General features: G+C 59.4%; 52 protein-coding genes (2 of these 52 cut by a window edge). 16 read left to right on the forward strand and 36 right to left on the reverse strand.

Translation table 11 applies throughout. The features are described 5' to 3' along the window. The 4 genes from creD to rloA2 form a co-directional block, all read right to left on the reverse strand. Positions 1 to 969 carry the 5' portion of a cell envelope integrity protein CreD gene (gene creD / locus AC07RO_RS19850; protein WP_495086867.1) on the reverse strand. It extends 408 nt beyond the left edge of the window, so the window shows 969 of its 1,377 coding nt (coding positions 1-969); its start codon is at positions 967 to 969; its stop codon lies off the left edge, out of view. Between the two features lie 142 nt (positions 970 to 1,111). Next, positions 1,112 to 2,542, reverse strand: coding sequence for a two-component system sensor histidine kinase CreC (creC, locus tag AC07RO_RS19855; protein ID WP_495086868.1), 1,431 nt, complete (start codon positions 2,540 to 2,542; stop codon positions 1,112 to 1,114). Beyond that, entirely contained in the window at positions 2,542 to 3,222 is a 681-nt protein-coding gene (gene creB / locus AC07RO_RS19860; RefSeq protein ID WP_495086869.1) for a two-component system response regulator CreB, read from the reverse strand. The genes creC and creB overlap by 1 nt, the downstream gene beginning before the upstream one ends. Before the next feature lie 59 nt (positions 3,223 to 3,281). Then, positions 3,282 to 3,782 carry a retropepsin-like aspartic peptidase RloA2 gene (rloA2, locus tag AC07RO_RS19865; RefSeq protein WP_495086870.1) on the reverse strand — a complete coding sequence of 167 codons (501 nt, stop codon included), beginning with the start codon at positions 3,780 to 3,782 and terminating at the stop codon, positions 3,282 to 3,284. Positions 3,783 to 4,005: 223 nt separating this feature from the next. Here rloA2 and yihG point away from each other — a divergent pair, with 223 nt between their 5' ends. Beyond that, positions 4,006 to 4,893, forward strand: coding sequence for a 1-acylglycerol-3-phosphate O-acyltransferase, YihG family (gene yihG / locus AC07RO_RS19870; RefSeq protein WP_495086871.1), 888 nt, complete (start codon positions 4,006 to 4,008; stop codon positions 4,891 to 4,893). 50 nt (positions 4,894 to 4,943) lie between these two features. Here the strand turns inward: yihG and AC07RO_RS19875 are convergent, their stop codons facing one another. The 9 genes from AC07RO_RS19875 to glyA all read right to left on the reverse strand — a co-directional run bounded on the left by AC07RO_RS19875 (position 4,944) and on the right by glyA (position 15,348). After that, complete coding sequence (locus AC07RO_RS19875) at positions 4,944 to 5,507, reverse strand: DUF2780 domain-containing protein (RefSeq protein ID WP_192173164.1); 564 nt, start codon at positions 5,505 to 5,507, stop codon at positions 4,944 to 4,946. An 87-nt stretch (positions 5,508 to 5,594) separates the two neighbouring features. Further along, positions 5,595 to 6,062 (reverse strand): DUF1190 domain-containing protein, encoded by a 468-nt coding sequence (locus tag AC07RO_RS19880; RefSeq protein ID WP_495086872.1) that lies wholly within the window; start codon positions 6,060 to 6,062, stop codon positions 5,595 to 5,597. A 309-nt stretch (positions 6,063 to 6,371) separates the two neighbouring features. Next, on the reverse strand, positions 6,372 to 7,571 hold the full coding sequence (gene fdhA / locus AC07RO_RS19885; RefSeq protein ID WP_495086873.1) for a formaldehyde dehydrogenase, glutathione-independent: 1,200 nt from the start codon (positions 7,569 to 7,571) through the stop codon (positions 6,372 to 6,374). A gap of 119 nt (positions 7,572 to 7,690) precedes the next feature. After that, positions 7,691 to 8,548 (reverse strand): formyltetrahydrofolate deformylase, encoded by an 858-nt coding sequence (gene purU / locus AC07RO_RS19890; protein ID WP_122536486.1) that lies wholly within the window; start codon positions 8,546 to 8,548, stop codon positions 7,691 to 7,693. A gap of 147 nt (positions 8,549 to 8,695) precedes the next feature. After that, positions 8,696 to 9,328: a sarcosine oxidase subunit gamma gene (locus tag AC07RO_RS19895; protein ID WP_346630965.1), complete on the reverse strand. Its 633-nt coding sequence runs from the start codon at positions 9,326 to 9,328 to the stop codon at positions 8,696 to 8,698. Between the two features lie 153 nt (positions 9,329 to 9,481). After that, positions 9,482 to 12,502, reverse strand: a complete 3,021-nt coding sequence (locus AC07RO_RS19900; protein ID WP_463584457.1) for a sarcosine oxidase subunit alpha — start codon at positions 12,500 to 12,502, stop codon at positions 9,482 to 9,484. Next, a complete protein-coding gene (locus AC07RO_RS19905; RefSeq protein ID WP_074886785.1) occupies positions 12,499 to 12,813 on the reverse strand; it encodes a sarcosine oxidase subunit delta in 315 nt (104 codons plus the stop codon). Before AC07RO_RS19905 ends, AC07RO_RS19900 begins: the two co-directional genes overlap by 4 nt. Positions 12,814 to 12,828: 15 nt before the next feature. Continuing rightward, complete coding sequence (locus tag AC07RO_RS19910) at positions 12,829 to 14,079, reverse strand: sarcosine oxidase subunit beta family protein (protein WP_192173169.1); 1,251 nt, start codon at positions 14,077 to 14,079, stop codon at positions 12,829 to 12,831. 15 nt (positions 14,080 to 14,094) lie between these two features. Continuing rightward, positions 14,095 to 15,348 (reverse strand): serine hydroxymethyltransferase, encoded by a 1,254-nt coding sequence (gene glyA / locus AC07RO_RS19915; protein ID WP_282371162.1) that lies wholly within the window; start codon positions 15,346 to 15,348, stop codon positions 14,095 to 14,097. Between the two features lie 334 nt (positions 15,349 to 15,682). On the opposite strand from glyA, the gene AC07RO_RS19920 reads away from it, so the two are divergent. Further along, a complete protein-coding gene (locus AC07RO_RS19920; protein WP_423573551.1) occupies positions 15,683 to 16,420 on the forward strand; it encodes a hypothetical protein in 738 nt (245 codons plus the stop codon). Between the two features lie 10 nt (positions 16,421 to 16,430). Here AC07RO_RS19920 and alaC read toward each other — a convergent pair whose 3' ends face one another. Together alaC and AC07RO_RS19930 are read right to left on the reverse strand one after the other, a co-directional pair. Then, the gene (gene alaC / locus AC07RO_RS19925; protein ID WP_495086874.1) at positions 16,431 to 17,645 is read right to left on the reverse strand and encodes an alanine transaminase; all 1,215 of its coding nucleotides are present in this window, start codon (positions 17,643 to 17,645) and stop codon (positions 16,431 to 16,433) included. A gap of 270 nt (positions 17,646 to 17,915) precedes the next feature. After that, positions 17,916 to 18,659: a TraX family protein gene (locus AC07RO_RS19930; protein ID WP_495086875.1), complete on the reverse strand. Its 744-nt coding sequence runs from the start codon at positions 18,657 to 18,659 to the stop codon at positions 17,916 to 17,918. A gap of 99 nt (positions 18,660 to 18,758) precedes the next feature. Here AC07RO_RS19930 and AC07RO_RS19935 point away from each other — a divergent pair, with 99 nt between their 5' ends. Continuing rightward, entirely contained in the window at positions 18,759 to 19,799 is a 1,041-nt protein-coding gene (locus AC07RO_RS19935) for a threonine aldolase family protein (RefSeq protein ID WP_495086876.1), read from the forward strand. A gap of 66 nt (positions 19,800 to 19,865) precedes the next feature. Here AC07RO_RS19935 and AC07RO_RS19940 read toward each other — a convergent pair whose 3' ends face one another. Both AC07RO_RS19940 and AC07RO_RS19945 read right to left on the reverse strand, forming a co-directional pair. After that, positions 19,866 to 20,168, reverse strand: a complete 303-nt coding sequence (locus AC07RO_RS19940) for a cell division protein ZapA (protein ID WP_065991262.1) — start codon at positions 20,166 to 20,168, stop codon at positions 19,866 to 19,868. Continuing rightward, on the reverse strand, positions 20,165 to 20,398 hold the full coding sequence (locus tag AC07RO_RS19945; RefSeq protein ID WP_192173175.1) for a hypothetical protein: 234 nt from the start codon (positions 20,396 to 20,398) through the stop codon (positions 20,165 to 20,167). Before AC07RO_RS19945 ends, AC07RO_RS19940 begins: the two co-directional genes overlap by 4 nt. Positions 20,399 to 20,714: 316 nt before the next feature. On the opposite strand from AC07RO_RS19945, the gene AC07RO_RS19950 reads away from it, so the two are divergent. After that, the gene (locus AC07RO_RS19950) at positions 20,715 to 22,340 is read left to right on the forward strand and encodes a methyl-accepting chemotaxis protein (RefSeq protein ID WP_192173176.1); all 1,626 of its coding nucleotides are present in this window, start codon (positions 20,715 to 20,717) and stop codon (positions 22,338 to 22,340) included. Positions 22,341 to 22,415: 75 nt separating this feature from the next. Here AC07RO_RS19950 and gbcB read toward each other — a convergent pair whose 3' ends face one another. Continuing rightward, positions 22,416 to 23,516, reverse strand: a complete 1,101-nt coding sequence (gbcB, locus tag AC07RO_RS19955) for a glycine betaine monooxygenase reductase subunit (protein ID WP_192173177.1) — start codon at positions 23,514 to 23,516, stop codon at positions 22,416 to 22,418. A gap of 329 nt (positions 23,517 to 23,845) precedes the next feature. Here gbcB and gbca point away from each other — a divergent pair, with 329 nt between their 5' ends. From gbca to AC07RO_RS19975, 4 genes are all read left to right on the forward strand, one after another. Further along, entirely contained in the window at positions 23,846 to 25,144 is a 1,299-nt protein-coding gene (gene gbca / locus AC07RO_RS19960; protein WP_346627204.1) for a glycine betaine monooxygenase oxygenase subunit, read from the forward strand. Positions 25,145 to 25,756: 612 nt separating this feature from the next. Next, positions 25,757 to 26,941: a YcaO-like family protein gene (locus AC07RO_RS19965; protein ID WP_495086877.1), complete on the forward strand. Its 1,185-nt coding sequence runs from the start codon at positions 25,757 to 25,759 to the stop codon at positions 26,939 to 26,941. A 13-nt stretch (positions 26,942 to 26,954) separates the two neighbouring features. After that, positions 26,955 to 28,613 carry an ATP-binding cassette domain-containing protein gene (locus AC07RO_RS19970; protein WP_495086878.1) on the forward strand — a complete coding sequence of 553 codons (1,659 nt, stop codon included), beginning with the start codon at positions 26,955 to 26,957 and terminating at the stop codon, positions 28,611 to 28,613. An 881-nt stretch (positions 28,614 to 29,494) separates the two neighbouring features. Next, positions 29,495 to 30,013, forward strand: coding sequence for a hypothetical protein (locus AC07RO_RS19975; RefSeq protein ID WP_192173181.1), 519 nt, complete (start codon positions 29,495 to 29,497; stop codon positions 30,011 to 30,013). Positions 30,014 to 30,049: 36 nt separating this feature from the next. On the opposite strand, the gene etfB is transcribed toward AC07RO_RS19975, so the two are convergent. The 10 genes from etfB to AC07RO_RS20025 all read right to left on the reverse strand — a co-directional run bounded on the left by etfB (position 30,050) and on the right by AC07RO_RS20025 (position 40,494). Beyond that, complete coding sequence (etfB, locus tag AC07RO_RS19980) at positions 30,050 to 30,853, reverse strand: electron transfer flavoprotein subunit beta (RefSeq protein ID WP_495086879.1); 804 nt, start codon at positions 30,851 to 30,853, stop codon at positions 30,050 to 30,052. Then, positions 30,843 to 32,063, reverse strand: coding sequence for an electron transfer flavoprotein subunit alpha (gene etfA / locus AC07RO_RS19985; protein WP_495086880.1), 1,221 nt, complete (start codon positions 32,061 to 32,063; stop codon positions 30,843 to 30,845). The genes etfB and etfA overlap by 11 nt, the downstream gene beginning before the upstream one ends. Next, entirely contained in the window at positions 32,063 to 34,024 is a 1,962-nt protein-coding gene (gene dgcB / locus AC07RO_RS19990; protein ID WP_495086881.1) for a dimethylglycine demethylation protein DgcB, read from the reverse strand. Before dgcB ends, etfA begins: the two co-directional genes overlap by 1 nt. A 160-nt stretch (positions 34,025 to 34,184) precedes the next feature. Next, the gene (gene dgcA / locus AC07RO_RS19995; RefSeq protein WP_192173185.1) at positions 34,185 to 36,245 is read right to left on the reverse strand and encodes a dimethylglycine demethylation protein DgcA; all 2,061 of its coding nucleotides are present in this window, start codon (positions 36,243 to 36,245) and stop codon (positions 34,185 to 34,187) included. Positions 36,246 to 36,260: 15 nt separating this feature from the next. Continuing rightward, positions 36,261 to 36,791, reverse strand: a complete 531-nt coding sequence (locus tag AC07RO_RS20000) for a DUF5943 domain-containing protein (RefSeq protein ID WP_495086882.1) — start codon at positions 36,789 to 36,791, stop codon at positions 36,261 to 36,263. An 88-nt stretch (positions 36,792 to 36,879) separates the two neighbouring features. Next, the gene (locus AC07RO_RS20005; RefSeq protein WP_074886739.1) at positions 36,880 to 37,857 is read right to left on the reverse strand and encodes a dipeptidase; all 978 of its coding nucleotides are present in this window, start codon (positions 37,855 to 37,857) and stop codon (positions 36,880 to 36,882) included. Positions 37,858 to 38,065: 208 nt separating this feature from the next. Beyond that, positions 38,066 to 38,533, reverse strand: coding sequence for a hypothetical protein (locus AC07RO_RS20010; RefSeq protein ID WP_495086883.1), 468 nt, complete (start codon positions 38,531 to 38,533; stop codon positions 38,066 to 38,068). A gap of 129 nt (positions 38,534 to 38,662) precedes the next feature. Further along, positions 38,663 to 39,040, reverse strand: a complete 378-nt coding sequence (locus AC07RO_RS20015) for a hypothetical protein (protein ID WP_108121072.1) — start codon at positions 39,038 to 39,040, stop codon at positions 38,663 to 38,665. Further along, positions 39,037 to 39,996, reverse strand: a complete 960-nt coding sequence (locus tag AC07RO_RS20020; RefSeq protein ID WP_495009376.1) for a hypothetical protein — start codon at positions 39,994 to 39,996, stop codon at positions 39,037 to 39,039. The genes AC07RO_RS20015 and AC07RO_RS20020 overlap by 4 nt, the downstream gene beginning before the upstream one ends. Before the next feature lie 9 nt (positions 39,997 to 40,005). Then, positions 40,006 to 40,494: an Hcp family type VI secretion system effector gene (locus AC07RO_RS20025; RefSeq protein WP_495086884.1), complete on the reverse strand. Its 489-nt coding sequence runs from the start codon at positions 40,492 to 40,494 to the stop codon at positions 40,006 to 40,008. Between the two features lie 329 nt (positions 40,495 to 40,823). On the opposite strand from AC07RO_RS20025, the gene AC07RO_RS20030 reads away from it, so the two are divergent. Both AC07RO_RS20030 and AC07RO_RS20035 read left to right on the forward strand, forming a co-directional pair. Next, positions 40,824 to 41,228, forward strand: a complete 405-nt coding sequence (locus tag AC07RO_RS20030) for a lysozyme inhibitor LprI family protein (RefSeq protein WP_463584441.1) — start codon at positions 40,824 to 40,826, stop codon at positions 41,226 to 41,228. 47 nt (positions 41,229 to 41,275) lie between these two features. Next, on the forward strand, positions 41,276 to 41,695 hold the full coding sequence (locus AC07RO_RS20035) for a DUF3010 family protein (protein ID WP_192173191.1): 420 nt from the start codon (positions 41,276 to 41,278) through the stop codon (positions 41,693 to 41,695). Between the two features lie 237 nt (positions 41,696 to 41,932). Here the strand turns inward: AC07RO_RS20035 and AC07RO_RS20040 are convergent, their stop codons facing one another. Next, positions 41,933 to 42,889: a GlxA family transcriptional regulator gene (locus tag AC07RO_RS20040; RefSeq protein WP_495086885.1), complete on the reverse strand. Its 957-nt coding sequence runs from the start codon at positions 42,887 to 42,889 to the stop codon at positions 41,933 to 41,935. Positions 42,890 to 43,103: 214 nt separating this feature from the next. Here AC07RO_RS20040 and cdhC point away from each other — a divergent pair, with 214 nt between their 5' ends. The 3 genes from cdhC (at position 43,104) to AC07RO_RS20055 (ending at position 45,792) form a co-directional block, all read left to right on the forward strand. Continuing rightward, on the forward strand, positions 43,104 to 43,991 hold the full coding sequence (gene cdhC / locus AC07RO_RS20045) for a 3-dehydrocarnitine:acetyl-CoA trimethylamine transferase CdhC (protein WP_495086886.1): 888 nt from the start codon (positions 43,104 to 43,106) through the stop codon (positions 43,989 to 43,991). 139 nt (positions 43,992 to 44,130) lie between these two features. Further along, positions 44,131 to 45,096, forward strand: coding sequence for an L-carnitine dehydrogenase (locus AC07RO_RS20050; protein ID WP_495086887.1), 966 nt, complete (start codon positions 44,131 to 44,133; stop codon positions 45,094 to 45,096). A gap of 222 nt (positions 45,097 to 45,318) precedes the next feature. Further along, positions 45,319 to 45,792 carry a thioesterase family protein gene (locus AC07RO_RS20055; protein WP_192173195.1) on the forward strand — a complete coding sequence of 158 codons (474 nt, stop codon included), beginning with the start codon at positions 45,319 to 45,321 and terminating at the stop codon, positions 45,790 to 45,792. A gap of 76 nt (positions 45,793 to 45,868) precedes the next feature. Here the strand turns inward: AC07RO_RS20055 and fba are convergent, their stop codons facing one another. From fba to tkt, 6 genes are all read right to left on the reverse strand, one after another. After that, positions 45,869 to 46,933 (reverse strand): class II fructose-bisphosphate aldolase, encoded by a 1,065-nt coding sequence (gene fba, locus AC07RO_RS20060; protein WP_037018967.1) that lies wholly within the window; start codon positions 46,931 to 46,933, stop codon positions 45,869 to 45,871. Positions 46,934 to 47,054: 121 nt separating this feature from the next. After that, positions 47,055 to 47,378, reverse strand: coding sequence for an MliC family protein (locus tag AC07RO_RS20065; protein ID WP_065991241.1), 324 nt, complete (start codon positions 47,376 to 47,378; stop codon positions 47,055 to 47,057). A gap of 110 nt (positions 47,379 to 47,488) precedes the next feature. Beyond that, positions 47,489 to 47,716: a putative periplasmic lipoprotein gene (locus tag AC07RO_RS20070; RefSeq protein WP_192173196.1), complete on the reverse strand. Its 228-nt coding sequence runs from the start codon at positions 47,714 to 47,716 to the stop codon at positions 47,489 to 47,491. A gap of 24 nt (positions 47,717 to 47,740) precedes the next feature. After that, positions 47,741 to 48,904, reverse strand: a complete 1,164-nt coding sequence (locus tag AC07RO_RS20075; RefSeq protein ID WP_495086888.1) for a phosphoglycerate kinase — start codon at positions 48,902 to 48,904, stop codon at positions 47,741 to 47,743. A gap of 19 nt (positions 48,905 to 48,923) precedes the next feature. Next, complete coding sequence (epd, locus tag AC07RO_RS20080) at positions 48,924 to 49,970, reverse strand: erythrose-4-phosphate dehydrogenase (protein WP_192173198.1); 1,047 nt, start codon at positions 49,968 to 49,970, stop codon at positions 48,924 to 48,926. 123 nt (positions 49,971 to 50,093) lie between these two features. Next, positions 50,094 to 52,091 carry a transketolase gene (gene tkt / locus AC07RO_RS20085; protein WP_495086889.1) on the reverse strand — a complete coding sequence of 666 codons (1,998 nt, stop codon included), beginning with the start codon at positions 52,089 to 52,091 and terminating at the stop codon, positions 50,094 to 50,096. 258 nt (positions 52,092 to 52,349) lie between these two features. On the opposite strand from tkt, the gene AC07RO_RS20090 reads away from it, so the two are divergent. Then, positions 52,350 to 53,348: an ArsR/SmtB family transcription factor gene (locus AC07RO_RS20090; RefSeq protein WP_192173200.1), complete on the forward strand. Its 999-nt coding sequence runs from the start codon at positions 52,350 to 52,352 to the stop codon at positions 53,346 to 53,348. A 17-nt stretch (positions 53,349 to 53,365) separates the two neighbouring features. Next, positions 53,366 to 54,556, forward strand: coding sequence for a methionine adenosyltransferase (gene metK, locus AC07RO_RS20095; RefSeq protein WP_065991235.1), 1,191 nt, complete (start codon positions 53,366 to 53,368; stop codon positions 54,554 to 54,556). A 99-nt stretch (positions 54,557 to 54,655) separates the two neighbouring features. Here the strand turns inward: metK and AC07RO_RS20100 are convergent, their stop codons facing one another. Then, positions 54,656 to 55,276 carry a LysE family translocator gene (locus AC07RO_RS20100; RefSeq protein WP_495086890.1) on the reverse strand — a complete coding sequence of 207 codons (621 nt, stop codon included), beginning with the start codon at positions 55,274 to 55,276 and terminating at the stop codon, positions 54,656 to 54,658. Between the two features lie 189 nt (positions 55,277 to 55,465). On the opposite strand from AC07RO_RS20100, the gene ligB reads away from it, so the two are divergent. Next, on the forward strand, positions 55,466 to 56,932 hold the 5' portion of the coding sequence (gene ligB / locus AC07RO_RS20105; RefSeq protein ID WP_495086891.1) for an NAD-dependent DNA ligase LigB. Its footprint extends 219 nt past the window's final position; only the first 1,467 of its 1,686 coding nucleotides appear in the window; the start codon lies at positions 55,466 to 55,468; its stop codon lies beyond the right edge, outside the window.

A 56,932-nucleotide genomic window follows, 5' to 3' on the forward strand; every position in this document is an offset into this window, starting at 1 on the left:
CAGGAAGCCCGCGAAGGTGAGCGTGATGAAGAGCAGCGCATATTTGATCGAGCGATCACTCTTGAGGTACTGGTCGACCGGCGATATGAAGCTCACGCCGAAACTGCGACCGGCGAACTCGGTACACACTTCGCTGGATGAACAGCGGTTGAGAATTTCCTGCAGATTGGTTGCGAAGAAAGAAGTCTGCCAATTGGCGGTGAAGCCCTGCCCGGAAACGTCGCGACTGGCGGGCAGGTAGTTGCCAATGAAGCTCGGATGCGGCCAGTCAGCCGCCACCCGTACAACACTCGATTTGCCCACGGGCGTGATCTGCAACTGTCCAGTGCCCTGCAGACGAAGATCGAACGCGAAATTCAGGCGCTTCTGCTCGACGCCGGTTTCCAGCGGCAGCACGACGCTCACGCCCTCCCCCAACAGCGCCACGTCGGTACCTGGAACGAAGTCCAGTTGTTCGCCATTGAGATCAAGCTTCAGCGCACTTTCGATGCCACGAATATCTGTAATGCCGACAGCAAGAAAAGGGGCATCGAACCGGTAGTTCTCGAAATCATTGCCCAGGCCAAAGTGCTCGGGCAGCACGAACTGCCCACTCAGCGTGTTATCGGCGTGATAAAGGCGAGCCTCGTAAATGCCGCGCGAACGCACTTCGGTCTGGACCTTGCCATCCAGTTCAAAGCGTTCGGGAAGGAAGTACAAGCGGCCCTTTTCCTCAACCGTTTCCTGATAGCGCTCGCGCGACTCCGCGTTGAGCTTCCAGATCCGGGTCAACTTGCGATACGGCACGATCAATAGCGGCCCGCTGATGTGCTGGCTGTAACTGGAGCTGCGCGCGATGTCTTCGACCACTTCGTCGCGCCTGCTCTGTCGATCCTGGATAAGGCCATTGATCATCATCAACGGGATCATCAGCGCCAGTATCAACAGACCGATCATTCCCACCTTGTAAATCGACATGCCCTTGTTCATCGAACTCTCCCGGTTTTTGATGGGGAGATTCTGAAAAGTCTGTGTGGAGCAGTCGTGGGCGAAATGTGGAGATTGTGTGGAGTGTTTCGGACGATGAAACCCTTGCATCTCCAGATCTACAACGTTAACGGACCGGCTTGTTTTATCGCAGCGATACTCGCAGCTGCAACACCACCATCACCCCGCCTGCAACATTCCGTATCTGCATTTCTCCTCCATGCAACTGCATCACTTCTTCAACGAAGTTGAGCCCAAGGCCAGTGCTCTTGCGGCCACTGTCGGGCCTGGGCAAGGAATAGAAGCGCTCGCTCAGGCGAGGCAGCGCGTATTCGGGAATGGGGTCGGCGCTGTTGAAAAACAGCACGTTCACGCGCTCGCCCTCCCGCTCGGCGCTGAAGCGCAACGTGCCTCCGTCTGGCGTGAAGTCCAGCGCGTTGTCGAGCAAATTGGAGAACGCCTGGCGCAACAGAAAGCGCTCCCCGGTCACAAACACCTCAGCCGTAATCAGCCGTTCGACGATCAAACCCTTGCGCTCGATGCGCGCGGCCTGCGCCGCCAGCGTGTCCTCGACCAGCCCGGGAAGTGGCACCAGGACGCGCTCTTCCAGTCCCTGGCGTTGTTCGACCATGGCCAGATTCAGCAGCCGTTCGATCAACTGCTGGACGCGCGCGCTTTCGTTATCGATGTTGCTGACGAAGCGCTGCCGCTGATCGACGGGCATGTCGCCCTGCAACAGCTCGGCAGCGCCGCGGATCGCAGCAAGGGGGCTTTTCAGTTCATGGGTGAGGGTATGCACATAGCGCTCGACGTAGTCCTTGCCTTCCAGCTGTGTGCGCATGTGCTCGACGGCTGCAGACAACTGCGCCAGCTCGCCGCCTCGATACCGGGGCAGCTCGACGCGGCGCCCTTCGCTCACGGCCTGGGCGTATTCGGTCAATCGACGCAGCGCGCTGCTCACCCACCACGACAGCAACGCAGCGAACATCAACCCCAGAACGATCAGCCCCGCGCCGTAATACAGCAGACGCCGCTCTGTCCGGTCCACGTAAGGCTGCAGCGAGCTATTGGGTTTGGCCACGGTCACGACACCGATGATGCGGTCACCGTCGCGAATCGGCGCGCCCACGTGCATGACCGATGAGTTAGGGTCCTGAGGATCGCTGCGGGTCGAGCGCGCGCCATATTGGCCACGCAAGGTGAGAAACACATCATTCCAGCGTGAATAATCCTGCCCCACAGCTTCTCCGCTGGAGTCGAGCAAAACAATGCCGTGGGCGTCGGTCACATACACGCGGTTATTGACCTGATTCTTTGGCATGCCCCAGATCTTCGCGTCCGGCTGTCGTAATCCATAGGCCGTGAGCACTTGCGGAAAGCGGCTCTGGCTCAAGGTGCCCGCTTTAACGTCGGCCTGCAGCACCTCGGCAAGAAGGTTTGCGGTGTCCACCAGCGTCTCTTCCGTGGATTGCCGAACGCCGGGGCGCACCTCTTTCATCACCGTGTTGAGGACGAAATACCCCGTCAGGCCAATGAACAGGGCATAGACCAGAAAAATCCGCAGGCCCAGCCGCATCAGCTGTGATCCGGGCTGTAGCTGTAGCCGAGCCCGCGATGGGTCTGAATCGGCTCGGCCTCGGCGACGATCGCCCTCAACTTGGCGCGGACGCTTTTGATGTGGCTGTCGATGCTGCGCTCGTAGCCGGCATCGCTGGCAACGCCGACCGCATCGAGTAACTGCTCTCGGCTAAACACCCGTCCTGGTTGCTCCAGCAGACAGCGCAACAGGCGAAACTCGTGCCGCGTCAGGCTCATGGGCTGGCCGCGATAGCTGATCAGCACGCGCTGGGCATCCACCGAAAAGTGGCCGGTGGGGGAATTTGCGTCGACTCGAGGCGCGATTCGTTTGAGGATCGCCTTGACCCGTGCAGTGACTTCACGCGGGCTGAACGGCTTGACGACGTAGTCATCCGCGCCAATTTCCAGCCCCACCACGCGATCAATTTCACCATCACGGGCGCTCAGAAACATCACCGGCACCTCGGTAAACCGACGCAGTTGTTTGCAGGCTTCGAAGCCGCTGATATCGGGCAGGCCGATGTCGAGGATGATGAGGTCGGCGGGCGTCTCGCGTTGCAGGTCGACGGCCGCCTGTCCCAGCGTTAGCCATGCGGTGGTGAAACCCTCGCCCTGCAGGGCATAGATGAGGGTATCGGCGATGGCGGCTTCATCTTCGACAATGAGAATGTGGGGCATGGCATCCGAGCACGTGGCGTAAAGCCGGAACGGTGCCGGATATCAGTCCCGCGCGTCAATCAGCACTCAGGCTTCTCGGCCGTATACCGACGGGCCGGGTTAACCGCCGCGCCGAATTCGCGCAGGGCCTTGGCGCCAATCAGTAAGGGATAGTTGAAGTGGCTGCGGTCGACGAGGTTGACCTCAACGGTACGCTTGACGTTGCCCAGGCACAGTTCGAGGTCCACGACCGGGCGCTTGGTCGGGTCAGCCGGTTCTTCTTCATCGTCGCCTTCGGAACGGCCCTTGATTCGGCTGATGCGCGAAACCTTGTGCTCGTACACTTTGCTGTCGGCGTCTTTGGTCGCCAGACGGAAGCGCACCCAGTCATCGCCATCGCGCTTGAACAGTTCGATGTCCTTGGCCGACAGCGATGCGGTCAACGCGCCGGTGTCCATTTTGGCTTTGAACGTCTCGCCGATCTCCGAGACCTGAATGTATTCGTAACGGCCGTACAACGTCGGTTCGGCAGCCATGACAGGCAACGCCAGCAAAGACATAAGCGCCAGAAGGGATTTCACGTCACATTTTCCTCGTGATGGATGAGCGGTCGGGCGTGCCCGGTTTAGACCATAACTTTGCCGATGGTTCGCGCCCGGAACTGCAGCACCGGGCAGTCGCGGTGCAGGCAATGGGAAGCGTACCGAAAACGGCGTGAAACATTCGTCGGTATCGCCGGGGATTTTGCGCCAGGCGCCCGGCCTGCTTATCATTGCGCGCCACCCTGTCGACCGCGAGTGCCTTATGCGTCACCTGCTCACCGGAATTGCCGTCACGCTGCTGCTTCTGCTCAATACGCTGGTGCTGATCGGCCCGCTGATGGTCTTTGCTCTGCTCAAGTTGGTGTTCCAGAGTGAGATGCGCGACAACTGCTCGGCAGCGGTGATGTGGATCGCCGAGACCTGGTGTGAGATCAACAAGCTGATTTTCAAAATTTGCCTGCCGACCCAGTGGGAAATCCGCGGCGACGAAGGCCTGCGTGGCGACACGTCCTACCTGGTCATCGGCAACCACCAGTCCTGGGTCGACATCCCGGCGCTGGTGCAGGCGCTGAATCGACGTACGCCGTTCTTCAAATTCTTCCTCAAGAAAGAGCTGATCTGGGTGCCGTTCCTGGGGCTGGCGTGGTGGGCGCTCGATTACCCGTTCATGAAGCGCTACACGAAAGCGTTTCTGGCCAGGCATCCCGAGCTCAAGGGTAAGGATCTGGAAATCACCCGCGAGGCGTGCGAACTGTTCAAACGTCAGCCGGTGACGGTGGTGAATTACCTGGAGGGGACGCGCTTTACCCCGGCCAAGAAAGCCGAGCAGGCTTCGCCCTATCGTTACTTGCTCAAGCCCAAGGCGGGCGGCGTCGCATTTGTGCTGGCGGCGATGGGTGAGCAACTGGACGCGGTGCTCGATGTGACGGTCGTGTATCCCAGCGAGCGCATCCCGGGGTTCTGGGACTTGCTATCAGGACGCGTGCCGCGGGTGATCGTCGACATCAAGACCCGCGAACTCGACCCTGCGCTGTGGCAGGGCGATTACGAGAATGACCGGGTGTTCCGCGTGTACGTGCAGGACTGGGTCAACAGGCTTTGGGAAGAGAAGGATGCGCGAATTGCCGAGCTACGCGGCCTGATTTCCTAGCACCACTTCTTGGCAACAAGCGCCCCTTTTGCAGGGGCGCGGCAACTCAATTACTTGGCGCCCCAGACGCCACTCAGCGCCTGCAACGCCGAACCACCGGCGCCTTGCTGACCGAGGTATTGCAGAATCACCGGCACGAACTGGCTGACCATGCTGCTGTTCATGCCCAGCGCGCTGAACGCCTTGTTCACGTCGCCCATGCTCTGCACGTTGCCCAGTGCGCTATCCAGAGCAGAGTTGCTGCTCCCGGAATTACCCAACAGTCCGCCCAGACCACTCAGGCTACCAAGGGCTGATGTGCCGGCCAGCTGGTCGAGGCCAGGCACTGATTTGCTCAGTTGCGAATAGTCGTTGCCGGCGAGCTTGTTTTTGGCCAGCCCCAACAAGGCGCCAGTCCCGCCAACCGCTTGCTCCGGTGTGACGTTCAACTGGGTGCCCAGCGTGTTCAACAGCCCGGCTGCTTCAGGCGCGGCGGTTGCCTTTTGCTGGCCGCCGGTGGCATTGGCAACAGCATTGGCCGCGTCATTCAGATTGAAAGCGAAGACCGGCGTGGCTGCCAGCGCCATCAGGCTCGCCAGCGCAGCACCGCGTACGTTTTTCAGTGAAACTTTCATCGCAACAACCTCGTCTGCCGGGAGACCGGCCATGGCCGGGTAAACACGCGTTGGACCGCCCCTCGAAGGGAAGTTCCGCGCAGGGCCTCAGGGTTTGCTGACATAAAACAACCGCTGCGGCTCGAAGGTCCGCGCCAGCCGTTGATTCGCAGCCGTCGAACCCGCCTGCAGGACCCGGTGGCGAATGAATGCCTTATCGAAATGCTCGCCGTTGTTAAGCTTCTCGCGCAGGCTGATCAAGCGCGTGCCGCCCTGATGATCGGCGCCGCGATAGAGCGGTTCACTGAAGAGGCGCACCTGGGAGTCGGGGCTACCCCCGGTGGATGTCAGCTGAACCTGGGTGATGATCGCGAAACCGGACAGCCAGGGCGACCAGAGCCGGGACACGTCGCCAGCGAAACACTCACCCGGGGTGAAGTCCGCCTCGCAGTCCGCCAGCTCACGGTAGGTCGGCGCCACTCGCACATGCTGTCGGTAAGCAGCGCGGTATCCTGCCTCGCAGACCGGCGGGTCGACCCCGGCCCAGATGCAGGCATTCGGATTTTCAAAGAACATTTCCGAGGAAGCCCAGCCCGACGAAAAGGGCTCCAGGTGAGCGCTTGCCAACGTCGCCGGCAGCCAGAGCAGCGGCGTTGCGACGAGGAAATGAATCGATGTTCTAACCCACCTGACAACCATGCATGACCCGCCACCTGAAAAACCGGCCGGACAAATAGCACGGAGAAAAGGCAGCTGAAACAAGCAGGAACGCAATTCAAGCGCTCCTCAACCATTTTCAGAAACGCCCTACAAATGTCGGGTTAGAGCCCTACGTCGGACATAAAAAAAGCGACCCGAAGGTCGCCTTTTGTGAGCGTCAGAGGATCACGCGGCACTGAACAGTTTGTGCGGATCGATGACGAATTTCTTCGGCACACCGGCATCGAACTCGCCATAACCGCGCGGGGCATCGTCGAGGCTGATGACTTCCACGCCCACCACATCGGCGATGTTGATGCGGTCCCACATGATGGCCTGCATCAGTTGACGGTTGTACTTCATGACCGGTGTCTGGCCGGTGTGGAAGCTGTGGGATTTCGCCCAGCCCAGGCCGAAACGAATGCTCAGCGCGCCCACCTTGGCGGCAGCGTCTACGGCGCCCGGGTCTTCCGTTACGTAAAGGCCGGGAATGCCGATCTTGCCAGCGACACGAACCACGCCCATCAGCGAGTTGAGTACGGTGGCCGGTGCCTCGGCCTTGGCGCCCGTATGGCCATGACCCCGCGCTTCAAAGCCCACAGCGTCGACGGCGCAGTCCACTTCGGGCTCACCCAGCAGATCGGCGATTTGCTCGTGCAGCGGGGTGTCTTGGGACAGGTCGGCGATCTCAAAACCCTGCGCCTTGGCGTGCGCCAGACGCACCGGGTTGACGTCACCGACGATCACAACTGCAGCGCCCAGCAAGCGTGCTGATGCGGCAGCGGCAAGCCCCACGGGACCGGCGCCGGCGATGTACACCGAGCTGCCAGGGCCAACGCCGGCAGTCACTGCGCCGTGGTAGCCGGTCGGCAGGATGTCGGAAAGGCAGGTCAGGTCGCGGATCTTCGACATCGCCTTGTCGCGATCGGGAAGCTTGAGCAGGTTAAAGTCGGCGTAGGGCACGAGCACGTATTCGGCCTGCCCGCCGGTCCAGTCGCCCATGTCGACGTAACCGTAGGCACCGCCGGCACGGGCCGGGTTAACGGTCAGGCAGACGCCGGTGTGTTGTTCTTTGCAGGAGCGGCAACGGCCGCAGGCGACGTTGAACGGCACGGACACCAGATCGCCGATCTTGAGATTCTCGACGTCGCTGCCCTTCTCGATCACTTCACCGGTGATTTCGTGACCCAGTACGAGGCCAACCTGGGCCGTCGTTCGGCCACGCACCATGTGTTGATCGGAACCACAAATGTTGGTGGAAACCACGCGCAAGATCACCCCGTGCTCGATCTTCTTGCCGCGCGGGTCCTGCATCTTGGGATAGTCGATTTTCTGTACTTCGACCTTGCCTGCGCCGAGATACACCACACCACGATTACCAGACATGCCATCACCTCTTTATTTATTGTTGGATAGAGAGTGGATCGGGTTTCGAGCGGCAAGCTACAAGCCGCAAGAAGTGTGAACACCGCCTTTTCTTGCGGCTTGAAGCTTGAAGCTACCACCTACAGCACCACCGTCCTGTTGGCGTTGAGAAACACCCGGCGCTCAATGTGGTAACCCACCGCGCGTGCCAGGGTCAGGCCTTCGATGTCGCGGCCCTTGGCGATCAGGTCTTCGGGATAGTGACTGTGGTCGACCACTTCGACGCCCTGGGCGATGATCGGCCCTTCGTCGAGGTCGTTGTTGATGTAATGGGCCGTCGCGCCGACCAGTTTCACACCCTTGTTGTACGCCTGGTGATAGGGCTTGGCGCCCTTGAAGCCTGGCAGCAGCGAGTGATGAATATTGATCGCCTTGCCATCCAGCTTGCGGCACAGCTCCGGCGACAGGACCTGCATGTAGCGGGCAAGCACCACCAGTTCGGCGCCGGTGTCTTCGATCACCTTCATCACCCGCGCTTCCTGGGCCGGTTTGTCGTTGGGGTCGAGGGGGAAATGGTAGTAGGGAATGTCGTGCCAGCGCGCCAGTGGTTCGAGGTCCGGGTGATTGGAGACGACAGCAACCACGTCCATGGACAGCTGATTGATGCGCTGGCGGTAGAGCAGATCGTTCAGGCAGTGGTCGGCTTTGGAGACCATGATCACCACTTTCGGGCGGTAATTCGGGGCCGTGAGCTCGAAGATCATGCCGAAGGATTCGCCGCGCTCGGCCAGGCCGGCACGGAAAGACGACTCGTCAAATCCCTCCGGCTGGCGGAACTCGACGCGAATAAAGAAGCGGCTGGACAGCCGGTCATCGAACGAATGGTGCTCGGTGACGTAGCAGCCCTGCTCAAAGAGGTAACGCGTCACCGCGTCCACCGTGCCCAGCACGCTGGGGCAGTCGGCGGTCAGAATCCAGGTATCGGGGGCGCGGCTCATAGGTATTCCTTGATCGTTCCCACGCCCTGCGTGGGAATGCGGTTCAGGACGCTCCGCGTCCATTGTCGAGTGACGCCGAGCATCACAGGCGGCGTTCCTACGCTGAGCGTGGGAACGATCAGCACAGGTCGTGTCGTCAATCCGGAATCAGGCAGCGACGCCCAAACCATACTCCGCGCTCGCATCCTGCAACCACAGCCACCAGTAATCGGCAAAGCTGCGGCGGATCACCAGCTCCCAGGTCTCTTCACCGGTACGGCGGATCACCAGCTGCGATTTGGCGAACACCGTGCCGATGGCCTTCCCCACCGGAAAATTGTTCGGGTGCACGTCGTAACTGGTGGATTTCATCAGCACTTCGCGGACCTTCGGACCGGTCAGCTCCAGCAGCGATTGCCCGCCGCTGACGTTGACGATAGCGATGTGCAGACCAGCGAGCGCTTCGCGCAGCTTCTGCTCGGCGGCGAATTCTTCACCGGTCGGGACGATCAACAGCCACTCATCCGGGCCCAGCCACTGGATCGAGCTATCGCCGCTGGAGACCAGCGCCAGCGCGCCCGGCAGTTCCATGCCCAGCGCCTTGTGCACGCCGGCCGCGAACGCCGGGTCGTGGCCATCGCCACGGATGGTCAGGTGGCCAAGCAGTTTTTTCTCCCGCAGCACGACGCCCGGATTGCTGCGGCCCTTGCCAATCAGGCTCTGAAGGTCAGCATGAAACAGTGGCGACTCGGCTTTGGCCTCGGTCGCTGGCCGCTGTTGGTAAACGTTGGCTGTGGTCATAGAGCACCTGTGTTGAATTCTGTTGTTTCAGTGAACACGTTCCCGTAGGAGTGAGCTTGCTCGCGATCGCGGTGTATCAGTCACCAGATGTATGCCTGATCTCACGCCATCGCGAGCAAGCTCACTCCCACAGGGGTGTAAGCAAGCCAAGACTCACTCCACGTTCTGCTGATCACCCTTCGGATCGAAGAACACCGAGGACACAATCTCCGCCTCGATCACCGACCCATCCGCCAGCGGCGCAAACACTCGCTCACCCATGCGCTTCAGCCCGCCCTTCACCACACCCATCGCGAACGAATAGCCCAGCGAGTTCGCCGCATAACTCGACGTCACGTGGCCGACCATCTTCATCGGGATCGACTGCTTCGGATCGAACACCAGTTGCGCGCCTTCCGGCAGCCACTTGTTCGGATCAATTGGCTTGAGGCCGACGAGTTGCTTGCGATCTTCCCGCACGCAGTCCTCACGGTTCATGCCACGCTGGCCGATCCACGAGAACGGCTTGGTACGGCCGACACACCAGCCCATGTTCAAATCGTCCGGGGTCATCGAACCGTCGGTGTCCTGGCCGACGATGATGAAGCCCTTCTCGGCCCGCAGGACGTGCATGGTTTCAGTGCCGTACGGGGTCAGGTTGTACTGCTTGCCCGCTTCGGCGATTTTTTCCAGAACGCCCATGGCGTAGTCGGCCTGGATGTTCACCTCGTAGGAGAGCTCTCCGGTAAACGAAATCCGGAACACCCGCGCCGGTACTCCGCCCACCAGCCCTTCTTTCCAGGTCATGAACGGAAACGCTTCACGGCCCAGGTCGATGTCGGTCACTTCGCTGAGCAGCTTGCGGCTGTTCGGGCCCGACAGCGTCAGGGTCGCGTAGTGGTCGGTGACGGAGGTGAAGTACACCTTCAGGTCCGGCCATTCGGTCTGTTGATAAATTTCCAGCCACTGCAGCACGCGTGCGGCGCCGCCGGTTGTGGTGGTCATGATGAAGTGGTTGTCGGCGATGCAGGCGGTGACGCCGTCGTCGAAGACCATGCCGTCTTCCTTACACATCAGGCCGTAACGCGCCTTGCCCACATCGAGCTTGGTCCAGGCGTTGGTGTAGATGCGGTTCAGAAACTCCCGGGCATCCGGGCCTTGGATGTCGATCTTGCCCAGCGTCGATGCGTCCAGCAGGCCGACGCTGTCGCGCACGGCCTTGCATTCGCGGCGCACGGCGGCGTGGATGTCTTCACCGGCTTTCGGGAAGTACCACGGACGTTTCCACTGCCCTACATCTTCGAATTCAGCGCCGTTCTTCACGTGCCAGGCGTGCAGCGCGGTGAAGCGCACAGGCTCGAAGACGTGACCGCAGTGACGCCCGGCAATGGCGCCGAAGGTCACCGGCGTGTAGTTCGGGCGGAACATGGTGGTGCCCATTTCCGGGATCGACACGTTCAGCGAGCGAGCCGCAATGGCCAGGCCGTTGACGTTGCCGAGCTTGCCCTGGTCGGTACCGAAACCCAGCGCGGTGTAGCGTTTGACGTGCTCGACGGACTCGAAACCCTCGCGGGTCGCCAGTTCGATGGCCGCCGCGGTGACGTCGTTCTGCAGGTCGACGAATTGCTTCGGCGCCCGCGCAGTGCCTTTTTCGTGCGGTACCTGGAACAGCGCCAAGGTCGGTTCTTCCACACGGCTCAGGGCTTTGGGCAGTACGCCTTCGACCGGTTTGAAACCGGCTTCACTGGCGGCACGAACACCGCCTTCAAAACCGTCGGCCAGCGAGTCGCCCAAGGCGTAGACGCCATTGACACCGCCAACGCAGACGCGTTTCTGCGGCGCTTCGCCCGGCACAAAACCGAGGATGTCCTCGCGCCAGACCGGTTTTCCGCCGAGGTGCGAAGCCAGGTGAACGATCGGGCTGTAGCCACCGGAACTGGCGACCAGATCGCAGTCGAGCCACTCGCCCGGGCTGGCGACCTTGTGGCCTTTGACGTCGATGGCGGCCACGCGGGCGGCACTGACGCGCTTGCTGCCACGGGCTTCCACCACGGCGCTGCCGGTCAGAATACGAATGCCTTTGGCGCGGGCTTCTTCCACTAACGCACCGCGCGGGTTGTGACGCGCGTCGGCAACGGCGACCACGTGCAGGCCGGCGTCAAGCCAGTCCAGCGCCACGCGATAGGCGTAATCATTGTTGGTCGACAGGATCAGTTTCTTGCCCGGCGCCACGCCATAACGACGCACGTACGTAGAGACCGCGCCGGCCAGCATGTTGCCTGGCACATCGTTGTTGCCGTAAACCAGTGGACGCTCGTGGGTGCCGGTCGCCAGCACCACGCGCTTGGCGCGAACCCGGTGCATACGCTGACGCACCTGGCCAATCGGCGCGCGGTCGCCCAAGTGATCGGTCAGCCGCTCGTGAATGGTCAGGAAATTGTGGTCGTGATAGCCGTTCACCGTGGCGCGCGGCAACAGGGTCACGTTGGGCAGGCCTTTGAGTTCGGCCACCACCGTCGCTACCCATTCCGCTGCCGGTTTACCGTCCAGACTTTCGCGGCTGTCCAGCAGGCTGCCGCCGAATTCTTCCTGCTCGTCCGCCAGGATGACCCGAGCACCGCTGCGCGCAGCGGCCAGTGCGGCGGCCAGACCTGCTGGGCCGGCGCCGACCACCAGCACATCGCAGTGCTGGTTCATGTTGTCGTAGGTGTCCGGATCCAGCTCGGTCGGCGAACGCCCCAGGCCCGCTGCTTTGCGGATGTACTTCTCGTAGGTCATCCAGAACGACTGCGGGTACATGAAGGTTTTGTAGTAGAAGCCCGGCGGCATCAGCTTGCCGCCGACCTTGCCGAGAATGCCCATCATGTCGGTGTTCACGCTCGGCCAGCCGTTGGTGCTGGTCGCGACGAGGCCCGAGTAAAGCGCCTGTTGCGTGGCGCGCACGTTGGGGATCTGCGTGGCTTCGGTGGCGCCGATCTGCAGCACGGCATTCGGCTCTTCGGAACCGGCCGCAAAGATGCCGCGAGGACGGGAATACTTGAAGCTGCGACCAATGATGTCGACGCCGTTGGCAAGCAAGGCGGCGGCCAGGGTGTCGCCTTCGAAGCCTTGGTACGTCTGGCCGTTGAAGTTGAAATTCAGGACCTTGCTGCGATCGATGCGGCCGCCGTTGGGCAGGCGATTGGACTGGCTCATACCTGATCCCCCTTTCTGATCGCGGGCGCCGGATTGACGAACTGCGGCTGCGTGCCGATCGGATAGGTTTCGAGAATTTCGTAGGTCACGGTGTCACGCGTGGTGTTGAAGTACTGACGGCAGCCCGCTGCGTGAATCCACAGTTCGTGGTGCAGACCGCGCGGGTTGTCGCGGAAGAACATGTAGTCGCCCCACTCCTCGTCGGTGCAGGCGGCCGGATCCAGGGGACGCGGGATGTGAGCCTGACCGGAGACGTGGAATTCCTCTTCGGAGCGCAGTTCGCCACAGTGAGGACAGAAGATATGCAACATGGGAAAAGTCCTCTGTTAGTGGGCTACGGCTGCAGCGCCGTGTTCGTCGATCAACGCGCCGTTGTGGAACCGGTCGATTGAGAAGGGTTTGGCCAGCGGGTGCATTTCGCCCTTGGCCAGGCTGGCGGCAAACACGTTGCCCGAGCCGGGCGTGGCCTTGAAGCCACCGGTGCCCCAACCGCAGTTGAAGAACATGTTCGGGACAGGCGTTTTGGAAATGATCGGGCAGGCGTCCGGCGTGGTGTCGACGATGCCGCCCCACTGGCGGTTCATGCGCACCCGCGAGAGCACCGGGAACATCTCGACGATGGCCTGAATGGTGTGTTCGATCACCGGGTAAGAGCCGCGCTGGCCGTAGCCGACCCAGCTGTCGATGCCGGCACCGATCACCAGGTCGCCCTTGTCGGACTGGCTGATGTAACCGTGTACGGCGTTGGACATGATCACGCTGTCGATGATGGGTTTGATCGGCTCCGACACCAGCGCCTGCAGCGGATGGGATTCCACCGGCAGACGGAACCCGGCGAGCTTGGCCATGTGGCCGGAGTTGCCTGCCGTCACCACACCGACGCGTTTGGCGCCGATGAAGCCCTTGTTGGTTTCGACGCCGATGCACACGCCGTTTTCCTTGCGGAAGCCGGTCACTTCGGTCTGCTGAATCAAGTCCACGCCCAACGCATCAGCGGCACGGGCGTAGCCCCAGGCCACGGCGTCATGACGCGCGACACCGCCGCGACGCTGCACCGTTGCGCCGATGATCGGGTAACGGGTGTTTTTCGAGCAGTCGAGGTACGGAATCTCTTCCGCCACTTGCTTGCCGTTGAGCAGCTCGCCGTCGACACCGTTGAGGCGGTTGGCGCTGACGCGGCGCTCGGAATCACGCATGTCCTGCAGGGTGTGGCACAGGTTGTATACGCCGCGCTGGGAAAACATGACGTTGTAGTTGATGTCCTGGGACAGGCCTTCCCACAGTTTCATCGCGTGTTCGTACAAGTGCGCGGATTCGTCCCACAGGTAGTTGGAGCGCACGATGGTGGTGTTGCGTGCGGTATTACCGCCGCCCAGCCAACCTTTTTCGACCACGGCCACGTTGGTGATGCCGTGCTCTTTCGCCAGGTAATAGGCTGTCGCCAGACCGTGTCCGCCGCCGCCGACGATGACCACGTCGTAGACCTTTTTCGGGGTCGGCGTGCGCCACATGCGCTGCCAGTTTTCGTGGTGGCTGAGGGAGTGTTTGAAGAGGCCGAAGCCCGAGTAATGCTGCATGGTGCGACTCCTGACTCAGCGGTAAACCGGGAAATCGGCGCACAGCGCGGCGACCTGCTCGGCCACATTGGCCTCGACATCGGCGTCGCCGAGATTGTCGAGAATGTCGCAGATCCAGCCGGCCAGCGTGATGCACTGGGTAACTTTGAAACCGCGCGTGGTCACCGCAGGGGTGCCGATGCGCAGGCCCGACGTCACGAACGGCGATTGCGGATCGTTCGGCACGGCGTTCTTGTTGACGGTGATGTGCGCTCGACCCAGCGCCGCGTCGGCGTCTTTCCCGGTCAGGCCCTGACGAATCAGGCTGACGAGGAACAGGTGATTGTCGGTCCCGCCCGACACGACGTCGTAACCGCGATCAATGAACACCTGCGCCATGGCCTGGGCGTTATCAATCACTTGCTGTTGATAGGCTTTGAAACCGGGCTCCATGGCTTCCTTGAAGCACACGGCCTTGCCGGCAATCACGTGCATCAGCGGGCCGCCCTGGGCACCCGGGAACACGGCGGAATTGAGCTTCTTCTCGATCTCTTCGTTCGCCTTGGCCAGGATCAACCCGCCACGGGGGCCGCGCAGGGTTTTGTGCGTGGTGGTGGTCACCACATCGGCGTACGGCAGCGGGTTCGGGTACAAACCGGCAGCGACCAGACCGGCCACGTGAGCCATGTCCACAAACAGCAGCGCGCCCACTTTGTCGGCGATCTCACGAAAGCGCGGGAAATCCAGGGTTTTGGAGTAGGCCGAGAATCCGGCCACGATCATCTTCGGCTTGTGCTCGACCGCCAGTCGCTCGACTTCGTCGTAATCGATCAGGCCGGTAGCAACGTCGATGCCGTATTGAACGGCGTTGTACAGCTTGCCCGAGGACGACACTTTGGCGCCGTGGGTCAGGTGACCGCCATGGGCCAGGCTCATCCCCAGCAATGTGTCGCCCGCTTGCAGCAGCGCCAGGTAAACCGCGCTGTTGGCCGACGAACCGGAGTGCGGCTGGACGTTGGCGTAGTCGGCACCAAATAGCAGCTTGGCGCGATCGATCGCCAGTTGCTCGACCTTGTCGACGTGCTCGCAACCGCCGTAGTAGCGCTTGCCGGGATAACCCTCGGCGTATTTGTTGGTCAAGCCGCTGCCCTGGGCCTGCATCACGCGCTTGCTGGTGTAGTTCTCCGAGGCGATCAGCTCGATGTGGTCTTCCTGACGCTGCTCCTCGGCACTGATTGCCGCCAACAGTGCATCGTCATAACCCTGGATCTGGTCTTGCTTGCTGAACATCGCGGTTCTCCCAGCGGCGGCGCGGCGCCTGAATGATCGACAGGGCCTTGAACTGCCCTTTGGCCACGATGGTATGGCTGACGCCGACAGCCCAGATGCCTGCGCGCGCCACACAAAGGCGCGTTTACGACATGGGTTAACGGGGAGCGGGATTTGCGCGGCTCTGCGCGCCGCAGACTGTCGGTCCTGAGCCCGCCGCGAATCCTCGGCACGCCGCAACACCTCAGGCCAATGGGCACGGGGACTGTCAAAACTGACAGTATTCAAATAGCAATGACGGGCTTACTTTTGAGCCAACGGAACGGCTGACAGCCACTCACTCAAGGGAATGATCATGGGCACAATCGCAAGGTCGCATACGCTAACTCCGCAGTTATGGAAAAAGCTAAGGGGGAAAAACGTCTGTCGGCAGGGACCCGCTACGGAGCTGCTGCTCTTTCTGACTCAAGGCGTGTTTCATACGGTGGATATAGAAGGCTCGGTCAAACTGAGGATTATTCGGGAACTGAGCGAGTCTGAGGCGCTGCTTGCCGTCTACGTCGAAGATTCGGATGTAGTTCTTTCGTCCACCGTTTCAGTGAGTGACGCCAGGCTTTATGCCACCCCCCAAGATATCGTTCACCAAGACGGCGGTTACTATTCGGTCATTCTCAAGATCATTTCCTATCCGAACGCTGAGCTGGTCGCCGACATCTATCTATGGGAAATACCACCCATCGCGGCACCGCAGTCTGTCGAATCGGATCTTGCGCTGTACCTTCCCAAAGGCTCGACTTTTCACGCAAGCCCCTCTGAAGAAGACATTGTGATGGACAGGACTTTCAGAGTGTCTGAAGACCGCCAAGTCTCGGTCAACATTCGCACCGTTGAAGGGCGCAGCTACTCAACAACCGTCACGGAAGCCGAAGCAATCCGATGTGCCGCGCCCGGTGATTACTATGTAGAAAGCGGATCCAACGAGCTGTCGATCGTCTATGGCATCACCACTCGTCCCGAATCAGCGTCATTGCCGATCCTCAAGCGTATGCCGCTGCCGGATGTGCCGAGGTCGGGTCATGACCTCGGCAAATGAGTGACGACCGTCAGGCTTTTTGCGTAACCAATCCGTCAGCCCGGAACATGCTGCGAACACCCCGCACGGCCTGACGGATGCGATCCTGATTCTCGATCAGCGCAAAGCGAACGTGGTCATCGCCATATTCACCAAAACCGACACCAGGCGAAACGCAGACTTTGGCCTCGGCGAGCAGTTTCTTGGCGAATTCCAGCGATCCCAGGTGTGCGTAAGCCTCGGGTATCTTGGCCCAGACGTACATCGACGCTTTCGGGTTTTCGACCATCCAGCCCAGTTCGTGCAGGCCTTTAACCAGCACGTTACGGCGCTGGCGGTACTGCTCGGCGATGTCGAGCACGCATTGCTGATCACCTTCCAGCGCGGCGATGGCGGCCACTTGCAGCGGCGTGAACGTGCCGTAGTCGTGGTAGCTCTTGATCCGCGCCAGGGCGTTGACCAGCTCGGGGTTGCCGACCATGAAGCCGATGCGCCAGCCCGCCATGTTGTAACTCTTGGACAGGGTGAAGAATTCGACGGCGATGTCCTTGGCGCCCGGCACCTGCATGATCGACGGAGCTTTCCAGCCGTCGTAGACGATGTCGGCGTAGGCCAGGTCGTGAACCACCAGCACGTCGTACTGTTTGGCGAGGGCAACGACGCGCTCAAAGAAATCCAGCTCGACACATTGGGCGGTCGGGTTGGACGGGAAACCCAGGATCATCATCTTCGGCTTGGGGATCGAGCCGCGAATGGCTTTTTCCAGTTCAGCGAAAAAGTCCACGCCTGGCACCAGTGGCACGGAGCGCACCTGAGCGCCGGCGATAACGGCACCATAGATGTGAATCGGGTAACTGGGGTTCGGCACCAGAACCGTGTCGCCCTGATCCAGCGTAGCGAGCATCAAATGCGCCAGGCCCTCTTTGGAGCCGATGGTGACGATAGCTTCGTCTTCGGGATCGATGTCCACGTCGTAGCGTTTTTTGTACCAGCTGGAAATCGCCCGACGCAGACGCGGGATGCCACGCGAAGTCGAGTAACCGTGAGTGTCTTCACGTTGGGCGACGGTGACCAGTTTCTCGACAATGTGCGGCGGCGTTGCCCCATCGGGGTTGCCCATGCTCAGGTCGATGATGTCCTCACCACGACGACGCGCAGCCATTTTCAGCTCGGCGGTGATGTTGAACACGTAAGGGGGGAGTCGATCGATGCGCGCGAAACGGCGCGGCGAACCTTGGTCTGCCATGGAAACCTCTGAAGACGTAAGCGCCCGGAACCGTCCGAGCGACGCTGGCCACTGCGGTGGCCTGAGGCGGAAGATACGGGCGGGGACGGCGGTTTGTCTACAGCGAAACCGCGAAATCGACGGCGCTCTCACAGGCCTCTTCCCGGCTGAAGCCGGTCCCACTGAAGATATGCGCGCGGTCAGTAGGACCGGCTTTAGCCGGGCAGGCGTCGGAGGTCGGAACGCAAAACCAAGGGCATACACGCTGAATACCTGTCTGCCACATCACCGTCATTCGATGATCTGCCGCAGTCCAAACAACAGCAAAAAATGCACTGGATAAATCAGGTACGCCCACCGCCGCATCGGCCACACTCCGAATGCCGGGCGCCCGCGCAGAATCGCTAACCCCAACAGTGGCGCCAGCAAACAGGCCACCAGCGCGCCGATGGAAATCGGGTCGCCCCATAGCATGCCGTCGATAATCTTCGGCCACTCGTTGCTCAATAAACAGACGATCCCCGGCACAATCGCCAGCCATATGGAAGTGCGCAGCACGAGCACAAACGCCAGAGGCAGCAACACCCCATACATGCCGAACATCAATTGCGACCCAAACAGAACACCCATCGCCAGGGCAGCGATACCCAAGACCCTCGCCGGCCACGAGCGACTCAATCCACCCTGCGCGACCAGCAAACCCAAAGCCAGCGTAGGCAGCACATTGAGAGTGGTGACTTCACCGGCCATGTAAATCCGGTATGGCAGCTCCGCGACCACGGAAAACACCGCCAGCCACGTCAGGTATTTCCACTTGATCGAAGCATCCACATCGTGCCGGCCAGTACGTACGATGTTGACCGCGATCGCCAGGCAAAACCACGGGAACGCCAGACGCCCCGGCACGTACAGCCAATTGGCGTGCCAGCCGACGTAGCGCAGGTGATCCATCACCATGCTCAGCATCGCCAGCCACTTGAGCAGGTCCAGCGCGCGATTCCGCCCGGGTGTGGTCGTTGATTTCGGTTCGCTCATATTGCTTCGCTGTCTGGCTGAATTTTCTGACGCAAGAATGCATGACCAAACCGATCAACTTTGGTTACAGTCGCAGCCTTCGATTACAGGGAACCGGCCATGTCAGACCAAAGCCAGCAGTTTGCCAGCGACAACTATTCGGGAATCTGCCCGGAAGCGTGGGCGGCCATGGAGCAAGCCAACCACGGGCACCAGCGTGCCTATGGCGACGACCAGTGGACAGCGCGCGCGGCCGATCAATTCCGTCAGTTGTTCGAAACAGACTGCGAGGTGTTTTTCGCCTTCAACGGCACGGCGGCCAACTCCCTGGCGCTGTCATCGCTCTGCCAGAGTTACCACAGCGTCATCTGCTCGGAAACCGCCCACGTCGAAACGGACGAATGCGGCGCACCGGAATTCTTCTCCAACGGCTCCAAACTGCTGACCGCACGCAGCGAGAACGGCAAGCTGACGCCTGATTCCATCCGGGAAGTCGCGCTCAAACGCGCCGATATCCACTATCCAAAACCCCGCGTCGTCACGCTGACCCAAGCCACGGAAGTGGGCAGTGTGTATCAGCCGGGAGAGCTCAAGGCCATCAGCGAGACCTGCAAGGAGCTGGGCCTGAACCTGCACATGGACGGCGCCCGCTTTGCCAATGCCTGTGCGTTTCTCGGTTGCTCGCCTGCCGAGCTGACCTGGAAAGCAGGCGTTGACGTTCTGTGCTTCGGCGGCACCAAAAACGGTATGGCGGTGGGCGAGGCGATTCTGTTCTTCAATCACAAGCTCGCTGAAGACTTCGACTACCGCTGCAAGCAGGCCGGCCAACTCGCCTCAAAAATGCGTTTCTTATCAGCCCCGTGGGTGGGCTTGCTGGAAAACGACGCCTGGCTCAAGCACGCACGCCACGCCAACAGCTGCGCCCAGTTGCTGGCGGATCTGGTGAAAGATATTCCGGGCGTTGAATTGATGTTTCCGGTGCAGGCCAACGGCGTGTTCCTGCAACTGTCGGAAGCGGCCATTGCTGCGTTGACCGCGAGGGGCTGGCGCTTCTACACCTTCATCGGCAATGGCGGCGCGCGCTTCATGTGCTCGTGGGACACCGAAGAAGCCCGGGTACGGGAACTGGCAGCGGACATTCGGTTGGTGATGGGGAGCTGAAAGCGGCTTACTCGTCACTGGTAGGTGCAGCCCATCCGCAGCCTGCAGATGGACTGAACCGGTGCCTCACCCCTGAGCAATAACCTTCTCGATCACCTCGACCGTAGCGCTGACCTTGTCTTCATAACGGCTAAGCGCTTCGGCGTGTTGCTGCTTGAGTTCGATCTGCTTCGAGCACAGATTCAACGCCGCCAGCACCAGCAGACGATCGCCGATCAGCGTCGGGTAACTGCGCTTAGTTTCGAACAATGCCGATTTCAGCATTGACACGGCATCCATCAGGGTCTGCTCTTGGCCGGCAGGTGCCTTGATCGTGTAGTCGTTGCCAAGGATGGAAATAACCTTGGCGCCGTCCTGATCCGTGATCATGCGTCAACCGCGCTGGCACTGGTGGCGCGGTCAACCAGCGCCTGAATGCGCGCAGCCGTCGCACCCTGTTTCTCTTCTTGCTCCATCAGACTCAACTGCAGACTGTCGTTGTCATCCCTGGCTTGCTTCAACTCTTCGGCGAGTCGCGCGTTCGTGTTCTGCAGCTCCTGATTGTGCTGTACCAGGTCACTGACGAGCTTTTCCAACTGGCTTAGGGATGCTTCCAACATTTTGATATCTCAGGCAAATTTCAAAGGGCGCGTACGATAAAGAAAAGTCACTTTAGCTACCAGTGAAATCAGGGCATCCAAGCCGCTACACCGACCAACAAGCATCTCTACCACTCTATTCCGCAAACGCATAACGGCCCTGATTGACTACGTTTTTACGGTCTTGTTCCTGCTGTTCGTCAGATCACCCGGCTGCGACATAACCGCACAGCGTAGACCAGTGGCATCAAGTCCCCACAGGGCCGACCGATAACCCATGCATCTCTGACACTTCTATCTCTCGCCTCGCATGGATCGCGGCCGCCCTGGAACCGTAATGTCCCTACGTAATTTGAATATAGCGCCCCGCGCTTTTCTCGGATTTGCCGTCATCGGCCTCCTGATGCTGATTCTGGGCGTGTTCGCTCTGTCGCAAATGAACAAAATCAACAACGCCAACGTTGCCATGGCCAGCAAAAGCATGCCGAGCATCAAGGCGCTGGATAAATTGACCGAGGGCAGCATTCGCCTGCGTGTTCTGTCCTATCGCCTAATGCTCAACCGCGACCCCGACACGCTGCAGAAAACCACTGAATTGTTTGCCATGCGCAACAAGCAGATCGACGACGCCCGGACAATCTACGCCAAGATGATTTCCGCGCCCGAAGAGCAGTCGGCCTACGACCAGTACGTCAAGTTGCTCAACGACTACCGCCAGCTTGAAAGCCGTATGAAGACGCTGAGTCAGGCCAACGATATGACCGAGCTGACCCGTTTGCTCAGCGCCGATCTGCAGACCAACTCAGACCAGATGAACGTGGTGCTCGCCAAGCTGATTGAGATGAATACCCAACAGGTCAATGAAGCCAGTGCGACGGCCACTCAACAGTATTCGACCGCGTTCACGATGGTCGTCACGCTGCTGATCATTGCCACTGTGCTGACCGTGTTGTTCGCCTGGTTGCTCACCAACAGCATCACCCGACCTATCGCTTCGGCACTGAACGCCGCTGAAGACATTGCCGAAGGCGATCTGACGCGCACCATCAACGTGGACGGAACCGACGAAGCAGGCCGTTTGCTGGCCGCGATGCTGAAGATGCAGTCCAAGTTGCGCGACACCCTGCAGCGTATTTCCGGTTCAGCGACCCAGCTCGCTTCGGCCGCCGAAGAGCTGAACGCTGTCACCGACGAAAGCGCGCGCGGCCTCTCCAAGCAAAACGACGAAATCGAACAGGCCGCCACTGCGGTTAACCAAATGACCAGCGCCGTGGAAGAAGTCGCACGCAACGCGGTGAGCACCTCGGAAGCGTCGAAGAACGCTACGACGTCCGCCAGCGATGGCCGTGATCTGGTGCAGGAAACCGTCACCGCCATCGAACGCATGAGCACTGATGTGCAGAGCACCTCCACGTTGATCGGCAACCTGGCGGACGAATCCCGTGACATCGGCAAAGTGCTGGATGTGATCCGCGGTCTGGCGGACCAGACCAACCTGTTGGCCCTCAATGCCGCCATTGAAGCGGCCCGTGCGGGTGAAGCGGGTCGCGGGTTTGCGGTAGTGGCCGATGAAGTCCGCGCCCTCGCCCACCGCACTCAGCAGTCGACGAGCGAAATCGAGCGCATGATCGGCAGCATCCAGGGCGGTACCGAGCAGGCTGTGAACTCCATGCGCAGCAGCACTGAACGCGCCGAGTCCACCCTGAACATAGCCAAAGGCGCAGGCTTGGCTCTGGACACCATTAACAGCGCCGTTGTGGAAATCAATGAACGCAACCTGGTGATCGCCAGCGCGGCGGAAGAACAAGCCCAAGTCGCACGGGAAGTGGACCGCAACCTGGTCAACATCCGAGACCTATCGACTCAGTCGGCGACTGGGGCGAATCAGACCAGCGCTGCCAGCAACGAGCTGTCGCGTCTGGCTGTGGATTTGAACGGGATGGTTGCGCGCTTCAAAGTTTAAAAGACGTTACAGAGCCGACTCGAAACCGGGTCGGCTCATCAAGACGCGGGGAGAGTTCGACGCCCGCGTCAGACCTCAATACTCAATCCGCACATCCCCCTTCGGCACGCTGCAGCACGCCAGGATGTAGCCTTCGTCCACGTCGTCATCGGTGATGCCGCCGTTGTGCTCCATCTCGACCTCCCCGCTCAGTTTCATCACCTTGCACGTCCCGCAGATGCCCATGCCGCACGCTTTGGGAATCATCAAGCCGAGCTTGGCAGCCGCTGCATGGACGGTTTCCCCAGGTGCTACGCGGATGCTCTTGCCGGTGTCAGTGAATTCAACCTGATTCAATTCAGCAACATCCAGGTCCGGCGCATCGGCGGCCTGTTCGGCGTGCTCCACGGCGTCGGCGCGGGCTTCCGGTGGCGTCGCTCCGAAGGATTCTTCGTGGTACTGCGCCATGTTGAAACCGTTGGCTTCAAGCAACCGCTTCACCGCACTCATGTACGGCGTCGGCCCGCAGCAGAACACCTCGCGCTCCATGAAATCCGGTGCCATCAGTTCGAGCATCTTCTGATTCAGATAACCGCGATAACCCGCCCACGGCTCACCCAGCCCGTGTTTCTCGCAGACGATGTGCAAGGCGAAGTTATTGATTCGCGACGCCATCTGTTCCAGTTCGCGGTGGTAGATGATGTCTTTGGGTGAGCGGGAACTGTGCACGAAGACCATGTCGACGTTGGCGTTGGTGTCGTAGTACCAGCGCGCCATGGACATGACCGGCGTGATGCCGACGCCGCCGCTGAGGTAGAGGATTTTCGGATTGGGGAAGTCGATGGCGTTGAACAGACCCACCGGGCCGTGCACCGCCAGCTCCTGACCTTCGTGCAACGTGTCATGCAGCCAGTTTGAAACCTTGCCGCCAGGCACGCGCTTGATGGTAATGGAGAAGCTGTACGGCACCGAGGGTGAACTGGAAATGGTGTACGAGCGCATGATCGGCGCGCCGTCGATTTCCAGCTCCAGGGTGACGAACTGGCCGGGCTTGAAGAAGAACAGAATCGGCTGATCGGCCATGAAGCAGAACGTACGCACGTCCCAGGTTTCCTGGATCACTTTGACGACCCGCACCAGATGGCGGCCGTTGGCCCACGTCTGGGTATTGACCGGGCTGAGGAAACTCTGGGACATACTCACTCTCCACGGCCGACGGTCGGCCTCTTATGGTGGCGATTCTGCGTAACGCGCGAGCCGCCTATTTACCTATCAGCGACATTCACATACTTATGGCGACCAGCCCCGGTCTATAGGGGTCGGGCCGTCGGAAACGGATTCGGCCATGTCGCCCATGGATAAGGTTCAGGTCGCGCCCGGCTCCACACTCGCCATCAATTCATTACAGATTCTTTATCCATCGGCCTGAGCGTCAGAAATCACTGCCGCCTCGCGTGCTTCGCTACACACCCACCGTATCAGCCACATTCGTAGACTGCGCAAAGCGCGGCCTGAGGACTTGAAAGATGGACGTCACCGCAACTCTGAGCTTGGGCGATCCGCTGGAACCTGCGCGCAAGGCGACTGCCGAGATGCTGCATACCCGCGAGCGCACTTACTCGCTGCCGCAGCCTTTCTACAGCGATGAGCGGCTGTTTGAAATCGACATGCAGGAAATCTTTCAGAAAGAGTGGCTGATCGCGGGCATGACCTGCGAAGTGCCGGCGAAGGGCAACTTCCTCACCCTTCAAATTGGCAAGAACCCGATCCTGGTCGTGCGCGCGCCGGACGGATCGATCAATGCATTCCATAACGTCTGCCGCCACCGCGGCTCTCGCCTGTGCACCAAGGAAAAAGGCAAGGTCGCCAAGCTGGTTTGCCCTTACCACCAGTGGACGTACGAACTCGACGGTCGCCTGCTGTACGCGGGGACCGAGATGGGTGCGGACTTCGACATGAAGCAGTTCGGCCTCAAGCCGGTGCACTGCAAGGTCGCGGGCGGGTACATCTTCATCAGCATGGCGAGCAATCCGCCTGCCATCGACGCGTTCCTGCAGACGCTGAACCACTACATGGAACCGTACGACATGGAAAACACCAAGGTGGCGGTGCAAACCACCCTGGTCGAAAAAGCCAACTGGAAGCTGGTGCTGGAAAACAACCGCGAGTGCTACCACTGCAATGCGTCGCACCCTGAACTGCTGAACACCTTGCTGGAGTGGGACGACGTCACTGACCCGCGCGCCGACCAGGCCTTCAAGGACCACGTCGCTGCATCCGCCGCCGCCTGGGAAGCGGAAAAGATTCCCTTCGCCCACGCCAGCTTTGGCCTGCGCAACCGCATAGTGCGCATGCCGCTGCTCAAAGGCACCGTCTCGATGACGATGGACGGCAAGCAGGGCAGCAAAAAACTGATGGGGCGCATCCAGAACCCGGACCTGGGCTCGATGCGCATCCTGCACCTGCCTCACTCCTGGAACCACTGCATGGGCGACCACGTAATCGTGTTCACCGTGTGGCCGGTCAGCGCACAGGAGACCATGGTCACCACCAAATGGCTGGTGCACAAGGACGCCGTCGAAGGCGTGGACTACGACGTCGCGCGCCTGCGTGAAGTCTGGGATGCCACCAACGACCAGGACCGCCGTCTGGCTGAAGAAAATCAGCGCGGCATCAACTCCGTTGCTTACCAGCCGGGGCCGTATTCGAAGACCTACGAGTTCGGCGTGGTGAATTTCATCGACTGGTACAGCGCCAAATTGCTGGAAAACATGGGCGCGGAACCGGCTTCGTATTTGAAGGGCGTGGCGGTTAACCACGAGTAGGGTTTTACCTGTCGGATTTGGACTGACACCTTCGCGGGCAACCGCGTTTCTACAGACATTCGAGCTGTAGGAGCGCGCTTGCCCGCGCTGCGTTTTGGGTGATCGATCAGGAGTTTTAGGAAGGCTCAGCAGGGCATCCGCATCTCCTGTGATTAACCGCTGGGGCAGAAACGGCTCTTTTCTGGCGTCCAGCAGAGATTCCACTTGTATATCTGCCATGTGGAGGCGCGATCCTAAAAACTTCATTTCCTACGAAAAAACCTGCCTTAATTCAGGACCTTATCAATATTGACCTACGACACTGCTGAATCTTCCTACGAAACGATCAGAGATTTAAAGCCGCGTACGAACTTGAACGTTTTTGAACGAATGTTATTAATACATCACTCACGGCAAATGACGTGAGCACTGCAAAACCCCTTATGTAAACTTATGGAGTAATAGACATGGGACGTAAACGCTCAGAAATTTCGATGACGCCTTTTAATCAAAGTGAAAATGCAATGGGAGCTCTTTTGCCAGTTGAGGCGCAGTTTTACTCACAGGGTTGATTAAAAAACCGTAAAGCAGGTTTGGGGTTAATACCCCAAGCCTGTTCAAGGAGCATCGCCAATGATTGAACGTGAATTCCCCGTATCGACCTCAGAGCAGAAGATCCGTGAGGCGATATTTTCTTTATCTCTTATACCGTCAGTGAAATACATAGACTCATCAAAATCGGTTGCAACCTGCACACTCATTGATGACAGCGGCGCGGCAGTGGCCGAAGGCGCAGGCAAGGGTCAGCATTGCCAATTAGGTGCGTTGGCAGAAAGTATTGAGCACTACGCGTTGGAACACTGTTCATCCAAGGGCCTGGTTACACGCCGTATCAACGAAGTACGTCACCAGGCATCCATTAAGCTTGATGGCGTCCTCGCTAACTTGCCCGATAGCGAGGCACCGATAGACTGCGTCGAATTCAAAGATATCTTGAATAGCCGTCTCATCACTGTCCCCGCTATCATGCAACTTCCAGACGAAGCTCTGGTGGAACACAATACCTCGTTAACCGAAATCGCGTACCTAAGCCGCTACTCGACAAACTCGGGGATTGCCTTCGGCTGCTCGGAAAGTGAAGCAATCCTTCATGGACTCAACGAAGTGCTTGAGCGGCACATGCTGTCTAAAATTCTCATGTCCCTCTGCGGCCAATACGATCCCATTCTGCTGCGGTCAGTTGACGCGGCCCCAATGAGAGAAGTATTTCCCGATGGCTCGAGATTTCGCACCCTAGCCGCTCGCATGAAGATACTCATTACCGAAACAATTCAGGGCGTATATTTCGCTATGGCTATTCCCAAGCGACCTGACGGCAGATATGTAATCTGCCCGCTTGGCAGCGGATGCTCTGTAGACCCGCGAATCGCCATTGAACGCGCCGCTACTGAACTTCATCAGACCATGGCGCTATATGATGAAGTTGAGAAAGCTACTGACCATAGTGCCATCGCGTTAGCTAGCTTCTCATCCACCTTACGCCCGTTGATAAATCTTGAGGTACTCCGGAACACCGAGCTCAGCTGCAGACGTTTAGACCCACCGAAGCGTTTATCTGTGCAGGAGCAAGTAGAGTTCATCCTTGAGAGGTTTGCAGCAACTGGTTTACATGCGTTCAAAAGAACGCTGCTGGATTTCGAAAACGGGTGTGTCGTGGCGCAGGTTTATGTACCTGGACTGGAGCGGTTCAACCTAATAAGGGCAGGTATTCCAGTGGTACCCCAACATCTTCTCCACGCGAATAAGTGCTATCCATGAGGTAAACCTTCGGATGATAGATTTTATCAGTGAAACACTAAGCTCCAGGAAAAGACTGTTCATAAGCGCCACCGCACTTACCGTTCTACTGAAGCTGTCCACCCTAGCGCCAGCCCTGTTGCTGGGGAAGATTATTGATAACCTCTCTGTCGCAGAAGATGTCGCTTCACTCACCCTTAGCGATTTACTGATTGTTCTTTGTGGCGCTGTGCTGCTGCAGTCCGTGTTGCACCCGCTTCAGACTTATCAACTGGTGAAGCTCGTGCAGACAACCCTGGTAGACCTCTCCACCGAATGGTCTGAAAAAATACTGGGCAAAGAGTTTGAGCAATTTTCGTCCCTACGGATTGGCGGCCTCATCAAATCCGTGGAGCGAGGAATAACTGCCCACGAGAAGTTTCTGATTTTTTTCATCACATCAGGGTTCCCGCTGCTGATTGAACTGGCTTTGATCGCGATCATCTTTGCCTACTTGGGCGGCGCACTGATGTTCACCACCCTGCTGGGTGTTTCTGTCGGCTACATACTGCTATACCACCAGCTGATCTGCTGGCGGCGTCCTTATCTGGTTGCCGTCAATGATGAAGAAGACAGGGTGTCGTCCAGGCTACTCGAAACCCTGCAAGCCGGCAAAATCCTGAAGCTCGAACAGGCTTGCGGCCTCGCCATGAAGCCGCTTCGTCAGAGTTACACGGAGTACGCACACGCGGCAACACGAGTGGCAAGTACCGGTGCTGTTCTCAGCTCGATCAAAGTGTTGTACATCGGGCTGTCCACGGCCGGGCTGCTTGCCTGGGGCGTCAGTGATCAGGCTTCCCTATCCCCACGTTTGTCTGTTGGGGAGCTGGTCGCGGTATTTTCGCTGGCGGGCATGTTTCTCAGTAATTGCAGCGCTTTGGCAGAGGCCTATCGGGCACTGGATCAGTTTTCGGTAGACAGACAGAGGCTTCTGCAAATCTTGTCACTGGAGGATCTTGTAGAGGTACCGCAAGAACCTTTACCTGAACCTTTATCAAGACTGGAATTGGTCGCAGTTGCTCAGGTAACGAACTTTAAGCTCCATTTCACGCCTGACCAATCCGTTGCGATCATCGGGCCCAGTGGTGCCGGCAAAAGCACGCTTTTAGACACGATGGCCGGAACGCTGAAAACACTCCGCCACGCCCTTTCCATAAACGGCAGGACATTACGAGGGTGCGACATTCAGACGTATCTGGATCGGGTTCGCTACTGTCCTCAAGACCCAGTGTTTCTTGAAGGCACATTCAAACACTCTGTGCTCTTTGATCAACCCATGTCAGACCACCTCCCCCGAATCCTTGACGATCTTGGCGTGGCACACCTGGCCGCCTACCGATCAATAGCTGAAGGCGCAGTCAACATTTCCGGAGGCGAAGCAAAGCGACTTTCACTGCTCCGGCTAATCAATCGCCCTGGAGATTTCAACTTGTTCGACGAGCCAACATCGGCTCTGGATCAGGAAACTGCCTTGGGTGTGTGGAGCACTCTGTTCGAGCACTTCCATAAAAGGGGGCTGGTGTGCGCTACCCACGACATGACTGCGCTGTCCCGTTTTGATCGTGTGATTGTGTTGAAAAACGGCGAGGTCATTGCAGACGGCCCCTGGAGCGAATTGCAAAACGACGGGGTCGTTGCGCAGGCGCTGGCGTAGATACGAGGCTGTTGAACCAAACGGCGAGGCTCATCACCTCCGTGCCGATTGAGGAGTTTTACAACGCCGTCAGGTTTGAGGATTTGGAGGCATTAGCGCGATTCAATGCCGCTTCGTCATTGTTTAGCGCGAATCGTTGATCATTTTTTGAGCATATCGCTCAACGCGCCGGATTCAGGGGCCCAACCCTGACCGCGAACATGTTATCCACAGAAGCACCAACAGCCTGTGTGCGTAAGTCTGCCCATCGCTGTGGAAAAGCGTGCAATGGGCATGATAATGACGGTCAGAGACGCAAACGGAGGCGCTAGAGCTGTTATTGGTTAAAACTTGACCACCACTCCACAGGCCACGGAATACGGGGGCTACAGCGGATCACAAACATCTTATCCACACGCCCGCACACAGAGAATGTGGTAAGAACACGGACCGCGAGGCCTGGCTTGTGGAAAAAACCTATAAGAATCCGCGGGATAGAGCGATCAAAAATTGACCACCTGCTTGAAAGCCACGGTCAGCATGCTCTGTAGCAATGGCCAAACAGTTTATCCACAGGCGGATCAACAGCGATTGTGGGTATATGCACATGGACGTTTGGGCCGGTACGTTTAGGAAGCGTCTGACATCCAAGTCCCGGACCGCTCGCTACACTCAGCGCACATCAACCGTCAGCAGGGAGTACGCTCATGCATCACTGGACACCGTTCTCACGCAAAGTCGTCATCGAGGCGAACAACAGGCTATCCAAACGTAAGCAAGGAGCCTCGTTCGCTCTGCCTAAAGAATTATTGGGCATTATCAGCTTTAAACCTAAGACTACGGAAGAAATCAGGGAAGCATTCCGATCGGCCTCCCGCAGGCTCCGGCAGGAGTGATTTCACATGATCGAAGAGCGCTACAACTACATCTTCAGCGAGTTAGTAAGCGATGAGGACGACATACTCGGCCAACTGGCCTATTCGGTGTATAAACGTCAAAAAATCGAGTATATCCACGCGTTCAAAGAGAGAAACGGTACTGATCCGCTAGACTGCGATCTCGTTGCGTTCCACGACATCAGCAACAGCAGCTCGCAAATTGAAGCCTATCGAACCCAAGCGACCCGGCTGGCGACAAACTTCCTGGAGTCCTCACTGAGTACCGAAACGGAGGAGTTGGCAGCGTTTTACTCTTCAAGAGCCGCCAACGACATCCGAATGGCGCGGCCAGGGTTCTGGAAGGGGGCTGCGCAGAGCCTCGTTGGCTCGGGCTTGTTCACTTTACTCGTTGGGTGCCTCGTTTTCTTTGCATGGAGTTTGAAACAGGGACCACGTCAGGTCATTGAGCAGGTATTCGACGTTGTGATTGTAGATGCAGATTCCACAAGTCGAAAAATGCAGCCCGATACGCCTCAGTCGTGAACGGAGAAAAGGCGCCATTGTGGCGCCTTTCGGTGTTCAGCGAACCACCCCCTCCTCCACCAACAATTTCAAAATCGCCGCAGCCCCCTCCTGAGCAGTCACCCCTTTGAGCACCTGCCCACCGCCTCCGCTCGCTTTTGCCGTGGCGGCTTTCATACGATCAGCGCCGCTTTTCGCTTTGATGACCTTCAAGCGTTTTGGTCGAGGTTTCGCGGGCGTCAGCTCTGCGCCGGTGAACACTTCGTCGATGACCACCTCGATCTCTTCCACATCCAGCAGACCCCGTTGCGCCGGGCCGTAAGCGCTTTGCCGCGGTTTCGGGGCGGCGTTATCCACAGTTGCCAGGAACGGCAATCGGACCTTGAGTCGACGGCGCTGACCTCGAGGGAGCGCCTGCAGCACCTGGGCGCTGCCGTTGCTCATGGACTCGACCTCGGCCAGGCCCACCACCAGCGGCCAGCCGAGCGTTTCGGCCAGCAAATACGGGAGCATGCCGGACCCTTCGCCCGTCTCGGCCTGACTGCCGGTCAGTACCAGCTGCACGCCCGACTCGCGAATGTAATCCGTCAGCCCAGGCAACGCGTCCGCACCCGGCGGCTGAGCCAGCACATGAAGCTCATCCACGCCCATGCCCAGATAGCCACGTAATGCGGGTTCTTCGGCATCACCCGCATGTAATACGTGCAAGTTATCCCCAGCCAGTTGCAAACCCAGCTCAACGGCACGGGCATCCTGCTCGGCACGACGCGGCCGTCCCGACGTCGGGTGCGCACCGACGGAGACCAGGCTGATTACGTGCAGCGCACCTTTATCCACAGAGAACTCCATTTCAGGCTGCATCGCGCTTCGCCCCATGCCGGTAACTGTCGACCGCTTCAATCAGCGCTTCGAGAATGGCGGAGCTCTCTCCGATCACCGATAGATCGGCCCGCTTGATCATGTCGCAGGTCGGATCGAGGTTGATCGCCACGACCTTGTCGCAGGCGCCAATGCCCTGCAAATGCTGGATCGCGCCGGAAATCCCTACCGCCACGTACACCCGGGCAGTGACCCAAATGCCCGACGCACCGACTTGGCGATCCCGGGTCATGAAGCCATCGTCGACGGCCACACGGGAAGCGCCTTCAGTTGCGCCCAACGCGACGGCGGTACGGTGAAACAACGACCAATCCTTGACCCCGTTACCACCCGAAAATATGAATTCAGCTTCGGACATGGGGATAAGTGCCGGATCGACCGCCACAGCGCCAAGGTCTTCGATGCGCGGCAAACTGCGCGCGACAGCTGTGGATAACTCGACGGGCAGTACTTCGTGCCGGGTCTCACTGACCGGTTCGGCGCATTCCGCCTGGGCGAGGATCAAGCGTGACACGGGACGCAACAGGTCTTGCGCACCAGCGCCTGCACGACCGATGCACTGTTCGCCAGCCACTTGCCAGACGCGTGTCGACGGCCGCTCTCCCAGACTTGCCGCAAAACGACGACCCAATTCTCCCCCGCCGTTTCGGCTGTCAGGCAGCAACCAGTGATGGGGGTCGAACTGGTTATCCACAGCCCGCAAACCTTGCACACGTTGCTCGGGGGAATAGCCGGTGAACGCATTGCCTTCCAATATCAACAGACGATCGACGCCAGCGGTGTCGAACGCCGTCTCTTTGTGCTCGCCAAAAATCACCGCCAGGACAGCGCCCTCGTTGCCCGCCAGCCCATGGGCCAAGCCCAGCAGGTCTCGGTCGTGGCCGCTCAAACGGCCACCGACCATGTCGGGCACCACAGCGATGTAGAAGGCTGGCGTTGCAATCCGATGCAGCGGCAATTGCACGTCCACCGATGCCGAGCGTTTGACCGCGCCGCCTTGCTGCGCCCCGCTTCGGTCGATGCGTTTGACGCCGTTGGGACCGATAAAACCGACGCCATGCACGTTTTTACGAAGCACACCGTTGGGGCCCATCCAGCTGGTTTGAGTCGGCTGCATGGCCGCGTGCAGCGGATGCAACCGGTTCCGTGCTATCCATTCAGCGCGTGGGTCGCGTCGGAAAATGTCGCTCATCAATGCGCCTCCGCAGGTTCACGTCGGGCCGCTGCCGGTTTTACAGGTGCGGTTTCCTCAAGCAGTGCATCAGCAACGAGTTCGGCGATGTCCTTGATCATCGGTCGCGGCTCGACCACGCCTTCGAGCATCGCGGTGCACTGCGGACAACCCACGGCCACCAGCTCGGCGCCGGTCTCGCGGATGTCATCCATGCGCATGTCAGGGATCCGCTGCTTGCCCGGAATGTCGGTGATCGGCGCGCCGCCACCGCCGCCGCAGCAACGTGAGCGGAAACCGGACCGCACCATTTCCTTGACCTCGATGCCCAGCGCACGCAGCACATCGCGCGGCGCCTGGTACTCGCCGTTGTATCGGCCGAGGTAGCACGGATCGTGATAGGTGACGCTGGCGCCTTTGTGCGTACCCAGATTCAATGCGCCGTTGCCGATCAGCTCGGCAAGATATGTGCTGTGATGCTGTACGACGTAGTGACCGTCGAACGCACCGTATTCGTTTTTCAGAACATGAAAGCTGTGCGGGTCGCAGGTGACGATGCGCTTGAAGTCGTACTGGGCCAGCGTCTGAATATTGCGTCTGGCGAGCATCTGAAAGGTAGCTTCATCGCCCAGGCGACGGGCCACATCGCCGCTGTCGCGCTCTTCGAGACCCAGCACGGCAAAGTCGACCTTGGCGGCTTTCAGCACTTTGACAAAGGCGCGCAAGGTGCGCTGATTGCGCATGTCGAAGGCGCCATCGCCAACCCAGAACAGCACGTCCACGGTTTTCTTGTGGCTCATGACGTCAAGGTTCAGGTCGGCCGCCCAGTTCATGCGCCCGCCCGGAGCGAAGCCGCCCGGGTTGTCCGTCGCAATGAGGTTTTCCAGTACTTCTGCGCCCTTGTTGGGGGTGGCGCCTTTTTCAAGGGTCAGATGACGGCGCATGTCGACGATGGCGTCCACGTGCTCGATCATCATTGGGCATTCTTCCACGCAGGCCCGGCAGGTCGTGCACGACCATAGGGTGTCGGCGTCGACCAGCCCGTTGACGATGGGTTGATGGGGATTGCCGCCATGCTCGCCGATAGGCTTGCCCTGGCCGTCGAGCGACGGGTAAGGGCTGCCGGCGAAATGGGCATCGGTGCCACCCGCCAGCCCGACGACCATGTCTTGAATCAGCTTTTTCGGATTCAGCGGCTGGCCGGCAGCGAAGGCCGGGCAGGCAGCTTCACACTTGCCGCACTGCACGCACGCATCGAAACCGAGCAGCTGATTCCAGGCGAAGTCCTTGGGTTTTTCTACACCCAGCGGCGCGGTTTTGTCCGTCAGATCGAGGGGTTTCAGCCCCGTAGAGCGGCCGCCGCCGAAGCGCTCGGGGCGACGGTGCCACGCCAGGTGCAACGCGCCAGCGAAGGCGTGTTTCATTGGGCCGCCCCAGGTCATCCCGAGGAACAATTCGCACACACCCCACAGCACTCCGATGCCCAGAATGATCGCCAGCAACCAACCGCCGAAGTTCGCCGGCATCACGCCCGCGACGGGCAACGTGACGATAAAGAACGAACCCGAGAACGCCAGCAGGCTTTTCGGCAGGCGCATCCACGGGCCTTTCGACAACCGGCTTGGCGGTTGAAGACGACGCAGGTGCATGAAGATTGCGCCCACAAACATCACCGCCGACATCAGCAACAGCGCGTAACCGAGGATGCGGTTATGCAAGCCGAAGCCGTGTACCAGAATCGCCAGGATGATCGACGCAACCGCGCCGCCCGCCGTGGCCACGTGGGTGTTGGCGATGTATTTGTCCCGCGCAACGACGTGGTGCAGATCGACCATGTAGCGCTTGGGCATCGCCAGCAATCCGCCGAGCAGGTCGACCTTGGCGGCACGCCCGTTGCGCCACAGGCTCACCCGCCGCAGCGCGCCAAGGACCGCGAGGCCCAGGGCAGCGAAAAGCAGGATGGGAAGAAGGGTGTTTAACATGTGGAGCTCCCAAAGACTCAGGGTCTTGCAGGTCGGGATGCCTGACTCGTTTCCCGTGGGGCGAGCTTGCTGGCGAAGCCCTGCTGACATTCAACATGGATGCCGACAGACCCGCCGCTTTCGCGAGCAAGTTCACTCCTACAGGGTTGTGTGCCGGCCGCTAGAAATCCTTGCACAGCCTGAGTGCGTCATAGATCGCCGCATGGGTATTGCGTTGAGCCACGCAATCGCCAATGCGGAACAGCAGATACCCGTCACCCGGCTGACTCAACGACGGCTGCGGCTGAATCGCGAACAGGGCGTCGATGTCGATCTGGCCTTTGTTGCGCGAACCTTCCTTCATCCCGTAGTAGAGCGCTTCGTCAGGACGCACGCCGTTCTCGACCACCACTTGATCGACTACCCGCTCCTCTTTGGCGCCGGTGTATTCGTTCTCCAGCACCGCGACCAGCTTGTCGCCCTCGCGGTAGACCTTTTCCAGCATCATGTCGCCGGTCATGATCACTTCTTTGGGGTACATGCTGCGGTAGTAGGTCGGGAACGACGTACCACCGATGGCAACGCCAGGCTTGATATCGTCAGTAACGATCTCGACCTGGCAGCCTTTGTCCGCCAGGAAGTCGGCCGTGGACATGCCGGTGAACTCGCAAATGGTGTCGTAGACCAGCACGTTCTTGCCCGGCGCAACTTTGCCGTCGAGGATGTCCCAACTGCTGACGACCAACCCTTCGGCCGCGCCCCAATGCTCGTTCTGCTCAATGAACGGATGACCGCCCACCGCCAGCACCACCACATCAGGCCGCAGATCCATGATGGTCGCGATATCTGCCGCCGTGCCCAAACGCAGATCGACTTTCAAACGCGCCAGCTCCAGCTGAAACCAGCGAGTGATGCCAGCGATCTGATCGCGCTGCGGTGCTTTCGACGCCGTGGTGATCTGTCCGCCGATGGCGTCTTTCTTCTCGAACAAGGTCACGTCATGGCCCCGCTCGGCCGAGACGCGCGCCGCTTCCATCCCCGCGGGCCCTGCGCCGACGATCACCACCTTGCGCTTCACGCCGCTGGTCTTTTCGATGATGTGCGGCACGCCCATATATTCGCGGGACGTCGCGGCGTTCTGAATGCACAGCACATCCAAACCCTGGTACTGACGGTCGATGCAGTAGTTGGCACCGACGCACTGACGAATCTGATCGACCTGGCCCATTTTGATCTTGGTAATCAGGTGCGGGTCGGCGATGTGCGCGCGGGTCATGCCGACCATGTCGACGTAGCCGCCTTCGAGAATACGGGTCGCCTGATTCGGGTCCTTGATGTTCTGCGCGTGCAGCACTGGCGCCTTGACCACTTCCTTGATCCCGGCCGCCAAATGCAGGAATGGCTCCGGTGGATAACTCATGTTCGGGATGACATTGGCGAGGGTGTTGTGGGTATCGCATCCCGAACCCACGACCCCGATGAAGTCGATCATGCCGGTCTGGTCGTAATACTTGGCGATCTCTTTCATGTCCTCGTGGCTCAAGCCATCCGGGTGAAATTCGTCGCCGCAGATACGCAGGCCCACGCAGAAATCAGGCCCCACTTCCTTGCGCACTGCCTTGATCACTTCCAGGCCGAAACGCATGCGGTTCTCGAAGCTGCCGCCCCACTCATCGGTGCGCTTGTTGACCCGCGGGCTCCAGAACTGGTCAATCATGTGCTGGTGCACGGCCGACAGCTCGACGCCGTCCAGACCACCGGCCTTGGCCCGTGCCGCCGCGCTGGCGTAGTTGCCGATCACGCGCCAGATTTCTTCCGGCTCGATGGTCTTGCAGGTCGCGCGGTGTACCGGCTCGCGGATGCCCGAAGGCGACAGCAGCGTTGGCCAATGATCGCCGTCCCAGCGGGAGCGCCGGCCCATGTGGGTAATCTGGATCATGATCTTGGCGCCGTGCTTGTGCATGGCGTCAGCGAGGTTCTGGAAGTGCGGAATGATCTTGTCGGTCGCCAGGTTGACCGATTTCCACCAGCCCTGCGGGCTGTCGATGGCCACGCTGGACGAGCCACCGCAAATGGCCAGACCGATGCCGCCCTTGGCTTTCTCCTCGTAGTACTTCACGTAACGGTCGGTGGTCATGCCGCCGTCAGTGGCGTAGACCTCGGCGTGCGCGGTACTCAATACGCGGTTGCGTATGGTCAATTTACCGATCTGAATCGGTTGAAACATCGCTTCGAAAGCCATGACGGAAACCTCGACTTACAACGGCTTGACGACAAACAGGCCGTCGTCGTGGCCTTCTTCCGACCCGCCGTAGACCTGCTCGGCCACGGTGCGGATGTTGCTGCCGCTGGCTTCGAGAACCTGGTCCATGGCGCCGGCAAACCAGCCGGTGAACATGTAATCAACCTTGCGCCCCACTTTGCCGTAGACGTAAACGAAGGCCGAGTGCTCGAGCTTGACGCTGGCGGTGCCTTTTTCCAGATCGATGTCCTGAATCTTGAACAGGCCCCAACCGCGCTGGGACAGACGATTCATGTAGTGCTCGAACACCGCAACGCCTTTGATGCCATGGCACTCGGCTTCTTTCTCGCACCAGTGCCAGGCGGACTTGTAACCGGCCTTGTAGAGGATTTCGGCGTACGCCTCGGCGCCCAGCACTTCTTCGATGCCCATGTGGTTGTTGACGAAGAAATGGCGCGGCACGTACAGCATCGGCAGGGCGTCGGAGGTCCAGACACCGGTCTCGCTGTCGACTTCGATTGGCAATTGCGGGGCGATCTTGGCCATGGAAACTTAACTCCGGAAAATTCGTGTGGAAGCCCTCTCCGCGATGGGAGAGGGAAAAATTCTGTGATCGGCGAGTGAATCCGGAGGCTTATTCGCCCCAGACATCGCCCAGGATGCGTACCCAGTTTTCGCCCATGATCTTGCGCACCACGCGCTCGGAGTGGCCGCGTTTGAGCAGGGTTTCGGTGAGGTTCGGGAATTCGCCGACGGTGCGGATGCCCAACGGGTTGATGATCTTGCCGAAGTTGGTCAGGCGGCGGGCGTAGCCTTTGTCGTGGGTCAGGTATTCGAAAAATTCCTGGCCGTGGCCCTGGGTGAAGTCAGTGCCGATGCCGATGGCGTCTTCGCCGACGATGTTCATCACGTACTCGATGGCTTCGGCGTAATCGTCGATGGTCGAATCGATGCCCTTGGCCAGAAACGGCGCAAACATGGTCACGCCAACAAAGCCGCCGTGATCGGCGATGAACTTCAGCTCGGCGTCGGACTTATTGCGGGGGTGTTCTTTAAGGCCCGAAGGCAGGCAGTGGGAATAGGTCACTGGCTTCTTCGACTCGAGGATGACTTCCTCGGAGGTCTTGGAGCCGACATGGGAGAGGTCACACATGACGCCGACGCGGTTCATTTCCGCGACGATTTCACGACCGAAACCTGACAGGCCGCCGTCGCGCTCGTAGCAGCCGGTGCCCACCAGATTCTGGGTGTTGTAGCACATCTGCACGATGCCCACGCCCAGCTGTTTGAAGATCTCAACGTAGCCGATCTGGTCCTCGTAAGCATGGGCATTCTGGAAGCCGAACAGAATGCCGGTCTTGCCCAGCTCCTTGGCCTTGCGGATGTCGGCCGTGTTGCGCACCTGTATCACCAGGTCGCTGTTTTCACGAATCAGTTTCTGGCTGGAGGCAATGCTGTTAACGGTCTGCTGAAAACCTTCCCACACCGAGACTGTGCAGTTGGCCATGGTCAGGCCGCCCTTGCGCATGTCCTCGAACAGCTCACGGTTCCATTTGGCAATGATCAACCCGTCAATGACGATGCTGTCGGCGTGTAATTCGGCTGGGCTCATCAGGCGGTCCCCTGGGGTTCTTTAATGGCCGGAAGGTCTGCCGGCGCTTTGGGGTCAGCATATGCCTGAGGGTCGGAGGAGCCGGGTGCAAAAACGACAGGGGAATTGCCGAAAGCGTCAAGAAACGACAAAGGGCATAGGCATGACGACGCAGCAGGTCCTCACGATGATGCAGCCATTCAGGCAGGGGGGCGCTCTGGGGCGGAATTCAGAAGTCGGGAAGATACGCCCAAACAAAAAAAACGAGGGTGACTAACGTCGTCAATGTGACTAGAGCCACCTGAGCCAACATCATGTATTTGAATTTTTTTGGGAATGTATCGACCTGCTCCAAGTCGATGGCGCCCAGTTTCAGGAACATTTGGGGCCGAAGGAACATCGCGCTTACGATGGCTAATTTTCTGATATCTCCTAGAAACCCGGTCCCGATCTGGAACAAACTAGAGTCCGTGACCGCTAAACAGTTATCCAGTGATTTATTGATCTTGTTTCGCAGATACAACGTTATCAACACCGTATACAACAGAGTGACTACGAAAAGGATACACATCGTCAAAACGATAAAGTCATGATCCGCAGAATGAATGGCGCCACCATGACGATAGTGTCCGCTTCTAATTATCATAATGACCTCCGGGCCGATCGCAAAAAAGCTGCCAGCTACTAATAGCTTCACGCACCCTGCAAATACAACCAAAATACTTATATGCTTACATTAATGATGCCACCCTTTGAAAATAGCTCTCACCAGCGTCGGCTGCTATTTCGGTGCCAATGGAGATATTCTTCAAAGCATATGAAGTCGTTAGAAATCATAAAAGTAGAGCCAGGCACGAAACACCAACATGGCCGTAAAAAAAATGATATTTAGAAAAAACGGCACCACGATCAATAGTTTCCATTTTTTTGGAAAGTCCACTACCTGCCGAACATCAATGACTCCTCGCTTGAGGAACAGCTTAGGGAAAATTAAGATACACGCCACAGTGCCTACCCTATAGACATCTCCGATAAATCCCAAGCCACCAAAAGTGGCCTTGATATCTACAATTATGGAACATCGAGAAAGACGGCTGTCCACCTCGTCCCTTACCCACCAGGTGATGAATAGCAGCACCAATAAGTTCAGGATTCCAGGGATCATTATCGAAGTTGCAACTAGGCCAGGTACGATATCTTTCATTGAGAGACCTCATAGAGTAACTCGCCCGTCATCTCGCCTCCCTTACCTCCTATCTCGCCCCCCAACCAACCCAATATCCCAGCAGTGATGACACCGCAGGCGAGTGCACCCGGACCTGTTGTAAGCCCCAACCCGGTAACGCAAATCACAGTAGCCACTCCCGCGCCGGCCGCAGCGCCCCCCAAATTACCAACCAGCTTACTCCCCTCAACATACTTCGCCTTCGTACACTCATCCTCCCGGCCCGTCGAGCAAGCCGTCTTGATATCAACCGCCGTCGAAGCTGTATCGAGAACTATCCCCACATAAGCTCCTCTTTTTATTAGCTTCGCCGCTTTGGCAATGCCGCTCGTTTTTTCGGCGTAGTGTCTGATCTCGCCAGTGTGCAGGTAGCTTTTAGTTGAGATCCCCAGCATTCGCCGGATTGAGCCTGTGTTCCGCAGTCCTGCTCCCAGACTAAGAAAGCCTTTCAGCAGCTTTTCGAGTTTGTCGAAAAGCTGGCGGCGTTTGGTATAGAACAGATTTCGTTCGATCAGGGTTCCCGAGGCCATGTGTTGCTTATGCAGGGCATCGATGCTGTCGAGCGTGGTCTTGATCTGCTCCAGATGCTTTTCCCAAGCGTCAGCAGCCATTCCGATACCGATTGAGGTATTGCCAAGTAGCCGCGTGATGAGTTCGTGGTTGGCCACGATGAAGTCGTCGCCTCCTGCGTCGTTATCGATGAGGCCCTGATGGGTCATCGTAGCAAGCCTCATGAGTTCGGCTTCTTCAGACGTACACGCAGAGGTTAGATCATCGGGGACGATGACGATTTCTCCCGCCGCTACGGTGGAATTGCGGATGTGGGCATTAAGCACATCGAATTTATCAGCCGCGCGGCGTCCCAAGGGCAGTTTTGCCTTGATAGAAAAATAGGTCTGCATCTGATCATTGATGAAGCTGTAAGGCCGCGACATAGACGACCCTCACGCGTAAATCGTGTTTTTGATACGGTCCCAGCCACCCGTCACGTTGCCGCCCCCACCACCATCGCCACGACGCTGCTGAACGTAGTTGGTTTTGATACGTCCGTAATCGAGCTGCACCACTTCGCGGGGCACGCCGTCGGTGGCACTGTGGCTGTAGTCAGAAATGATCACTTCCTCTAGCACGATCTCAAAGTACTTGAGCTTTTCGCCGCCAGCGCGGTGCACCGCGATGGTTACTTTTTTGAAATGCTGGCCTGCGCAGCTCGCTTGCATCAGTTTGGCGCTTGCCGAATCAAGGAACTTGGAAAAGTTGAATGTGGTGACAGTGGTCCGGCCCGACGAGGCGCCACCCGCCGAGGTTGCGGTCGCCGATGCGCTCTGATGGGTACCGAAGTTATAGCCGAGGATTTCAATCCAGTTCTTGTGCTGGTCGTCGAGGCTCTCACCCGGGATGCCGTCGAATTGGATAAATGCGTCGAGCGCCATGAGTTCTCTCCCTGAGTTGCTGGGTTATTTGCGTGTGCCGGTTAACGGCGCGGATTGGATCCTACCCAAAGAAACTCGCTACAAAAACCCTGATGGAAAATTTCAGACTTTTCCGTAGGACGGTTCTTTTACCCAGTGGAGATTCGACAAATCTCCCTTCTTGACGCATCAAAAGGCCAAGCATCGCGAGCTAAAACGGCTGGAAAAGTGTCGAAACCGTCAACAAGCGACGCCGACTAACGGCGTCCGGACGGTTACCGCATTTGATACCTGTTCATTGCCTCGCGCTTGGGCGAGAATCCAATCCATCTCTGACTCGGAAAGCCCTAATGAAAACCATGTTTCTGGCTCTGGCTCTATTCGCGACAGGCGCACACGCAGCAGCCACTCCGGCCGCCGACCCCTGTGAGGGCCTTGAAGAAGATCAGCAGACGCTTGAGTGCTCGGTATACACCCGCGACACGGCGGAGAAGTTGCTGATCGAGAATGTGCAGAACGTGCTTGAGCGCGTGCAGACGCAGTTCGGGGCGAATAAGGCCCAGGCCGAGGAATTCGCCACCAAACTCAAGGCGGCTCAGGAAGCCTGGAAAAAACTGCGTGACGCGGACTGCGCAGTGGAAGTGTTCCCCGCCAAACCGGGTACCAAGGAATTCAATATCGATCAGAACGATTGCCTGACCCGCGCCAGCGACGAACGATCGGAGTATTTGGACACCGTCGCGCAGTCTGAGTGATCCCGAATGCGCTACCCTTGCGCCCTTCCCGAGCTCAAGGTAGGCACATGAACATCTGCGGCGTAGAAATCAAAGGCAGCGAGGCCATCTTCGCTGTCGCCACTCGCGCATCTGGCGCGCTCGAACACATCCCACTGCCGACCAAAAAGATCGCACTCGAAGACGACGATGAAGCCGTCAACGTGAAAGCGTTCGCCCGCCAGATCGAGGCGTTCGTGCGTGATAACGGCATTGGTCATATCGCCATCAAAAAGCGCAGCAAGAAAGGCGAGTTCGCCGGCGGCCCGACAACGTTCAAGATCGAGACCATCTTTCAGCTGCTGGAAGACTGCGACGTCATCCTGCTGTCGCCCCAGACCATTAATGCTCAGATGAAGAAGCACAGCTTTGAACTGCCCGCAGCACTGAACAAGTATCAGCACGAGGCGTACAAAGCGGCGTGTTCGGCGCTGATGAAGACCAAGTAGAAAGGTCTGCACCCGATCGCTTGCTCGGTGGTGGGCCGGGGTTAAACCGACTGTAGGACCGGCTTTAGCCGGGAAGGCGTCAGGCGCCACCACCTTAAACTGAGGGTGCTCAACCGGGCCTATTCCCGGCTGAAGCCGGTCCTGCTGAACGAGCCGGAGCCTGAAGAAGACGAAAGCCGCCCGCCGGGTCATTTATACCGAATTATAGTCGCGACTATAATTCACCATAATTGAGCATCAAACAGCCTTCACCTCGCGCGCGCGCCCTCGATCCTCCCTCGGGCACAGCACAAATCTCGCCCTGTAGCTGCGGGTGAAATACGACGGCGATTCAAACCCGCAGGCGATGCTGACTTCCAACACGCTCATATCGCTCTGGCGCAGCAGTTGCCTGGCTTTTTCCAGCCGCAGGCCGAGGTAGAAGTTGCTCGGCGTGTCGTTCAGGTGCAGGCGAAAGAGCCGTTCCAACTGACGCCGCGTCACCTGAATCCCCTCGGCCAGTTCCAGCGTGCTCAGCGGCGGCTCGGTGTGCTGCTCCATGACGCCAATCACCTGAACCAGTTTTTTGTTGTTGATGCCGTAGCGCGTGGCGATCTGCATGCGCTGGTGGTCTTTGCGCTGGCGTATGCGCCCAAGGACGAACTGCTCGGAGACCTTGATCGCCATGTCCGGGCCATGCGCCTGCCCGATCAGGTCGAGCATCATGTCGATGGAGGCCGTGCCGCCGGCCGACGTAATGCAGCGCCGGTCGATCTCGAACAATTCCTGTGTTGCTTGCAGCCGGGGGTAGGTTTCCTTGAAGGCGTCCAGGGCCTCCCAGTGCAGGGTCAGGCGATAGCCCTCCAACAAACCGGCTTGGGCGAGCACGAAACTGCCGGTGTCGATCGCCCCTAGAACCACGCCTTCCAGGTCCAGCCGACGCAGCCAGTGTTCCAGCGTGCCGGTGTAAAACTTCAGCGGATCGACGCTGCCCATCACCCACAGGGTCGCACCCTTTTTCAGTGGCTCAAGCGCCGCGTCGGCGTTCACCGACATGCCGTTGCTGGCAATCACGGGACCGCCGTCGACGCTCAGGATGTGCCAGCGAAACAGCTCGCCACCGAAGCGATTGGCGACGCGCAAAGGCTCCAGCGCCGAGACGAAGCCCATCATCGAAAAGCCGGGCATGAGCAGAAAGTAGAAATCCTGGGACATCGTTGGCGCGTTCCTTGGGATTTGCGGGATAGGGCGTCCTGAGCCCGATCATCAAATACACCTCTTGCCGATGGGCAGCAACAGCACAGGTCGCTGCTGTGCAAGACCGTGTCGCCGCTGTGCGTTTTGAGGGGTTCGCCGCTGCGTAGCTTTGCACCTCAAAAGCGGAATGCAAATGTCCGCGTCACTGCCTGGCCTGCAAGGAACCTCACCCATGAATCACGACGTCATCATCACCTGCGCACTGACCGGTGCTGGCGACACGACCGGAAAAAGCCACCTGGTCCCGATCACGCCCAAGCAGATTGCCGCCGCCGCAGTCGAGGCCGCCAAGGCTGGTGCGACAGTCGTGCACTGTCATGTGCGCGATCCTCAGACTGGCAAGTTCAGCCGTGACGTCGAGCTGTACCGCGAAACCATGGACCGCATCCGTGAAGCCGACATCGACATCATCGTCAACCTGACTGCGGGCATGGGCGGCGATCTGGAAATCGGCCCGGGCGAACGTCCGACCGATTTCGGCCCCGGCATCGATCTGGTCGGTCCGCTGACCCGGCTGGCGCACGTTGAAGCGCTGCTGCCGGAAATCTGCACGCTGGATTGCGGCACCCTCAACTTTGGCGATGGCGACACCATTTACGTGTCCACGCCCGCGCAACTGCGGGCCGGGGCCAAGCGTATTCAAGAGCTGGGGGTAAAAGCGGAGCTGGAGATTTTTGACACCGGCCACCTGTGGTTTGCCAAGCAGATGATGAAAGAAGGCTTGCTCGACAACCCGCTGTTTCAGCTATGCCTGGGTATTCCGTGGGGCGCGCCGGCGAACACCACCACGATGAAAGCCATGGTCGACAACTTGCCCGCCGATGCGGTGTGGGCCGCCTTTGGTATCGGCCGCATGCAAATGCCGATGGCTGCGCAGGCGGTATTGCTCGGCGGCAACGTGCGGGTCGGTCTGGAGGACAACATCTGGCTCGATAAAGGTGTGCTCGCCAGCAACGGCGCACTGGTCGAGCGGGCCAGCGAAATCCTCAGCCGACTGGGCGCCCGGGTTCTGACTCCCGCAGAGGGCCGCGTAAAGATGGGGCTGAAGAAGCGGTTTTGATCCCTCCACAAATCCTACCGTGCAGGAATGAGCTTGCTCGCGATGACGGTGTGTCAGTCACACATGCCGCACCGTATAAATAGCTATCGCGAGCAAGCTCACTCCCACAAGGGCTTCGACACTTTTTCGAGTAACCGACATGAACTTCATCACCACCATCAAAACCTTCGCGGCCTTGGGCAGCGGTGTCATTGGCAGCGGTTGGGTGGCGCGCGCGCTGGCTCACGGCCTGGATGTCGTGGCTTGGGACCCGGCGCCGGGAGCAGAAGCGGCGCTGCGCAAACGCGTCGCCAACGCATGGCCGGCCCTTGAACAAAAAGGCCTAGCTTCGGGCGCCTCCCAGGAACGCCTGCGCTTCGTCGACACCATCGAAGAGTGCGTTCGCGACGCCGACTTCATTCAGGAAAGCGCCCCGGAGCGTCTTGACCTCAAGCTGGATCTGCACAGCAAGATCAGCGCGGCGGCCAAGCCTGACGCGATCATTGGTTCCAGCACCTCCGGCCTGCTGCCATCGGAGTTTTACGAGAACGCCACCCACCCGGAACGCTGCGTGGTGGGTCATCCGTTCAACCCGGTTTATCTGCTGCCACTGGTGGAAGTGGTCGGCGGCAAAAACACTGCGCCAGAAGCGGTGCAGGCAGCGATTCAGGTCTATGCATCACTCGGCATGCGCCCTCTGCATGTGCGCAAGGAAGTCCCTGGTTTTATTGCGGATCGCTTGCTGGAAGCGTTATGGCGTGAGGCGCTGCATCTGGTCAACGATGGCGTGGCGACCACAGGCGAAATCGACGACGCGATCCGATTCGGCGCCGGTCTGCGCTGGTCGTTCATGGGCACCTTTCTGACGTACACCCTGGCCGGCGGCGATGCGGGCATGCGCCACTTCATGGCGCAATTCGGCCCGGCGCTGCAGTTGCCGTGGACCTATCTCCCGGCGCCCGAGCTGACCGACAAGTTGATCGATGACGTGGTTGATGGCACCTCGGATCAGCTCGGTAGCCACAGCATTGCGGCGCTGGAGCGGTATCGCGATGACTGCCTGCTGGCGGTGATTGAAGCGGTGAAAACCACCAAGGCCAAGCATGGGATGGCGTTTGAGGACTGATACGCCAGTGCCCTATCGTCTGAACTGGGGCCTTCGCGAGCAAGCTCGCTTCTACAGGGGATCGGGAAATACTGTTCTGATGTGCACCCGAAATTTCGCGGTGGCGCTTGCCGTCTTCCCGGCTAAAGCCGGTCCTGCATTGGTTCACGCAAGACCTGTGGAAGTGAGCTTGCTCACGAATAGGCCCGTTCAGCTCAACAAGATTTCAGCCATGGGAATCCTATGCCAGCGCTCATTACCTTCAAAACCCCGGTCCTCGCCGATTGGGTCGACTACAACGGTCACCTCCGCGATGCTTTTTATTTGCTGATTTTCAGCTTCGCCACAGACGCCTTCATGGACCGAATCGGCCTCGCCAGTGACGATCGGGATGCGAGCGGCCACTCGCTGTTCACGCTCGAAGCACATATCAACTTCCTGCACGAAGTGAAGCTCGGGGAAGTGGTGGAAGTGCGTACGCAAATCATCGGACACGACCGCAAGCGGGTGCAGCTTTATCACGGGCTTTACAAAGCAGAAGGGGATGTCGAGTTGGCAGCGAGCGAGCAGATGCTGTTGCATGTGGATCTGGCCGCCGGGCCGAAGTCGGCGCCGTTCAGCGAAACGTCACTGCAGGCGTTGCGATTGTTTACTGAAGCACAGCGTGACCAGCCTGACCCAATGTATGTCGGCCGAGTCATCGGACTGCCGAAATAACCTTCGCGAATCACAGCCACAAAAAAGCCCGCATCGCTGCGGGCTTCTTCATTGCTGCAAATCGATCAGAAAACGATCAGTTCACTTTGGCGTTCAGCTCGCCCTTGGCATAACGCTCGAACATCTTCTCCAGAGAGATCGGCTTGATCTTGGAGGCGTTGCCGGCGGTGCCGAATGCTTCGTAACGGGCGATACACACGTCGCGCATGGCCGATACAGTTTTTGCCAGGTACTTGCGTGGGTCGAACTCGCTCGGGTTTTTCGCCATAAACTCGCGGATGGCACCGGTGGACGCCAGACGCAGGTCGGTGTCGATGTTGACCTTGCGCACGCCGTGCTTGATGCCTTCAACGATTTCTTCGACCGGCACGCCGTAGGTTTCTTTGATGTCGCCGCCGAACTCGTTGATGATTTTCAGCCATTCCTGCGGAACGGAAGAAGAACCGTGCATCACCAGGTGGGTGTTCGGGATGCGCTTGTGGATTTCTTTGATGCGCTCGATCGCCAGAATGTCGCCGGTAGGCGGCTTGGTGAACTTGTAAGCGCCGTGGCTGGTGCCAATGGCGATGGCCAAGGCATCGACCTGGGTTTTCTTGACGAAATCAGCTGCTTCTTCCGGGTCGGTCAACATCTGGCTGTGATCCAGCATGCCTTCTGCGCCGACGCCGTCTTCTTCACCGGCCATGCCGGTTTCCAGCGAACCCAGAACGCCCAGTTCGCCCTCAACCGAAACGCCGCAGGCGTGAGCCATGGCGACGGTTTCCTGCGTCACGCGAACGTTGTACTCGTAGTCCGCAGGGCTTTTGCCGTCTTCGCGCAGCGAACCGTCCATCATGACCGAGCTGAAGCCCAGCTGGATGGAACGTTGGCAGATGGCCGGACTGGTGCCGTGGTCCTGGTGCATGACCACCGGGATGTGCGGGAATTCTTCGATTGCCGCCAGGATCAGGTGGCGCAGGAACGGGGCGCCAGCGTATTTGCGCGCACCGGCCGAAGCCTGAACGATCACCGGAGAATCGGTCTTGTCGGCCGCTTCCATAATGGCGCGCATTTGTTCCAGGTTATTCACGTTGAATGCAGGGACGCCGTAACCGAATTCGGCTGCGTGGTCCAACATCTGGCGCATGCTGATAAGTGCCATTGTCTGTCTCTCTCCCGGTGGGGTCGTTAATCGTGCGTGCCGTATTGGCGGCTATTCAAATTATAGGGGTCGATTGCTCAGTCATCGTCCCGGTGCAGCCTCGCTCGAACTGCTCGGCCCTTTACGGCGCCTTGCAGCCACGACCGATCAAATCGTTGGTAGCGTCCCAGTAGACCAGGCCTTCGCTGCCTTTGTTGTCGAACGCCAGCACGCCGTTACTGTAGAGCGCGCCGGAAGCTCCGGGCGACGCTTGCAGACGGAATACCTGCTCGCTCTGATTGAGGCGTACATCGACCTCTTTCTTAGCGGCATCGGCGTACTTCCAGAAAATCTCGGCTTTGCTGTCGCAGACCCAATGGGTCCAGGGGGCTGCCGGTTCCGAAGCCTTCATGCTGGCGCAACCGCTCAGCAGCATCAGTGTCGCAAGGGCTAACAAGCCTTTCATTACTACTCCTGAATCGCCTGCATCGCGCGACGGATGTCGATCATGGCAGGGGCAATGCTGTTCCTGTATTCCGGCGCACCGTCAGCTGAGAATCAGTGGTCGACTGAAAATCAGTGACAGGGGACTGGTCCCATGGCAGGCATGAATTCGTATTTTTCCCAGACCTCAGGCCCGCCACGCTTGTAAACGATCGGTACGGTTTCCGCCTGCCAGCCCGCCTGATAGCAGCTGACCTGAAGCAATCCCGGTGCCGCGCTGGACGCCGTCTCCGCTTCAGGCTTGCTTGCGCAGCCGACCAGCAAACCCGCCATGATCAACAGCGGTAATGGCTTGACCATTTCACTCCCCTTCACCTTGGCCGGTCAGGCCTTGGCGCGTTGTTCCAGAACTTCCACAGCAGGCAGAACCTTGCCCTCGACGAACTCGAGGAACGCACCACCGCCTGTAGAGATATAGGAGATTTTGTCGCCTACACCGTATTTGTCGATGGCGGCCAACGTATCGCCGCCGCCTGCGATCGAGAAAGCAGAGCTCTCAGCGATTGCGTGAGCCAGCGTCTTGGTGCCTTCGCCGAACTGATCGAACTCGAATACGCCGACCGGGCCGTTCCAGAGAATAGTCTTGGAAGATTTCAGCAGTTCGGCGAAGTGCGCAGCTGTTTGAGGACCGATGTCGAGGATCATGTCGTCCTCGGCCACATCGGCGATCAGCTTGACGGTCGCTTCCGCATCGGCGGCGAATTGTTTGGCAACCACCACGTCCACCGGCAAAGGCACGCTGACCTTGGCGGCGATGGCTTTAGCGGTCTCAAGCAGGTCAGGCTCGTACAAGGATTTGCCAACCGGATGACCTGCCGCTGCCAGGAAAGTATTGGCGAGGCCACCGCCGACGATCAGCTGATTGCACTTCTGGCTCAGGCTGTTGAGCACGTCCAGTTTGGTGGAGACCTTGGAGCCGGCCACGATGGCCGCCATTGGTTGGGCCGGATTGCCGAGGGCCTTGCCCAGCGCGTCCAACTCGGCTGCCAGCAAAGGACCGGCCGCGGCGATTTTGGCGAACTTGGCCACGCCGTGGGTCGAGCCTTCCGCACGGTGGGCGGTGCCGAAGGCGTCCATCACGAACGCATCACACAAAGCGGCGTACTTCTGCGCCAGCTCGTCAGCGTTCTTCTTTTCGCCCTTGTTGAAGCGCACGTTCTCGAACAGCACGATATCGCCCGCCTTGACGTCGACACCGTCCAGGTACTCCGTGACCAGCGGCACTTCACGACCGAGCGCCTTGCTCAGGTAGTCAGCAACCGGCTTGAGGCTGTTCTCGGCAGAAAACTCACCCTCGGTGGGGCGACCCAGGTGCGAGCAGACCATGACGGCTGCGCCTTTCTCCAGCGCCAGCTTGATGGTGGGCAGCGACGCGAGAATGCGGGCATCGCTGGTCACCACGCCGTCTTTGACCGGAACGTTGAGGTCTTCGCGGATCAGTACACGCTTACCTTGCAGATCGAGGTCGGTCATCTTCAACACGGTCATGAGGCATTCCCTGTTTTTACTATTGTTTATGAATGGTGTGCAGGTAGTGATCGGCGACATCCAGCATGCGATTGGCAAAACCCCACTCATTGTCGAACCAGGCCAGGATGTTCACCAGCCTGGGGCCCGAGACCCGCGTCTGGCTGGCATCAATGATGGCCGAGTGCGGGTCGTGGTTGAAATCGCAACTGGCATGCGGCAATTCGGTATACGCCAGCAGTCCCTTCAGCGGGCCGCGGGTGGCGGCCTCGCGCAGGATGCGGTTGATCTCGACGGCATCGGTATCACGGGCGACCTGCAGCGTGATGTCCAGGCACGAGACGTTCACCGTCGGCACACGAACTGCTTTGGCCTGAATTCGGCCGGCAAGTTCCGGAAGCAGCCGCTCGATGCCGCGCGCCAGACCAGTGGACACCGGGATGATCGACTGAAAAGCCGAACGCGTGCGGCGCAGATCTTCATGATGATAGGCGTCGATCACCGGCTGATCGTTCATCGCCGAGTGAATCGTGGTGATGGTTACGTATTCGAGACCCAACTCGCGGTTCAGCAGGTCGAGCAGTGGCACGCTGCAATTGGTGGTGCACGACGCGGCAGACACCAGCCGCTCATCGCCCGTCAGGGCTTCCTGATTGATGCCGTAGACGATGGTGGCGTCAACGTCGGCTTCACTGGCCATGGGCTGGGAGAACAACACCCGTGGCGCGCGCGCTGAAAGAAAGCGCTCGCCGTCAGCCCGCGTGTTGTAGACGCCGGAGCATTCGAGCACCAGATCCACGTCGAGGGAGCCCCAGTCGATGCCTTCCGGCGTCGCGCTGCGAAACACTTTGATGACGTGATCGTTGATGTGCAGAAAATCGCCTTCGACCCGCACTTCGCCGGGAAACCGGCCGTGTGTGGAGTCAAAGCGCGTGAGGTATTCGAGACTGGCCATGTCGGCCAGGTCATTGATTGCCACCACTTCAAAGCCCGCTTTCGCACCTCGCTCGCACAGCGCGCGCAGCACGCAGCGGCCGATACGACCGTAACCATTGAGGGCGACTTTATAAGGGCGTGGCTGAGGCATGGGGTTCTCAACATCTTGAGTGGTACAGAGAACCTGCAGGCGCGCGGCTCTCCCGCGACCTGCCAGTTACAGGCAGCAGATCGCATAACAAGCCACGCGCCTACAAGGGCAACGCGATGGTGCTTAGTCTTCCAGCAGCTCTTCAGCCGTGGACAGAACGTTCTCCAGCGTGAAGCCGAACTCTTCGAACAGCAGGTTGGCAGGTGCCGACTCGCCGAAGGTGGTCATGCCGATGACGCGACCTTCCAGGCCCACGTATTTGTACCAGTAGTCGGCGTGAGCAGCTTCGATGGCGATACGCGCGCTGACTTCCAGCGGCAGAACCGACTGCTTGTAGTCGGCGCTCTGGGTTTCGAAAACGCTGGTGCATGGCATGGAAACCACACGCACGTTCTTGCCGTCTGCGGTGAGCTTGTCGTATGCCTGAACAGCCAGGCCGACTTCGGAACCGGTGGCGATCAGGATCAGATCCGGCTCGCCGCTGCAGTCGCGCAGCACGTAACCACCGCGGTTGATGTTTTCCAGCTGCTCGGCATCACGCGCCTGATGTTGCAGGTTCTGACGGGAGAAGATCAGCGCAGACGGGCCGTCATCACGTTCAATGGCGTGTTTCCAGGCGATGGCGGATTCCACGGCATCGGCCGGGCGCCAGCAGTCCAGGTTCGGCGTGGTGCGCAAGCTGGTCAGCTGCTCGATCGGCTGGTGAGTCGGGCCGTCTTCGCCCAGACCGATGGAGTCGTGGGTGAACACATAGATGATGCGTTTCTTCATCAACGAAGACATGCGCACGGCGTTGCGGGCGTATTCCATGAAGATCAGGAAGGTCGCGCCGTACGGCACGAAGCCGCCGTGCAGGGCGATACCGTTCATGATGGCGCCCATGCCGAACTCACGAACACCATAGTGCAGGTAGTTGCCGGTGGCGTCTTCGCCGGTGATGCTGCGGCAACCTTTCCAGATGGTCAGGTTGGAACCTGCCAGGTCAGCCGAGCCGCCGAGGAACTCAGGCAGCAGCGGACCGAAGGCGCTCAACGCGTTCTGGCTGGCCTTGCGGCTGGCGATGGTTTCGCCCTTGGCGTTGACTTCAGCGACGTACGCGGCGGATTTCTCGGCGAAGTCAGCAGGCAATTCACCGCTCATGCGGCGGATCAGCTCGTTGGCTTCGGTCGGGAAGGCAGCGGAATAGGCAGCAAAGCGCTGATCCCATTCGGCTTCGGCGGCCAGGCCTTTTTCCTTGGCGTTCCACTCGCTGTAGATGTCGGCCGGGATTTCGAATGGGCCATGAGTCCACTTCAACGCAGCGCGGGTCAGGGCGATTTCTTCGGCGCCCAGCGGAGCGCCGTGGCAGTCTTCCTTGCCCTGCTTGTTCGGCGAACCGAAACCGATGGTGGTCTTGCAGCAGATCAGTGTCGGCTTGTCGCTCTTGTGAGCGGTGTCGATGGCGGTTTTGATCTCGTCGGCGTCATGGCCGTCGACGTTACGGATGACCAGCCAGCCGTAGGACTCGAAGCGCTTCGGGGTGTCGTCGGTGAACCAGCCTTCGACTTCGCCGTCGATGGAAATCCCGTTGTCGTCGTAGAACGCGACCAGCTTGTTCAGGCGCAGCGTACCGGCCAGGGAAGCGACTTCGTGGGAGATGCCTTCCATCATGCAGCCATCACCCATGAACACGTAGGTGTGGTGGTTGACGATGTTGTGGCCTGGACGGTTGAACTGGGCAGCCAGCGTTTTCTCGGCAACCGCAAAACCGACGGCGTTGGCGAAACCCTGACCCAGTGGGCCGGTGGTGGTCTCAACCCCCGGGGTGTAGCCGTATTCCGGATGGCCCGGCGTGCGGCTGTGCAGCTGACGGAAGTTTTTCAAGTCGTCGATGGACAGGTCGTAACCGGTCAGGTGCAGCAGCGAGTAGATCAGCATCGAGCCGTGACCGTTGGACAGGATGAACCGGTCGCGGTCAGCAAACATGGGATTGGCTGGGTTGTGCTTCAGATAATCGCGCCAAAGCACTTCAGCGATATCCGCCATGCCCATCGGGGCACCCGGGTGGCCGCTATTGGCCTTTTGCACGGCATCCATGCTGAGGGCACGAATGGCATTGGCTCGCTCACGACGGCTTGGCATCGCTGATCTCCTGGGGCAGATAAAAGTGGGACCGGAAAAAGGCGGCCATTTTCCCTCAGGCACCCTCCGGGGGCAATGACAGATCACACACCATCGGTGTTTTCCTCTGCCGCTGACGTGTTTTCGTACACCGCACCCAACAGGCGACGGCAAACGGCAGAATCACGGCGCCGGGGTGCCGCCACTGATCGAGCAATATCAAAACTTTTTGATATTGCCCTTGCGACAGCCCCGGTCGATAACTAGACTGCCTGCCTTATGAATCTTCGCGTGCCTGCCATTAGCCATGATGAATGCGACGAGCTGGCTGCCCTGTGCAAAGCCGGCGGCGATCCGCTGCGGCTGAATGTCTTGCGCGCGCTGTCGAACGATTCCTTCGGCGTACTGGAGCTGGCGCAGATTTTTGCGATCGGTCAGTCTGGCATGAGCCACCACCTCAAGGTCTTGGCTCAGGCAGACCTGGTGGCGACGCGGCGTGAAGGCAACGCGATCTTCTATCGACGCGCCCTGCCCCACACCGAACACACCGGCGGCAAGCTGCACGCAGCGCTGCTTGAAGAAGCCGATAACCTGCGCCTGCCCGATGATGTACAGACCCGGATCGGGCTGGTGCATCGCCAGCGGGCCAATGCCAGTCAGGATTTCTTCGCACGCACTGCCGAGAAATTTCGGGCCCAGCAGGACCTGATCGCAGGACTGCCGCAGTACCGCGACAGCCTGCTGTCGTTACTGGACAAGCTGAGCTTCCCCGCCGATGCCACGGCGATAGAAGTGGGGCCGGGCGATGGCGGTTTTCTGCCGGATCTGGCGCGGCGTTTCCGACAGGTGACGGGCCTGGACAACAGCCCGGAAATGCTCGATCTGGCGCGCAAGATCTGCACGCAGAAGTCGCTGGTTAACGTCGAGCTGAAACTGGCCGATGCACTGACCAACGCTAATATCTCCGGCAACTGCGTGGTCTTGAATATGGTGCTGCACCATTTCGCCGCGCCCGCCGAAGCGCTCAAACATTTGGCCAACCTGTTGCAACCGGGCGGTAGCCTGCTGGTGACAGAGTTGTGCAGTCATGACCAGAGCTGGGCCAAGGAGGCCTGTGGCGATCTCTGGTTAGGCTTCGAACAGGAAGATCTGGCCCGTTGGGCCATCGCTGCGGGGCTGGTCCCCGGGGAAAGCCTGTACATAGGCTTACGTAATGGTTTCCAGATCCAGGTCCGCCATTTTCAGCGACCGGCTGGCAACACTCACCATCGGTACTAATCAGGAAAACCGTCGAGATGAGCGAATACTCCCTTTTCACCTCCGAGTCCGTGTCTGAAGGACATCCGGACAAAATCGCCGACCAGATCTCCGATGCGGTGCTGGACGCCATCATTGCCCAGGACAAGCAGGCGCGCGTCGCCGTGGAAACCCTGGTCAAGACCGGTGTGGCCATTGTTGCCGGCGAAGTCACCACGACCGCGTGGGTCGACCTGGAGCAGATCGTTCGTGACGTGATCTGCGAGATCGGCTACACCAGCTCCAACGTCGGTTTCGACGGTGCGACCTGCAGCGTGATGAACATCATCGGTAAGCAGTCCCCTGACATCAACCAGGGTGTCGACCGCGCAAAACCTGAAGATCAGGGCGCTGGCGACCAGGGCCTGATGTTCGGCTACGCCAGCAACGAAACCGCCGAGCTGATGCCTGCGCCGATCGCGTTCTCGCACCAGCTGGTACACCGCCAGGCCGAAGCCCGTAAATCCGGCCTGCTGCCGTGGTTGCGCCCGGACGCGAAATCCCAGGTCACGTGCCGCTATGAAAACGGCATCGTGGTGGGCATCGACGCCGTTGTGCTGTCGACCCAGCACAACCCGGAAGTGTCCTACAAAGATCTGCGCGAAGGCGTGATGGAGCTGATCGTCAAGCACGTGCTGCCGGCTGAACTGCTGCACAAGGACACTCAGTTCCACATCAATCCGACTGGCCAGTTCATCATCGGCGGCCCGGTGGGTGACTGCGGTCTGACCGGTCGCAAGATCATCGTCGACAGCTACGGCGGCATGGCCCGTCACGGCGGCGGCGCGTTCTCCGGTAAAGATCCATCGAAGGTCGATCGCTCGGCTGCGTACGCTGGCCGTTATGTCGCCAAGAACATCGTCGCTGCCGGCCTGGCCGAGCGCTGCGAGATTCAGGTGTCCTACGCCATTGGCGTTGCACAGCCTACGTCGATCTCGCTGAACACCTTCGGCACCGGCAAGATCAGCGACGACAAGATCGTCCAGCTGGTCCGCGAGCACTTCGACCTGCGTCCGTACGCGATCACCACCATGCTCGACCTGCTGCACCCGATGTACCAGGAAACCGCAGCCTACGGCCACTTCGGCCGCACGCCGCAAACCAAGACCGTGGGCGACGATACCTTCACCACGTTCACCTGGGAAAAAACCGACCGCGCCGACGCCTTGCGCGCTGCTGCCGGTTTGTAATACCCGCCGGGTGCATTGCGCTTAGCGGCATCCGGTAAAAAGAAAAGCCCCTGGCGATGTGAGTCGTCAGGGGCTTTTGCATTCGGGCTGCGGAAACAATCACACCCTACGCGCCACCAGCAAAAACGACGCCGCACTCGCCAACAACCCCGCACACACCCGGTTAAACACCCGCTTGCCACTGGGCTTCGCAAACAGGCGACGCGCATGCACGCCCATCACGCTGTACAACGCGATGGCAATACATTCGAGCGCCAGAAACATCGCGCCCAATTGTGCGAATTGAGTGGTGACAACGCCGGTACGGTCGACGAATTGCGGCAGAAACGCCGTGAACAACAGAATGGCTTTGGGATTGCCGATGGCGACCAGAAATTCCTGGCGCGCCAGCCTCGTCACGCCAGCCTGCTCGCCTGCTTCGACATCGTGCGCCTCGCATGGCGCTCGCCACAGTTGTAACGCCAGATAGAACAGATACGCCGCCCCTACAATCTTGATCGTATGAAACAGCCACTCGGACGTATGCAGCACAGCCGTAAGCCCGACTGCGGCCAGCGCAATCATGATCGCGAATGCCAGCAACCGACCTAGCCCGCCAGTGCAGGCGCGGCCAAATCCATAACGTGAGGCGTTGCTGATGGAGAGCAGGTTGTTCGGCCCCGGCGCCATGTTCAGGGCGAAACAGGCGGGGATGAATACAGCGAGGGTCGACAGGTCCATGGCAGTGCCTCTTCCAGTAGCCGGGTGAAACATCATTTTGCACTCGTGGGCGCGCGGCTCAAGGCACAGCTGGGCGGGGAATCAGGGGCTGGCTGTATCGGTGCGAGACAAACGCGGTAACCACGGCGCGATGAAACGCCCATCGGGAAAACCTAGCCTTGCAGTCCCTCCCCCGGCAAGGACGCTCCGATGCTCCCCCTCCTCCGCGCTATAACCTGCGCTTTAATCGCCCTCGTTTCCATCGCTGCCAATGCCGCCTCCTGCCCCGACTGGCCACCGGCCAAAGCCCGAAGCGAGATCCTGGCGCTGCAAAGCCAGATCACCCAGTGGGACGACAGTTATCACCGCCAAGGCGTTTCTCTGGTGGCCGACGAGCTGTATGACCAATCCGTTCAGCGCCTCGCCGATCTGCGCGGTTGTTTCGCCGCTACTTCGGCGGCGCCCTCCAATCCGCTGAAAACCTCTCGCGGTCCTGTCGCACATCCCATCCCGCACACCGGCCTGACAAAATTGCAGGGCGAGGCCGCCGTTCAAGCGTGGCTTGAAGACCGAAGCGATCTGTGGATTCAGCCAAAAGTGGATGGCGTGGCCGTCACGCTGGTTTACGTCGACGGCAAACTGGTGAGTGCCATCAGCCGGGGCGACGGCGTTTTCGGCCAGGACTGGACGGGGCATGCCCACCAGATCGAGGCGATTCCTCGCCATCTCGCGTGGGAAAAGACCGTGATCCTCCAGGGCGAGCTGTATTGGAAGCTGACAGATCACGTTCAGGCGGACGCCGGCAGTCTGAACGCTCGCAGCAAAGTGGCCGGCTTGTTGGCGCGTCACGCGATCAGCGAGGAGGAAGGCGCGCAGATCGGCTTGTTCGTCTGGGACTGGCCGGAAGGTCCGACGGGGATGAACGAGCGACTGGCCGGCTTGAGAGCCATGGGTTTCGAGGACAGCGCACGCTTCAGTGAGCCGCTGAAGGGTTTCACTCAGGCAAAGAACTGGCGAGAGCACTGGTACCGCTCGCCGCTGCCGTTTGCCACCGATGGCGTGGTCATCCGGCAGGGCGAGCGCCCATCGGCCGAGCGCTGGCAAGCGAAAGCGCCTTACTGGATCGCGGCATGGAAGTACCCGTTCGCACAGGCGCTGGCCGAGGTGCGCAAGGTTCATTTCAATATCGGGCGCAGGGGCAAAATCACGCCCGTGCTGGACATAGAACCAGTGCGCCTGGATGACCGAATGATCGCCCGCATCAGCGTCGGTTCGCTGAAGCGCTGGCAGGAAATGGACATTCGGCCCGGCGATCAGGTCGGGATCAGCCTCGCCGGGCTGACGATCCCGCGTCTGGATGAGGTGGTGTCGCGCAGCGTTGAGCGCGCTCCGCTGAATATTCCGAGAGCGGAGGATTTCCATCCACTGAGTTGCTGGCAGCCCATCGAGGGCTGCGAAAGCCAGTTCCGTGAACGACTTAAATGGCTGAGCGGGAAGAAGGGCGTGGCGCTCAGCGGCGTAGGACCGGGCACGTGGGACAAGTTGATTCAGGCCGGGCAATTGAACGGTTTGCTGGACTGGATGACCCTCGACGGTGCACAGCTTGCTAACATTCCCGGCCTGGGCGAGCGCAGCAGCGCTAAACTGCTGGCAAGTTTTAAGGCCGCGCGTGAGAAG

The organism is Pseudomonas sp. GW821-FHT07F05, from assembly GCF_059418765.1.

Excerpts from the sequence above, each read along its gene's own strand:
- tkt (WP_495086889.1), bottom strand. The coding sequence starts at position 52,091 with ATGCCAAGCCGTCGTGAGCGAGCCAATGCCATTCGTGCCCTCAGCATG.
- purU (WP_122536486.1), bottom strand. The coding sequence starts at position 8,548 with ATGAGCCGCGCCCCCGATACCTGGATTCTGACCGCCGACTGCCCCAGC.
- AC07RO_RS19945 (WP_192173175.1), bottom strand. The coding sequence starts at position 20,398 with ATGTTGGAAGCATCCCTAAGCCAGTTGGAAAAGCTCGTCAGTGACCTG.
- AC07RO_RS19910 (WP_192173169.1), bottom strand. The coding sequence starts at position 14,079 with ATGCAGCATTACTCGGGCTTCGGCCTCTTCAAACACTCCCTCAGCCAC.
- AC07RO_RS19965 (WP_495086877.1), top strand. The coding sequence starts at position 25,757 with ATGATTGAACGTGAATTCCCCGTATCGACCTCAGAGCAGAAGATCCGT.
- gbcB (WP_192173177.1), bottom strand. The coding sequence starts at position 23,516 with ATGTCCCAGAGTTTCCTCAGCCCGGTCAATACCCAGACGTGGGCCAAC.
- yihG (WP_495086871.1), top strand. The coding sequence starts at position 4,006 with ATGCGTCACCTGCTCACCGGAATTGCCGTCACGCTGCTGCTTCTGCTC.
- AC07RO_RS20020 (WP_495009376.1), bottom strand. The coding sequence starts at position 39,996 with ATGTCGCGGCCTTACAGCTTCATCAATGATCAGATGCAGACCTATTTT.
- AC07RO_RS20025 (WP_495086884.1), bottom strand. The coding sequence starts at position 40,494 with ATGGCGCTCGACGCATTTATCCAATTCGACGGCATCCCGGGTGAGAGC.
- epd (WP_192173198.1), bottom strand. The coding sequence starts at position 49,970 with ATGCCTCAGCCACGCCCTTATAAAGTCGCCCTCAATGGTTACGGTCGT.
- AC07RO_RS20070 (WP_192173196.1), bottom strand. The coding sequence starts at position 47,716 with ATGGTCAAGCCATTACCGCTGTTGATCATGGCGGGTTTGCTGGTCGGC.
- AC07RO_RS20100 (WP_495086890.1), bottom strand. The coding sequence starts at position 55,276 with ATGGACCTGTCGACCCTCGCTGTATTCATCCCCGCCTGTTTCGCCCTG.
- AC07RO_RS20075 (WP_495086888.1), bottom strand. The coding sequence starts at position 48,904 with ATGACCGTGTTGAAGATGACCGACCTCGATCTGCAAGGTAAGCGTGTA.
- AC07RO_RS19930 (WP_495086875.1), bottom strand. The coding sequence starts at position 18,659 with ATGAGCGAACCGAAATCAACGACCACACCCGGGCGGAATCGCGCGCTG.
- etfA (WP_495086880.1), bottom strand. The coding sequence starts at position 32,063 with ATGAGCGACATTTTCCGACGCGACCCACGCGCTGAATGGATAGCACGG.
- AC07RO_RS20065 (WP_065991241.1), bottom strand. The coding sequence starts at position 47,378 with ATGAAAGGCTTGTTAGCCCTTGCGACACTGATGCTGCTGAGCGGTTGC.
- AC07RO_RS19920 (WP_423573551.1), top strand. The coding sequence starts at position 15,683 with ATGGGCACAATCGCAAGGTCGCATACGCTAACTCCGCAGTTATGGAAA.
- fdhA (WP_495086873.1), bottom strand. The coding sequence starts at position 7,571 with ATGTCTGGTAATCGTGGTGTGGTGTATCTCGGCGCAGGCAAGGTCGAA.
- cdhC (WP_495086886.1), top strand. The coding sequence starts at position 43,104 with ATGAATCACGACGTCATCATCACCTGCGCACTGACCGGTGCTGGCGAC.
- AC07RO_RS20030 (WP_463584441.1), top strand. The coding sequence starts at position 40,824 with ATGAAAACCATGTTTCTGGCTCTGGCTCTATTCGCGACAGGCGCACAC.
- dgcA (WP_192173185.1), bottom strand. The coding sequence starts at position 36,245 with ATGGCTTTCGAAGCGATGTTTCAACCGATTCAGATCGGTAAATTGACC.
- etfB (WP_495086879.1), bottom strand. The coding sequence starts at position 30,853 with ATGCAGCCTGAAATGGAGTTCTCTGTGGATAAAGGTGCGCTGCACGTA.
- alaC (WP_495086874.1), bottom strand. The coding sequence starts at position 17,645 with ATGGCAGACCAAGGTTCGCCGCGCCGTTTCGCGCGCATCGATCGACTC.
- glyA (WP_282371162.1), bottom strand. The coding sequence starts at position 15,348 with ATGTTCAGCAAGCAAGACCAGATCCAGGGTTATGACGATGCACTGTTG.
- dgcB (WP_495086881.1), bottom strand. The coding sequence starts at position 34,024 with ATGTTAAACACCCTTCTTCCCATCCTGCTTTTCGCTGCCCTGGGCCTC.
- AC07RO_RS20040 (WP_495086885.1), bottom strand. The coding sequence starts at position 42,889 with ATGTCCCAGGATTTCTACTTTCTGCTCATGCCCGGCTTTTCGATGATG.
- AC07RO_RS19975 (WP_192173181.1), top strand. The coding sequence starts at position 29,495 with ATGATCGAAGAGCGCTACAACTACATCTTCAGCGAGTTAGTAAGCGAT.
- AC07RO_RS20055 (WP_192173195.1), top strand. The coding sequence starts at position 45,319 with ATGCCAGCGCTCATTACCTTCAAAACCCCGGTCCTCGCCGATTGGGTC.
- creB (WP_495086869.1), bottom strand. The coding sequence starts at position 3,222 with ATGCCCCACATTCTCATTGTCGAAGATGAAGCCGCCATCGCCGATACC.
- AC07RO_RS20015 (WP_108121072.1), bottom strand. The coding sequence starts at position 39,040 with ATGAAAGATATCGTACCTGGCCTAGTTGCAACTTCGATAATGATCCCT.
- AC07RO_RS19895 (WP_346630965.1), bottom strand. The coding sequence starts at position 9,328 with ATGACCACAGCCAACGTTTACCAACAGCGGCCAGCGACCGAGGCCAAA.
- AC07RO_RS19935 (WP_495086876.1), top strand. The coding sequence starts at position 18,759 with ATGTCAGACCAAAGCCAGCAGTTTGCCAGCGACAACTATTCGGGAATC.
- fba (WP_037018967.1), bottom strand. The coding sequence starts at position 46,933 with ATGGCACTTATCAGCATGCGCCAGATGTTGGACCACGCAGCCGAATTC.
- AC07RO_RS19880 (WP_495086872.1), bottom strand. The coding sequence starts at position 6,062 with ATGTTCTTTGAAAATCCGAATGCCTGCATCTGGGCCGGGGTCGACCCG.
- AC07RO_RS20005 (WP_074886739.1), bottom strand. The coding sequence starts at position 37,857 with ATGAGCCCAGCCGAATTACACGCCGACAGCATCGTCATTGACGGGTTG.
- AC07RO_RS19875 (WP_192173164.1), bottom strand. The coding sequence starts at position 5,507 with ATGAAAGTTTCACTGAAAAACGTACGCGGTGCTGCGCTGGCGAGCCTG.
- AC07RO_RS19970 (WP_495086878.1), top strand. The coding sequence starts at position 26,955 with ATGATAGATTTTATCAGTGAAACACTAAGCTCCAGGAAAAGACTGTTC.
- AC07RO_RS19900 (WP_463584457.1), bottom strand. The coding sequence starts at position 12,502 with ATGAGCCAGTCCAATCGCCTGCCCAACGGCGGCCGCATCGATCGCAGC.
- AC07RO_RS19905 (WP_074886785.1), bottom strand. The coding sequence starts at position 12,813 with ATGTTGCATATCTTCTGTCCTCACTGTGGCGAACTGCGCTCCGAAGAG.
- AC07RO_RS19950 (WP_192173176.1), top strand. The coding sequence starts at position 20,715 with ATGTCCCTACGTAATTTGAATATAGCGCCCCGCGCTTTTCTCGGATTT.
- gbca (WP_346627204.1), top strand. The coding sequence starts at position 23,846 with ATGGACGTCACCGCAACTCTGAGCTTGGGCGATCCGCTGGAACCTGCG.
- creC (WP_495086868.1), bottom strand. The coding sequence starts at position 2,542 with ATGCGGCTGGGCCTGCGGATTTTTCTGGTCTATGCCCTGTTCATTGGC.
- AC07RO_RS20050 (WP_495086887.1), top strand. The coding sequence starts at position 44,131 with ATGAACTTCATCACCACCATCAAAACCTTCGCGGCCTTGGGCAGCGGT.
- AC07RO_RS20000 (WP_495086882.1), bottom strand. The coding sequence starts at position 36,791 with ATGGCCAAGATCGCCCCGCAATTGCCAATCGAAGTCGACAGCGAGACC.
- AC07RO_RS20090 (WP_192173200.1), top strand. The coding sequence starts at position 52,350 with ATGAATCTTCGCGTGCCTGCCATTAGCCATGATGAATGCGACGAGCTG.
- metK (WP_065991235.1), top strand. The coding sequence starts at position 53,366 with ATGAGCGAATACTCCCTTTTCACCTCCGAGTCCGTGTCTGAAGGACAT.
- AC07RO_RS19940 (WP_065991262.1), bottom strand. The coding sequence starts at position 20,168 with ATGATCACGGATCAGGACGGCGCCAAGGTTATTTCCATCCTTGGCAAC.
- AC07RO_RS20035 (WP_192173191.1), top strand. The coding sequence starts at position 41,276 with ATGAACATCTGCGGCGTAGAAATCAAAGGCAGCGAGGCCATCTTCGCT.